This is a genomic window from Rhodococcus sp. 05-2255-3B1 (assembly GCF_002258545.1).
Classification (GTDB): domain Bacteria; phylum Actinomycetota; class Actinomycetes; order Mycobacteriales; family Mycobacteriaceae; genus Rhodococcoides.
The window spans coordinates 1-57,028 of sequence record NZ_NOZC01000001.1 but is presented as its reverse complement, the minus strand read 5'-3'; the positions used below and the strand labels follow the sequence as shown (position 1 = coordinate 57,028).

At 66.0% G+C, this 57,028-nt stretch carries 54 protein-coding genes and 1 riboswitch (1 of these 55 cut by a window edge); of the genes, 43 read left to right on the top strand and 11 right to left on the bottom strand.

Features of this window, described 5'->3' with window-relative positions; all coding sequences use genetic code 11:
* The 4 genes from CH249_RS00270 to CH249_RS00255 form a co-directional block, all read left to right on the top strand.
* Positions 1-951, top strand: the 3' portion of a protein-coding gene (locus CH249_RS00270; protein WP_094683074.1) for a hypothetical protein. Its footprint begins 288 nt before the window's first position; only the last 951 of its 1,239 coding nucleotides appear in the window; its start codon lies beyond the left edge, outside the window; the stop codon is at positions 949-951.
* 22 nt (positions 952-973) lie between these two features.
* Positions 974-1,978 carry an aldo/keto reductase family protein gene (locus tag CH249_RS00265; RefSeq protein WP_094683073.1) on the top strand — a complete coding sequence of 335 codons (1,005 nt, stop codon included), beginning with the start codon at positions 974-976 and terminating at the stop codon, positions 1,976-1,978.
* Positions 1,979-2,023: 45 nt separating this feature from the next.
* A complete protein-coding gene (locus CH249_RS00260) occupies positions 2,024-3,496 on the top strand; it encodes a carboxylesterase/lipase family protein (protein WP_094683072.1) in 1,473 nt (490 codons plus the stop codon).
* Between the two features lie 63 nt (positions 3,497-3,559).
* Positions 3,560-4,924 (top strand): NAD(P)/FAD-dependent oxidoreductase, encoded by a 1,365-nt coding sequence (locus CH249_RS00255; protein ID WP_094683071.1) that lies wholly within the window; start codon positions 3,560-3,562, stop codon positions 4,922-4,924.
* A 61-nt stretch (positions 4,925-4,985) separates the two neighbouring features.
* On the opposite strand, the gene CH249_RS00250 is transcribed toward CH249_RS00255, so the two are convergent.
* On the bottom strand, positions 4,986-6,827 hold the full coding sequence (locus CH249_RS00250; protein WP_094646705.1) for an NAD(P)/FAD-dependent oxidoreductase: 1,842 nt from the start codon (positions 6,825-6,827) through the stop codon (positions 4,986-4,988).
* 237 nt (positions 6,828-7,064) lie between these two features.
* Between CH249_RS00250 and CH249_RS00245 the strand changes: the two genes are divergently transcribed.
* Positions 7,065-7,850: a hypothetical protein gene (locus CH249_RS00245; protein ID WP_094646706.1), complete on the top strand. Its 786-nt coding sequence runs from the start codon at positions 7,065-7,067 to the stop codon at positions 7,848-7,850.
* A 34-nt stretch (positions 7,851-7,884) separates the two neighbouring features.
* Here the strand turns inward: CH249_RS00245 and CH249_RS00240 are convergent, their stop codons facing one another.
* Positions 7,885-9,000 (bottom strand): hypothetical protein, encoded by a 1,116-nt coding sequence (locus CH249_RS00240; protein WP_094646739.1) that lies wholly within the window; start codon positions 8,998-9,000, stop codon positions 7,885-7,887.
* Between the two features lie 182 nt (positions 9,001-9,182).
* Between CH249_RS00240 and CH249_RS00235 the strand changes: the two genes are divergently transcribed.
* The 11 genes from CH249_RS00235 (at position 9,183) to CH249_RS00185 (ending at position 19,233) form a co-directional block, all read left to right on the top strand.
* Positions 9,183-10,241, top strand: a complete 1,059-nt coding sequence (locus CH249_RS00235) for a 2,3-butanediol dehydrogenase (RefSeq protein WP_094646707.1) — start codon at positions 9,183-9,185, stop codon at positions 10,239-10,241.
* On the top strand, positions 10,238-11,005 hold the full coding sequence (locus CH249_RS00230) for an acetoin reductase (protein ID WP_094646708.1): 768 nt from the start codon (positions 10,238-10,240) through the stop codon (positions 11,003-11,005). Before CH249_RS00235 ends, CH249_RS00230 begins: the two co-directional genes overlap by 4 nt.
* Before the next feature lie 44 nt (positions 11,006-11,049).
* On the top strand, positions 11,050-12,342 hold the full coding sequence (locus tag CH249_RS00225) for a GAF domain-containing protein (protein WP_032395193.1): 1,293 nt from the start codon (positions 11,050-11,052) through the stop codon (positions 12,340-12,342).
* Positions 12,343-12,363: 21 nt separating this feature from the next.
* Positions 12,364-14,421 carry an FUSC family protein gene (locus CH249_RS00220; protein ID WP_094683070.1) on the top strand — a complete coding sequence of 686 codons (2,058 nt, stop codon included), beginning with the start codon at positions 12,364-12,366 and terminating at the stop codon, positions 14,419-14,421.
* Between the two features lie 34 nt (positions 14,422-14,455).
* Positions 14,456-15,100 (top strand): HEAT repeat domain-containing protein, encoded by a 645-nt coding sequence (locus CH249_RS00215; protein ID WP_094683069.1) that lies wholly within the window; start codon positions 14,456-14,458, stop codon positions 15,098-15,100.
* Between the two features lie 9 nt (positions 15,101-15,109).
* A complete protein-coding gene (locus tag CH249_RS00210; protein WP_094683068.1) occupies positions 15,110-16,084 on the top strand; it encodes a HEAT repeat domain-containing protein in 975 nt (324 codons plus the stop codon).
* A gap of 22 nt (positions 16,085-16,106) precedes the next feature.
* The gene (locus CH249_RS00205) at positions 16,107-16,448 is read left to right on the top strand and encodes a plastocyanin/azurin family copper-binding protein (RefSeq protein ID WP_094628628.1); all 342 of its coding nucleotides are present in this window, start codon (positions 16,107-16,109) and stop codon (positions 16,446-16,448) included.
* A gap of 19 nt (positions 16,449-16,467) precedes the next feature.
* Positions 16,468-16,878 (top strand): DUF2752 domain-containing protein, encoded by a 411-nt coding sequence (locus CH249_RS00200; protein ID WP_094646713.1) that lies wholly within the window; start codon positions 16,468-16,470, stop codon positions 16,876-16,878.
* A gap of 112 nt (positions 16,879-16,990) precedes the next feature.
* The gene (locus CH249_RS00195) at positions 16,991-17,188 is read left to right on the top strand and encodes a hypothetical protein (protein ID WP_094658882.1); all 198 of its coding nucleotides are present in this window, start codon (positions 16,991-16,993) and stop codon (positions 17,186-17,188) included.
* A 150-nt stretch (positions 17,189-17,338) separates the two neighbouring features.
* A complete protein-coding gene (locus CH249_RS00190) occupies positions 17,339-17,986 on the top strand; it encodes a GntR family transcriptional regulator (protein WP_179272866.1) in 648 nt (215 codons plus the stop codon).
* Positions 17,983-19,233: an MFS transporter gene (locus tag CH249_RS00185; protein ID WP_094683067.1), complete on the top strand. Its 1,251-nt coding sequence runs from the start codon at positions 17,983-17,985 to the stop codon at positions 19,231-19,233. The genes CH249_RS00190 and CH249_RS00185 overlap by 4 nt, the downstream gene beginning before the upstream one ends.
* Here CH249_RS00185 and CH249_RS00180 read toward each other — a convergent pair.
* Entirely contained in the window at positions 19,154-19,834 is a 681-nt protein-coding gene (locus CH249_RS00180; RefSeq protein WP_179272850.1) for a hypothetical protein, read from the bottom strand. The two genes, CH249_RS00185 and CH249_RS00180, sit on opposite strands and share 80 nt — an antisense overlap.
* Positions 19,835-19,933: 99 nt before the next feature.
* Between CH249_RS00180 and CH249_RS00175 the strand changes: the two genes are divergently transcribed.
* Positions 19,934-20,548 carry a hypothetical protein gene (locus CH249_RS00175; RefSeq protein ID WP_143544330.1) on the top strand — a complete coding sequence of 205 codons (615 nt, stop codon included), beginning with the start codon at positions 19,934-19,936 and terminating at the stop codon, positions 20,546-20,548.
* Positions 20,549-20,647: 99 nt separating this feature from the next.
* Here CH249_RS00175 and CH249_RS00170 read toward each other — a convergent pair whose 3' ends face one another.
* Entirely contained in the window at positions 20,648-21,985 is a 1,338-nt protein-coding gene (locus CH249_RS00170; RefSeq protein WP_094683066.1) for a M1 family metallopeptidase, read from the bottom strand.
* Between the two features lie 6 nt (positions 21,986-21,991).
* Positions 21,992-25,936, bottom strand: a complete 3,945-nt coding sequence (locus CH249_RS00165; protein WP_235387266.1) for a Pls/PosA family non-ribosomal peptide synthetase — start codon at positions 25,934-25,936, stop codon at positions 21,992-21,994.
* Between the two features lie 212 nt (positions 25,937-26,148).
* Positions 26,149-26,264: riboswitch (SAM riboswitch) on the top strand.
* A 54-nt stretch (positions 26,265-26,318) separates the two neighbouring features.
* Between CH249_RS00165 and CH249_RS00160 the strand changes: the two genes are divergently transcribed.
* Together CH249_RS00160 and CH249_RS00155 are read left to right on the top strand one after the other, a co-directional pair.
* The gene (locus CH249_RS00160; protein WP_094646718.1) at positions 26,319-27,650 is read left to right on the top strand and encodes an aminotransferase class V-fold PLP-dependent enzyme; all 1,332 of its coding nucleotides are present in this window, start codon (positions 26,319-26,321) and stop codon (positions 27,648-27,650) included.
* Positions 27,651-27,805: 155 nt separating this feature from the next.
* Positions 27,806-28,306 carry a hypothetical protein gene (locus CH249_RS00155; RefSeq protein WP_094628608.1) on the top strand — a complete coding sequence of 167 codons (501 nt, stop codon included), beginning with the start codon at positions 27,806-27,808 and terminating at the stop codon, positions 28,304-28,306.
* A gap of 20 nt (positions 28,307-28,326) precedes the next feature.
* On the opposite strand, the gene CH249_RS00150 is transcribed toward CH249_RS00155, so the two are convergent.
* The 3 genes from CH249_RS00150 to CH249_RS00140 form a co-directional block, all read right to left on the bottom strand.
* Entirely contained in the window at positions 28,327-28,800 is a 474-nt protein-coding gene (locus CH249_RS00150) for a YbaK/EbsC family protein (RefSeq protein ID WP_032395181.1), read from the bottom strand.
* Positions 28,801-28,910: 110 nt separating this feature from the next.
* Complete coding sequence (gene alc / locus CH249_RS00145; protein ID WP_032395180.1) at positions 28,911-29,894, bottom strand: allantoicase; 984 nt, start codon at positions 29,892-29,894, stop codon at positions 28,911-28,913.
* Positions 29,895-29,898: 4 nt separating this feature from the next.
* Positions 29,899-30,903, bottom strand: a complete 1,005-nt coding sequence (locus CH249_RS00140; protein WP_094646719.1) for a hypothetical protein — start codon at positions 30,901-30,903, stop codon at positions 29,899-29,901.
* A 52-nt stretch (positions 30,904-30,955) separates the two neighbouring features.
* Here CH249_RS00140 and CH249_RS00135 point away from each other — a divergent pair, with 52 nt between their 5' ends.
* Both CH249_RS00135 and CH249_RS00130 read left to right on the top strand, forming a co-directional pair.
* On the top strand, positions 30,956-31,600 hold the full coding sequence (locus tag CH249_RS00135; RefSeq protein WP_094683065.1) for a TetR/AcrR family transcriptional regulator: 645 nt from the start codon (positions 30,956-30,958) through the stop codon (positions 31,598-31,600).
* A 28-nt stretch (positions 31,601-31,628) separates the two neighbouring features.
* On the top strand, positions 31,629-31,853 hold the full coding sequence (locus CH249_RS00130; protein ID WP_032395178.1) for a DUF6480 family protein: 225 nt from the start codon (positions 31,629-31,631) through the stop codon (positions 31,851-31,853).
* A gap of 13 nt (positions 31,854-31,866) precedes the next feature.
* Here the strand turns inward: CH249_RS00130 and CH249_RS00125 are convergent, their stop codons facing one another.
* The gene (locus tag CH249_RS00125) at positions 31,867-32,364 is read right to left on the bottom strand and encodes a 2-oxo-4-hydroxy-4-carboxy-5-ureidoimidazoline decarboxylase (RefSeq protein ID WP_032395177.1); all 498 of its coding nucleotides are present in this window, start codon (positions 32,362-32,364) and stop codon (positions 31,867-31,869) included.
* Positions 32,365-32,483: 119 nt separating this feature from the next.
* On the opposite strand from CH249_RS00125, the gene CH249_RS00120 reads away from it, so the two are divergent.
* From CH249_RS00120 to CH249_RS00110, 3 genes are all read left to right on the top strand, one after another.
* Entirely contained in the window at positions 32,484-33,311 is an 828-nt protein-coding gene (locus tag CH249_RS00120; RefSeq protein ID WP_032395176.1) for a crotonase/enoyl-CoA hydratase family protein, read from the top strand.
* A 1-nt stretch (position 33,312) separates the two neighbouring features.
* Positions 33,313-33,777, top strand: a complete 465-nt coding sequence (locus CH249_RS00115) for a MarR family winged helix-turn-helix transcriptional regulator (RefSeq protein WP_032395175.1) — start codon at positions 33,313-33,315, stop codon at positions 33,775-33,777.
* An 85-nt stretch (positions 33,778-33,862) separates the two neighbouring features.
* Positions 33,863-34,933 carry a GGDEF domain-containing protein gene (locus CH249_RS00110; protein WP_094628598.1) on the top strand — a complete coding sequence of 357 codons (1,071 nt, stop codon included), beginning with the start codon at positions 33,863-33,865 and terminating at the stop codon, positions 34,931-34,933.
* Between the two features lie 48 nt (positions 34,934-34,981).
* Here CH249_RS00110 and CH249_RS00105 read toward each other — a convergent pair whose 3' ends face one another.
* The gene (locus CH249_RS00105) at positions 34,982-35,431 is read right to left on the bottom strand and encodes a PAS domain-containing protein (protein WP_032395173.1); all 450 of its coding nucleotides are present in this window, start codon (positions 35,429-35,431) and stop codon (positions 34,982-34,984) included.
* Positions 35,432-35,494: 63 nt separating this feature from the next.
* Positions 35,495-35,986, bottom strand: a complete 492-nt coding sequence (locus CH249_RS00100; RefSeq protein ID WP_032395172.1) for an inorganic diphosphatase — start codon at positions 35,984-35,986, stop codon at positions 35,495-35,497.
* Between the two features lie 144 nt (positions 35,987-36,130).
* Between CH249_RS00100 and dacB the strand changes: the two genes are divergently transcribed.
* From dacB to CH249_RS00005, 19 genes are all read left to right on the top strand, one after another.
* Positions 36,131-37,534: a D-alanyl-D-alanine carboxypeptidase/D-alanyl-D-alanine-endopeptidase gene (gene dacB, locus CH249_RS00095; protein ID WP_032395171.1), complete on the top strand. Its 1,404-nt coding sequence runs from the start codon at positions 36,131-36,133 to the stop codon at positions 37,532-37,534.
* Positions 37,525-38,616, top strand: coding sequence for a zinc-dependent metalloprotease (locus CH249_RS00090; RefSeq protein ID WP_373454409.1), 1,092 nt, complete (start codon positions 37,525-37,527; stop codon positions 38,614-38,616). The genes dacB and CH249_RS00090 overlap by 10 nt, the downstream gene beginning before the upstream one ends.
* The gene (gene tilS, locus CH249_RS00085) at positions 38,616-39,578 is read left to right on the top strand and encodes a tRNA lysidine(34) synthetase TilS (protein WP_094683064.1); all 963 of its coding nucleotides are present in this window, start codon (positions 38,616-38,618) and stop codon (positions 39,576-39,578) included. The genes CH249_RS00090 and tilS overlap by 1 nt, the downstream gene beginning before the upstream one ends.
* Positions 39,579-39,589: 11 nt before the next feature.
* Entirely contained in the window at positions 39,590-40,141 is a 552-nt protein-coding gene (gene hpt / locus CH249_RS00080) for a hypoxanthine phosphoribosyltransferase (protein ID WP_032395535.1), read from the top strand.
* Positions 40,142-40,430: 289 nt separating this feature from the next.
* Complete coding sequence (gene ftsH, locus CH249_RS00075) at positions 40,431-43,340, top strand: ATP-dependent zinc metalloprotease FtsH (RefSeq protein WP_094628590.1); 2,910 nt, start codon at positions 40,431-40,433, stop codon at positions 43,338-43,340.
* A gap of 218 nt (positions 43,341-43,558) precedes the next feature.
* A complete protein-coding gene (gene folE / locus CH249_RS00070; protein WP_032395534.1) occupies positions 43,559-44,158 on the top strand; it encodes a GTP cyclohydrolase I FolE in 600 nt (199 codons plus the stop codon).
* A gap of 19 nt (positions 44,159-44,177) precedes the next feature.
* On the top strand, positions 44,178-45,026 hold the full coding sequence (folP, locus tag CH249_RS00065; RefSeq protein WP_176459166.1) for a dihydropteroate synthase: 849 nt from the start codon (positions 44,178-44,180) through the stop codon (positions 45,024-45,026).
* Complete coding sequence (folB, locus tag CH249_RS00060; RefSeq protein WP_094646723.1) at positions 45,023-45,427, top strand: dihydroneopterin aldolase; 405 nt, start codon at positions 45,023-45,025, stop codon at positions 45,425-45,427. The genes folP and folB overlap by 4 nt, the downstream gene beginning before the upstream one ends.
* Positions 45,424-45,966, top strand: coding sequence for a 2-amino-4-hydroxy-6-hydroxymethyldihydropteridine diphosphokinase (folK, locus tag CH249_RS00055; protein ID WP_094646724.1), 543 nt, complete (start codon positions 45,424-45,426; stop codon positions 45,964-45,966). Before folB ends, folK begins: the two co-directional genes overlap by 4 nt.
* Entirely contained in the window at positions 45,963-46,433 is a 471-nt protein-coding gene (locus CH249_RS00050; RefSeq protein ID WP_094628620.1) for a DUF3180 domain-containing protein, read from the top strand. Before folK ends, CH249_RS00050 begins: the two co-directional genes overlap by 4 nt.
* Before the next feature lie 90 nt (positions 46,434-46,523).
* The gene (locus CH249_RS00045; RefSeq protein ID WP_094683063.1) at positions 46,524-47,888 is read left to right on the top strand and encodes a DUF6779 domain-containing protein; all 1,365 of its coding nucleotides are present in this window, start codon (positions 46,524-46,526) and stop codon (positions 47,886-47,888) included.
* A gap of 114 nt (positions 47,889-48,002) precedes the next feature.
* Positions 48,003-48,917 (top strand): Rossmann-like and DUF2520 domain-containing protein, encoded by a 915-nt coding sequence (locus CH249_RS00040; RefSeq protein ID WP_032395166.1) that lies wholly within the window; start codon positions 48,003-48,005, stop codon positions 48,915-48,917.
* Positions 48,914-49,852, top strand: coding sequence for a pantoate--beta-alanine ligase (gene panC, locus CH249_RS00035; protein ID WP_032395165.1), 939 nt, complete (start codon positions 48,914-48,916; stop codon positions 49,850-49,852). Before CH249_RS00040 ends, panC begins: the two co-directional genes overlap by 4 nt.
* 9 nt (positions 49,853-49,861) lie before the next feature.
* Positions 49,862-50,293: an aspartate 1-decarboxylase gene (gene panD, locus CH249_RS00030; protein ID WP_032395164.1), complete on the top strand. Its 432-nt coding sequence runs from the start codon at positions 49,862-49,864 to the stop codon at positions 50,291-50,293.
* 4 nt (positions 50,294-50,297) lie between these two features.
* Positions 50,298-51,098, top strand: a complete 801-nt coding sequence (locus CH249_RS00025; protein WP_032395163.1) for a type III pantothenate kinase — start codon at positions 50,298-50,300, stop codon at positions 51,096-51,098.
* A gap of 122 nt (positions 51,099-51,220) precedes the next feature.
* Positions 51,221-51,790 (top strand): cysteine dioxygenase family protein, encoded by a 570-nt coding sequence (locus tag CH249_RS00020; RefSeq protein WP_094683062.1) that lies wholly within the window; start codon positions 51,221-51,223, stop codon positions 51,788-51,790.
* An 11-nt stretch (positions 51,791-51,801) separates the two neighbouring features.
* Positions 51,802-52,224, top strand: a complete 423-nt coding sequence (locus CH249_RS00015) for a rhodanese-like domain-containing protein (protein WP_045200894.1) — start codon at positions 51,802-51,804, stop codon at positions 52,222-52,224.
* Positions 52,225-52,260: 36 nt separating this feature from the next.
* Positions 52,261-53,784, top strand: coding sequence for a lysine--tRNA ligase (lysS, locus tag CH249_RS00010; protein WP_094646726.1), 1,524 nt, complete (start codon positions 52,261-52,263; stop codon positions 53,782-53,784).
* Positions 53,785-54,058: 274 nt separating this feature from the next.
* Positions 54,059-56,599, top strand: a complete 2,541-nt coding sequence (locus tag CH249_RS00005; protein WP_032380134.1) for an ATP-dependent Clp protease ATP-binding subunit — start codon at positions 54,059-54,061, stop codon at positions 56,597-56,599.
* Positions 56,600-57,028: the final 429 nt, after the last annotated feature.

The window sequence follows — 57,028 nt, the reverse complement described above, 5'->3', positions numbered from 1 at the left end:
AGCGCAGTACATGCCAATCGCGAACGAGTTCGTCAGGCGCTGCTGGCCGCGTCGTTCGTTCTCGGACTGCTCAGCACAGGCGCGATCGAAGCGTTGCAGTACTCAGGCATTCCACGGCGTTACGCCGACTACCTCGCCGAATCCGAGCTGGGTACACCGGTGGTCGTGCCGGTGCTCTGCGTGCTCGTGGGGTTGGCAGCGGCGTGGGCGGCTCGCCTCGAAAGCCAGGCCCACAGCCCGGCCACCGATCGTGGTGTTCGCACGGGCTCGGCGATACTGCTGGTGGCGATCGGTGGGCTACTGCTCGATATGTTGTTCGGGCACAGCGCGTTCCATGGTGAGTACGGGTTCAGCGGCCGATGGTATTTCGGCCTCTTCGTCGTACCCGTGTTGTTCGGGGCGGCCGGCTTGCTGCCGGGTCGCGGTGGCGTGACGGTTCTCGCCGGAACGGCCGTGTCGCTCGCCTCGACCACCACGTCGGGTGTGGGTATCGAAGTGTCGGACGGAGTCTGGACACTCGGAATCGTGGCCGTCATCGCACTGTCGGTTGCGGCCGGCGCTGCACTCGGATTGCGTTGGGGGCGTCCGATGGTCGGTGTCGCAGTGCTGGCGGTGGTCTGCTCGACGGCACTGTTCGCACAGCCGCCGCTGGACAACGTTCACTATGTGGCGTCTCTGATCGTGTTTCCGGCCGCTACGGCCTACCTCTACGTGGCGTGCACACCCGCCGACCCTGCACCGGCGACCCTCGGCCTCGCGGTGCCGGTCGCGATCACCGTGCCGATGGTGGTCACCTACGGCTGGACGGCGTACACGCCATTGACCACCATCGACACCGGTACCTTCTCGCCCACTGCCGACTTGTGGCTCTCGACCGGTGCGGCCGTCGTGACGGTCGTCCTCTGCGGCGTCGGGATGTGGGCTCTCGGTCGTCGGCCACTATCGAACTGACCACCGGAGTACCGTTTTCTGTATGGCTTACAGATACCTCGGAAACAGTGGACTGAAGATTTCGGAGATCACCTACGGCAACTGGTTGACGCACGGATCGCAGGTGGAGAACGACATCGCAACCCAGTGCGTGCGCGCGGCGCTCGATGCGGGCATCACCACCTTCGATACCGCCGACGTGTACGCCAACGGAGCGGCAGAGACCGTCCTCGGTGACGCGCTGAAGGGCGAGCGTCGGGAATCGCTGGAGATTTTCACCAAGGTCTACTTCCCAGTCGGGCCCAAGGGTCCCAACGACACCGGACTCTCGCGCAAGCACATCCTCGAAGGCATCGACGCCTCGCTGCGTCGGCTCGGCACCGACTACGTCGACCTCTACCAAGCGCATCGCTACGACGTCGAGACCCCGCTCGAAGAGACCATCGCCGCCTTCGGTGACGTCGTCCGCCAGGGAAAGGCGCTCTACATCGGCGTCTCCGAATGGACCGCCGACCAGCTCCGGGCCGGTCAGGAACTCGCCCGCCAGAACGGCTTCTCGATCATCTCGAATCAGCCGCAGTACTCCGCGCTGTGGCGTGTCATCGAGGATCAGGTGATTCCGACGTCGAAGGAACTGGGCATCTCGCAGATCGTCTGGTCGCCCATCGCCCAGGGCGTGCTCACCGGCAAGTACCTCCCCGGCCAACCCCTGCCCGACGGTTCGCGCGCCAAGGACGACAAGGGCGGCGACAAGATGATCGCGCGCTACCTCGACGATCAGACGCTCACCCGGGTGCAGCAGCTGAAGCCGATCGCCGACGATCTTGGAATCACCATGGCGCAGTTGGCTGTTGCGTGGGTACTGGCCAACGACAACATCGCCGCCGCACTCGTCGGGGCCTCCCGCCCCGAGCAGATCGCCGAGAACATCAAGGCCTCCGAGGTCACCCTCGACGCCGATGTGCTCGCCAAGATCGACGACGCCCTCGGCGATTCCGTCGAGCGAGACCCGGGCAAGACGGGTTCACCCGAGGCACGTCTGGTCTGACCGCCTGAGGGCGTCGGTCCGATCCGAACAGGGTAGTAATGAGGTATGGACACGATCACCGTCGATACACCTCAGGGCCAGGTTCGCGGTCGGACCGACGCAGGCATCATCTCGTTCCTCGGAGTTCCGTACGCCGAGGCCCCGTTCGGGCCCCGCCGATTCCAGGCACCCTCGCCGCCGCCGACCTGGAACGGTGTGCGCGACGCCCTAGAACTCGGGGCCACCGTCCCCAAGGTGGGCTACCGGCCGCCGACCAGCGAGATCCTCAGCGAGCCGGTGGTACCCGGCGAAGAGTGCCTCAACGTCAACGTCTTCACCCCCGACGTCGCGGGATCGGCACCGGTCTTCGTCTGGATCCACGGCGGCGCATTCGTCAACGGCAGCAACGCCATTCCCACGTACGACGGTTCCGCCTTCGCCCGGGACGGTGTCGTCGCCGTGGTGATCAACTACCGCCTCGGAGTCGACGGTTTCGCACTGATCGACGGTGCCCCGGCCAATCGCGGAATGCTCGATCAGGTCGCAGCCCTCGAATGGGTACGTGACCACATCGCCTCCTACGGCGGCGACCCCGCGCAGGTGACCATCGCGGGGGAGTCGGCCGGTGCGATGAGCGTCGGCACCCTGATGTCGATGCCCCGTGCCGAGGGACTCTTCCACCGGGCGATTCTGCAGAGCGGAGCCGGGCACCACGTCATCACCGCCGAGACAGCCGCAAAGGTCTCCGCGGCGTTGGCGGCCTCGCTCGGCGTCGAGGCCACGGTCGACGGCCTGGGTTCGGTACCGGTGGACGCGTTGGTCGATGCTCAACGCGAACTGTCGGATCGGATCACTGCCGAGGCCCCGACCGGAGCGTGGGGTGAGCTGGCCCTGAACGTGATGGCCTTCGAGCCGTACGTCGACGGCGATATCGTTCCAGCACTGCCCTTTTCGCGTATCGGCGACGGCGCGAGCGCGCAGGTGGATGTGTTGATCGGGACCACCAGCGAAGAGCACGCCTTCTTCATCGTCCCGGCCGGGCTGGTCCCGCACCTCACCGAGGACTACGTGAAGATGGTCCTCGCCGGGTACCGAGCCGATGCGTCGGCGCTGGAGAAGTACCGCGAACAGCTGCCCGACGCCTCTGCCGGCGAGCTGATGATCGCCGTCATGACCGACTGGTTCTTCCGTATCCCGGCGACGCGTCTGGTCGAAGCCCGCTCCGGCAACGCCTTCGTCTACGAATTCACCTGGCGCTCATCGCTGTTCGACGGTGCCCTCGGTGCCTGCCACGCACTCGAGATCCCGTTCGTGTTCGACATGTTGCACAAGCCCGAGACCTCGCGCATCACGGGACCGAACCCGCCTCAGCAGGTGGCCGACCTGATGCACCGCGCCTGGGTCGACTTCGTGCGCGACGGCACTCCCGGCTGGGACTCGTACGGCACCGACCGCGCCGTGATGATGTTCGGCAACGAGCCCGGCGTCGCCCTCGACCCGAGGCCGGCGACACGCGCGGTGTGGGACGGGGTGCGCTGACCTCCGCTCCACAACCTCCGAACGTCGTCTGCGAGGCCTCCCGCCGTCGGGTTAATCTCGGGTATGCGCAGATTCCTTCCCGGTTTCGGTTCGAGTTCTCCGGCCCCCGCGCGGCCTGCTCGCGTCGTGGTGGTCGGAGGCGGCTTCGGCGGATTCAACGCTCTTCAGCGGCTGTCGAAGCTGCTGGGGCCCGACCGCGCCGTGCTGACGTTGGTGGCTCCCACCGACTACCTGCTCTACAGTCCGCTGCTGCCCGAGGTTGCCACCGGTGTGCTCGATCCGCGGGACATCGCCGTCTCCACTCGTCAGGCACTGCCGGGCGTCAAGTTGGTGCTCGGTCACGTCACCACCGTCGATTTCGAGGCGCGTGAGCTGACGGTGACCGGCCCCGACGGTGAGTCGACGCTCGAGTGGGACAAGCTGATACTCGCGCCCGGTTCGGTGACCAAGCAGTTCGACATCCCCGGCGTCGACGAGCACGCGTACGGGCTCAAGACGTTGAGCGAGGCCGTCTACATCCGCAACCATGTGCTCGCGCAACTCGACGCGGCCGATGCCCTGCCCGACACCCCTGAAGGCCGGAGCGAACGCGCCGAGCGGTTGACCGTGGTGGCCGTGGGCGCGGGCTACACCGGCACCGAATTCGTTGCCCAGATGCAGAATTGGGTTCGCGGTATCGCATCCCGATGGGCGACCGTCGACCCCGACGAGGTGCGCTGGGTGCTCGTCGACGTGGCCGATGCGGTACTTCCCGAGCTCGGTGAGCGACTCGGTCGAGAAGCGCTCGCCGTGCTCGCCGAAAGGGGTGTGGACGTGCGGCTCGGTGTGTCGGTGGCCTCGGCCACCGCAACGTCGGTGACGCTCACCGACGACGAGGTCATCCCGTCCCGAACTCTCGTCTGGGGAGCAGGCGTCGCACCGAGCCCTCTCATCGCGCAGCTGGGTCTACCGACAGCGGGCGGACGCCTCGTCGTGCGGGCGGACATGACCGTCCCCGACGTATCGGACGTCTGGGCGATCGGCGACGCGGCCGCAGTCCCCGACCTCGCCGCCGACCCGTCGAAGCCGACACCACCGACGGCTCAGCACGCCCAGCGGCAGGGCGTTGCCGTCGCACGCAATGTCGCGGCGTCGATGGGCGTCGGGCAGGCACGTCCGTACAAGCACAAGGATCTGGGGTTGGTCGCCGACCTCGGCGGATTCGACGGTGTCGCAAAACCACTCGGCATTCCGCTGACCGGACCGGTGGCGAAGTTCGTCGCGCGCGGATATCACCTCTACGCGTTGCCGACGGTCTCCGCCCGAGTGCGGGTGGCGACGGACTGGCTGTATTCCTCGGTGCTGCCGACACGGGTCGTCAACCTCGCGCAGGTGCGATCCGAGGATGCGCTGATCAAGAAGGCTCAGGCAATCGATCTCTACGACTAGAGCGGCTGCGCCGCACGTGAGCGGAAATTCGTAGCAGGCTACGAACTTCCGCTCACATGAGTCACCGCAGGTGATGCACTTCCTGCAACCCGTAGACCGGGGTGTCGATGCCCTCGTAGCGCGCCTTGATCTGCAGTGCCAGGTACAGCGAATAGTGCCGGGACTGATGCAGATTGCCGCCGTGGAACCAGAAGTTCTCCTGCTGCGTCGGCTTCCACATGTTGCGCTGCTCGCCCTCCCACGGACCGGGATCCTTGGTGGTGTTCGAGCCGAGTCCCCAGCACTTGCCGACCTTGTCCGCGGTCTCCTGATCGATCAGGTCGGCGACCCAGCCGTTCATCGAGCCGTAGCCGGTGGCGTAGACGATGAGATCCGCCGGAAGCTCGGTGCCGTCGTCGAGTACGACGCCCGTCTTGCTGATCCGTTCCACCTGTCCGGCAACGAGTTTGATCTTCCCGTCCGCGACCAGCTCGGATGCGCCGACGTCGATGTAGTAGCCCGAGCCGCGCCGCAGGTACTTCATGAACAGACCGGATCCGTCGTCACCGAAATCGAGTTGGAACCCGGCCTTCTCCAACCGATCGTAGAAGTCCTTGTCCTGCTCCGCGATCTGCTGATACACCGGAATCTGGAACTCGTGCATGATCCGATAGGGCAAGGAAGCGAACGTCAGATCGGCCTTGCCCGTGGTCATTCCGGACTCCACGGCCCGCTCGGAGTACAGATCTCCCAGCGCGATCTCGCACAGTGAATCGGACTTGACGATGTGCGTCGACGAGCGCTGCAGCATCGTCACGTCGACGCCCGTCTCGTACAGTGCCTTGCAGATGTCGTGCGCAGAATTGTTGGAACCGACCACCACGACGCGCTTGCCGACATACGCGTCGGGACCGGGGTGTTCGCTGGAATGATGCTGCTCGCCCTCGAACTCGTCCATGCCGGGGAAGTTCGGAACATTCTTCTTGCCGGACATTCCGGTGGCCATCACCAACTGCTTGGGCCGCAGAATCACTTCCTCACCGTCGCGATCGACGACGACCGTCCACTCCTTCGCCACCTCGTCGTAGGTCGCGGACTTTGCGGTGGTCTTGCTCCAGTACGGCACCTCCATGACCTTGGTGTACATCTCGAGCCAGTCGCCGATCTTGTCCTTCGGCGCGAACACCGGCCAGTTCGGCGGGAACGGCAGGTAGGGGAGGTGGTCGTACCAGACCGGATCGTGCAGGCACAGCGACTTGTAGCGTCCGCGCCACTGGTCGCCGGGACGGTCGGCGCGGTCGACGACGATCGCGGGCACACCGAGCTGCCGGAACCGCGCGCCCAGAGCGATGCCGCCCTGGCCTCCGCCGATCACGAGGGCGTACGGCTGCACGCTGTAGCCGAGCTCGGACTCCTCGACCTCCTTCTTCTCCGCCCAGTTCTGGGTGTCGGCATTCGAGCCGTGCACCGCACCCTTGATGCGAGTCCTGCCCTGCCGTTCCTCGTATCCCTTGAGCTCCTGCATCGTGGTCAGCAACGTCCAGGCCACGTCGTCGCCCGTGTCCGCGTCCACCGTCAGTCGCAGATGTCCTTTGCCGCGGCTCGTGGCGGTCTCGAACTCGATCCACGCCGAGACGACGCCGTCCGCCTCGTCGGGAACCTCGGTGGTGTGAAAGCCCGTGGGATCGGTGTCGTCGAGGCGCTCGGACAGCATGTCGCTGACGCCGTCACGGCCTTCGACGGTCTTGAGATTCCAGGTGAACGTCACGAGATCGCGCCAGAAGCTGCTGACGGCGAACATGCCGGCAACGCGAGGGATATTACGTGCGACCAGGGCTTCCTCGAACTTCGACAGCCAGGCGTCGACCCGTTCCTGCGGGGTGTGCGTGCGGGTGATCTCGATCGGCTCGATGGTCTGGGTCATGAAAACTCCTAGCGATTCGTGGTTCCAGCGATGTGACCCAGCACACTCCTGATGCGCGCAGGGGTCGAGAGTTGCAGTGGGTTGCAGTGCGAATCGGGTGCAGACGACCGCGCTCACCGCGGTCGTCTGCACCGGATTTTTCCGATTTGCGACAGGCGCACTGGGTTGTATTTCACGTCCCGCTGACTGGGGCGTTAGAGTCCGAGAAATTTCCGGGGGGAAACAATGATTCGTCGTATGGCTGCAGCTCTTGTTCTGGTCGCTCTGACAGGGTGTTCCTCGTCATCGCAGGACGAGCCTGCCGTCGCTTCCGGCACACGGTCTCCGTTGGTCCCGTGCATCGACTCCGTCGGCGAGAACTCGACGTTGACCGTCATGGGTGACGCGCTTCTTCACACGCCGTATCTGCGGGTGCGGGGCAAAGTGCGCACGCAATTCGAGGAAGAGTTCTACTGGCGTAACGGTCAGCTCGACGACCCTTTCGACGTGCGCCGTCTGAGCGCGTTCGTACCCGGTGGAAGCAAGACTGCCTTGCTGTACCCGAACACACCTGCTGGCGGCGATGCGCAATTCGCCGCAGCCACGTGCGGTCTCGAATTCGAGTGGAAGGCAGGCCTGTCGTCCAGCGAGTTCGAGTCGGTGGTCTCGACCCCGGGGTTCTTGCGCAGTCTGGGCCGTCGACTCTGCACCGACATCGAGATGTCGGGCGATACTGTCGATTACCTGGCCAGGGCCGATGAGGAGCTGGCCGAATCCGAGGACAACGCTGCCGGTGCCGTCGACTTCATAGGAGCGATGCACCGGAACTCGCTGCAGGACCGCCTCGACTACCTTGCCTCTCCCGTGGAGCCGGGTGAGCTTCCGGAGAATCGGCGCAGTGCCCGACATGATGTGATCGAGTTGCAGGACATCCTCGGGCGACTGGAGAAGGAAACCGATGAACATCTTCTGCAGATCGAACGGGATCGGGTCGAGTTCATCAGGGCCGCACTGACATTTCAGTGTCCAGCGCTCGACGACTGATCGGGTCTTCGGTGGTGGAGTACCCCGATCGAACTCAGCCGGCCGACAGCTTTTTCAACCCCAACGACTGGAATCCGACGACGTAGATCAACGTCCACAGCACCAGCCAGTCGACGAACCCCAGCGCGTTCCCGGAGATACCGGCGGCAACCGCGGGCTCGTGCAGGATGTGCTCGGCAAGGACGAAGTAGTAGGCCAGGAACGTGCCGATGGCCAGGGCGAATGTCAGCATCGCGCGCCCCGCCGGGGGAAAGCGGTTACCGAAGCCGTTGGCCCAGAAAATCATCCAGAACGCCCAGCACACGCCGATCTGCGCAGGGAACTGGTTGATCACGGAGCCGAGTTCGGCCGTGGCATCGGACCCGACGAGCAGCTTCGCCAGTGGAACCATCAGGAAGTAGATCGCCGTACCGAGAACGGCGTTGCCGACCGTTGCCGCCAGTGCGGTACGTCCGCCGCCGCCTGCCAGTTTCCACGGCCAGTTGTCTAGGGTCTGGCCGGTGAGGATCACCGAGACGACGATCGAATAGAACCAACCCAGGGCAGTGTCGACGGACATCACAGGATCTGTGGCCGAGAGCGAGACCGAGGGCAATCCGAACACGAAGTACAACGCGAGAGTCGGGACGGCGACGAAGGCGATCTCGCACAGCCCGATCAGCGGTTGCTTCATGCGCAGTACGGTCCACGGCCAGTGCTGCCAGTTGAGGACCACCATCACCCAGGTGCCGAATCCGAAGAGTACGAACAGAGCACCAGCGAAATATCCCAGTCCGCCTGCACGAGAGCCGGCGAAATCCGGATACAGCGCACCGAGCCCGTTGCCGAGGATCCAGGTGACCGCAACGGCGAAGACGCTCGTGGAGACGAGGATGGCGAGTCCGCGCATCGGTTGCTTCAGGGAGTCGAAACCGGCGAACTCGCAATCGAATCCGATGAACACGATGAACAGAATTGCCCAGAACAGCGCCGCGTTGAACGGGAGGGGATAGAAGTTCCACGGGCTGGTGGTGGGGTCGGCCAGCAGATACCAGGTCGCCAGAGAAACGACGACTACGACGGCGAGGTTGGCGATTCCGAGCAGGAGCCAGTTGCCCTGTGGGGTATCGATTTTCGGCTTGCTCACAGGTCGATCTGCGGTTGCGGTCATGTGGTGCTCGTTTCCGTGAGGCGACAGTGTCGCCGTCACTATGAGCTCGATCACAACCGCGCGTCAGGGTTGCGGCAGGTTGCAGCTCGGCCGCGGCACTGCAACGCGCTGCAACCCTGGCGCTTGTGCTCCGGGTCACATAGACCTGTGTGCATATCCGATCCAGTCAGGAGTGAGAACCGATGCGCGCAGCTGTGTATTACGGACCCAACAAGGTGGAGATCACCGACGTTCCCGAGCCCAGTCCCGGTGAAGGCCAGGTCAAGGTCAAGGTCGGGTTCAACGGAATCTGCGGAACCGACCTGCACGAGTACTACGCGGGCCCCATCTTCATCCCCACCTCGCCGCATCCGCTGACCGGACAGGAGATGCCGCTGGTGCTGGGCCACGAGTTCTCGGGAACGGTCACCGAGCTCGGGAAGGGCGTGACCGGCATCGCGGTGGGCGACCGCGTGGCCATCGAGCCGCTGTACCGCTGCGGCCACTGTGGACCGTGCCGGGCCGGCAACTACAACATCTGCGCGCAGATCGGTTTCCACGGACTGATGTCCGACGGCGGAATGGCCGAATACACCGTGGTGCCCACCGACATGATCCACGCCTTGCCCGACAACGTCTCGCTCGAACTCGGAGCCCTCGTAGAACCGATGTCGGTCGCCTATCACGCTGCGACACTGGGAGATCCGAAGCCCGAGGACACCGCGATGGTGTTCGGAGCCGGCCCCATCGGCATCGGACTGTGGTTCGCCCTGCGCGGCAAGGGACTGGGCAACGTCTACGTCGTCGAACCGTCGCCGACGCGTCGGGCATCGATCGAAGCTCTGGGCGCGAAGACGCTCGATCCGACGGCCGTCGACGTCCCCGCGTTCATCGCCGACCTCACCGACGGCAACGGGGCCGACGCCATCTACGACGCGGCAGGCGTGCAACCTGCCGTCGAGACCGCCCTCGGGTGCATCGGTGCGCGTAAGCCGCTGGTCAGCGTCGCGATCTACGAAAAGCCTTTGACCACACCGCTGCAGAAGCTGGTGATGAACGAATCGAGAATCCAGGGCTCGCTCTGCTACACCGCCGCCGACTACGAGGCCGTCATCGACCTGATGAGCCAGGGCCACTACGACACGACGGGGTGGGTGGACAAGATCACGCTCGACGGCGTCATCGACGACGGATTCGAGGCGCTGCATGCGGGCACCAAGATGAAGGTCTTGGTGGACCCTTCCACCGGAGCATCGTCATGAGCGCGGTGTTGGTGACGGGCGCCGGGCAGGGCATCGGCCGGGCCATCGCGTTGCGGTTGGCGAACGACGGCCACGACATCGCGCTGGCCGACCTGAACGAGGACAAGATTGCAGACGTGGCCGACGAGGTGCGTCGAACAGGCTCGAAGGCAACGACATTCGTGGCCGATGTCAGCGATCGCGATCAGGTGTTCGCCGCCGTCGAACACACCAACGAGGCACTCGGCGGCTTCGACGTGATCGTCAACAACGCGGGCATCGCGCAGGTCGCCCCACTTGACGATGTGCGCCCCGAGGACGTCGCGAAGATCTGGGCCGTCAACGTCGACGGCGTGCTGTGGGGAATCCAAGCTGCCGCAGCGAAATTCAAGGTTCTCGGCCGGAAGGGCAAGATCATCAACGCGTCCTCGATCGCCGGTCACGACGGGTTCGCGATGCTCGGGGTCTACAGCGCAACGAAATTCGCGGTTCGTGCCCTGACCCAGGCGGCGGCGAAGGAGTATGCCGCCGAGGGGATCACCGTCAACGCGTACTGCCCCGGTGTGGTCGGAACCGACATGTGGGTCACCATCGACAAGCGATTCGCCGAGTTGACCGGTGCCGCCGAAGGCGAGACGTACGACAAATTCGTCGGCGGTATCGCCCTCGGTCGCGCGCAGACGCCCGAGGACGTCGCAGCGTTCGTCTCGTATCTCGCTGGGCCCGACTCGGACTACATGACGGGCCAGGCACCGTTGATCGACGGTGGTCTGGTCTATCGGTGACCCCCGTTCATTCCGATTTGTGAGCTGGAGCACAATTGGCTGTGATGACGCAGTCGACAGGCCCCGAACCTGCGCTGGCGGCCGGCGAAGACCCGCGCCGCTACGCGCAGATTCTCACGGCCGTGTACGACGCGACCATGACCGGCGGCAAGTCGCCCGCACGGCCCCGCGAGGTCATCGGGGACTCGTGGCGGCGGTTGCAGACCCTGGGTATCGATCCGGAGTTGGGTAACCCCGCCGAGACGCAGATGGACGTCTCCGACCTCGAGCTCAGCCGTCGAGAATCGGGATTGTTCGACATCCTCGACGACCTGGCGCGCGGACTGGAGTCGGTGGTGCAGGACGGCGACAACATTCTCGTGGTCGCCGATCGGCACGGCAGGGTGTTGTGGCGCAGCGGATCGACCTCGGTGCTGGACCGGGCCGACGACCTCGGCTTCGTGGAGGGCGCGAACTGGGCCGAGGATTCGGTGGGTACCAACGCCATCGGAACTGCCCTGGTCTCACGCCGCGCGGTCCAGATCTTCTCGGCCGAACATTATGTGCGCAGCCATCATTCGTGGACCTGCGCCGGCGCGCCGATCCGTGATCCGCGAACCGGTCAGGTGTTGGGCGCCATCGACGTCAGCGGGCCGGCCAAGACGGTGCACCCCACCACCATCGCGCTGGTCGACGCCGTCGCACGATTGGCCGAATCCCAACTGCGAGAACTGCATCGGAGCACACTGGATCGACTGCGGTCGGTGGCCGCACCGATGCTCGCGCGACTGCAATCCCCGGCCCTGGCCGTCGACGCGAACGGCTGGGTCGCGGCCGTCGAATCGGTAGCGCTGCGCAATCGCATCCTGCTGCCCGAGGATCTCGCGACCGGACGCTTCTGGCTGCCGACCCTGGGCGTGTGCGACTTCGAACCCCTACCCGGTGGATGGCTCGTCCGACCCACCAGCACGATGGATTCCGGCGTCGCCGACATCGGATCGACGAGAATCCGTATCGACCTGCGCAATTCGCAGAAGCCTCGCATCGAAGTGCGCAGCGAGGTGGGGGAGTGGACCCACGAACCGACACCCCGGCACGCCGAAATCATGTACCTGCTCGCCACCCATCGCCAAGGACGTACCGCCTCACAGATGGCGGCCGATCTCTTCGGCGACGACGGCCGCGCGATCACGGTGCGGGCCGAGATGTCGCGGCTGCGCAAACACCTCGCCGGCATCATCTCCACGCAGCCGTATCGGTTGGACGAATCGGCGACCGTGGAGGTGATCACGCCGTCGGAGATGAGTCGGTTGCTCCCGCATTCGTCGGCTCCTGCGATCCGGGCGGCACGGGGCTGAGCCGTAGCGCAGAATCGGGGAATGAAGCGCCTCGCCCGGATCCTCGACGCCTCGGACCCGGGGCAGGTACGGCTGCGCAGTGCGTCGGCTACGACGCTGACGGTGCTGATGGCCATGGTGACGCTGGTGCTGGCCACACGCGCCATCGGCCAACCGGTGACGGTCGCGATGCTCGGAACCGTCGTGGCGATGCAGGCGTCGGCGGCGGTGAAGGACAGAGATCAACGCAGTCGGCTGATCACCACCGCGCTGATGGCATTGCCTGCGTCGGCGGCAGTGACGTTGGCGGCGTTGCTCTCCGAACTCGGCAAGGTGGCCGACGTCGGATTCATCGCGGTCCTCTTCACGGCGGTGTGGGTGCGCAGATTCGGCCCTCGCGGTACGGCGTTGGGGATGGTGTCGTTCATTTCGTACTTCTTCGCACTGTTCCTGCGCGCGACACCGGAGCAACTGCCGATGTTGATCGCGGCCATCCTCGGCGGCTTGCTGATCGCCCTGTTCGTGCGGGCCGTCGTCTTCCCGGACCGGCCGGTCGTGGAGGTGCGCCGATTGCTGTTCGCGATGCGAGCGGTATCGGCCTCGGTGCTCGAGGCGGCCTCGGCAGGGCAGAGCCGCGACCTGAACCTGGTGCGCCGCAGACTCGACCGGCTCGGCAACACCGCACTGATGATCGACGACTGGCTCGACCGACACGATGCCGGACAGCTGCTCAGCGTCACCAGCGCCGATCTGTCGCTCCGAGTGTTCGACGCACAGATCGCGACCGAGCAACTCGTCAGCTCACTGTGGGCTCTCGATCCCACCAAGCCGTGGCCGACGGCCCTGGGGCAGGCGACCACCGCGCTCGGATCGTGTCTGCAGAACACGCCGTCCTCGGAGCAGCTGCGGGCCGCTCGACGGTTGGCGGCTGCAGCGGCCGAGCGGGCCGATCCGTCCACCCCCGCCGGAATCGCGACGGTGTCCGCGCAGCGAGCCGTCCAGGCGCACATAGCCATTCATCACATCACCACCAACGCCGTCTCGGCGTCGACGGCCCCCGATATCGGCCCGTCCGAACCCGCGGCCGAGGACACCCCGAGTGGTCTGCATCCCAGCACCAAGGCCGCCGTTCAGGTAGCCGTCGCCACGAGTGCCGCAACGGTACTGGGCGAACTCGTCTCTCCCGACCGCTGGTACTGGGCGGTGCTGACGGCCTTTCTGGTGTTCACGGGGGCGTCGACTCGGGGTGAAATCCTCACGCGGGCAGGCCAACGCGTTCTCGGAACGATTGCCGGCGTGCTCGCCGGGGTGGTGATCGCCGCGTTGGTGGGCAGCAACCAGCCCGTGCAACTGGTGCTGATCGTGGTCTGCGTCTTCTTCGCGTTCTACCTGGTGATGGTCGCGTATGCGCTGCTGTCGTTCTTCGTGACCATCCTGCTCGCGATGCTCTACGGGTTGCTGGGCACGTTCAGTATCGAGGTGCTCGAGCTTCGCATCGTCGAGACTGCTGTCGGTGGTGCCGTCGGAATGGCGTCGGCCTACTTCATCTTCTCGACCAGCACCCGAAAGACACTGGTGAGCAACGTCGACAGCTACCTCGAGCAATTGGATGCGTTGATCGAGTCCAGTGTCGAATCCGTTCTCGCGCCGGGAGGTACAACCGACCTGGTGGCGTCGACGCGCACACTCGACAACGCCCTCAAAGACGTTCTGACGTCCGGTAAGCCGCTGGTACTCGGGCCGACGACCCGAAGCAGACGCGGCGCGAAGCGACTGTTGCGGGTGCTGGCCGTCAGCGGTCGGTCAGCGCACGCACTGGCCCGGGCCGGTGTGCTGGCCTCGCGTGCCGACCCGGACACGGCACCCTCGGCAGAGACCGCCGGAGCTCTACGCGACGCCGCGGCCCTGGTACGCGAGACCGCACGCCAGGTGGAGGCAGTTGTCGCCGGGGATCACGTCGAACCGCCCGAAAAGGTCACCGAGACAACGGTATTGGATGTACTGCTCACCTCGACCAACGCGCCCGGTCCGCTGCGGGGTGCGGTGCGGGCACTGAACACGATGAACCGAACACTCGCCGATGTGTTGACTCGGGCTTGACCTTCACACCGTGACAAGGTCTTGGCTGACCGTCATGAACTCGATGAATCTCGTAGGTGGGGCACTTCAACACAGCAATCCGTCGGTTCGATTGAGGGCAGCGCTCGACCTCGGGACGGCACCGGACCCACAGTATCTAGACGCCCTGCTGCAGCGGTGCGCCGTCGAACCCGATTTTCAGGTGCGGGAGATGTTGACCTGGGCCTTGATTCGCCACCCTGCGTCGCTGACGGTTCCGCGGCTGATCGATCAGGTGCGATCCGGTGGAGCTCTGGCTCGCAGCCAGGCGCTGCACACGTTGTCCAAGATCGAGGACCCGTCGGCGTGGCCGGTGATCACCGAGGATCTGATTTCCGACCCCGACGACGAGGTGGCACGAAGCGCATGGCGAGCCGCGGTGGTCCTGGTGCCGATCGGTAGTGAAGGGCAGTTGGCCGCGATGCTGGGTACCCAACTCGGTCGAGGCGGGTACGACGTTCAGCGAAGCCTGAGCCGTGCGCTGGTTGCACTCGGATCGGTGACCGAACCGATGGTGCGCCGGGCCGCGTCGAGCACGAATGATTCGGTTCGTGCCCACGCGCTGGCCACCGAGGTGCTGCTCCGAGACCCGGATGCGGGGTTCGCGGTGTCCGAGGCCAAGCGCATCGATGCCCTTGGCGTAGACGACACGACGGGGTGAGATGGAGCAATGTTGATCGGTGAGGTGGCGCAGCGGTCGGGCGTCAGTGCGCGCATGCTCCGGCACTACGACCGGCTGGGGCTCGTGCGCCCCACCTCGCGCAGCAGCACCGGTTACCGCGAATACGCGCCGGAGGATGTTCGACGCCTGTTCCACGTCGAGTCGCTGCGTTCGCTCGGGTTGTCGCTGAGCGACGTCGGTCGCGCGCTCGACGACCCGAGTTTCGCGGCCTCCGGACTCGTCGACGAGCTCGCCGCCCGAGCCGAGGAGCGAATCGCGCGCGATACCGAGTTGCTCACGCGGTTGCGTCGAATCGGCGACGCGCGGCCGGAGGACTGGGAAGACGTACTGGGAACCGTCGCGCTGCTCGGTGACCTGCAGTCGGTCAGTGCTGGGACCCGACAGGCAGCGGCGCTGGCCTCGGTCGGCGATCGGCCCATCCCGGCGGACGCGTTGGCCGAAGCCGTGCTGCGTGAGCCTGCGCCCAACGTCGCGGGGGCACTTCGATGGGCACTCGCGCAGTCGGGCGGCGATTCTCTCGAGGTGCTCCGGCAGGGTCTCGGTTCACCGGACCCCCAGATTCGACGCCGCGCGGTGGATACCGTCGTCGAGATCGCTCACCCTGACGCCACCGACGTGCTGCGAGAGGCGCTCACTCACGACGACGAGCAGGTCCGGCGGATCGCGGCGCTGGAACTCGGTGCGCGCGGGGTGGCCGACGCGATCCCGACGCTGATCGAGATGGTCTTCGAGGGCACCAACGACGTGGACGCCGCCGATGCCCTGGGCATGCTGGGACCCGCAGACTCGATCGTGGCGGCACTGATGGACGGGCCGAGTGATGCGTCGACGCGGCTGCGAGTGACCCAGGCACTGGCGAGTATTCCGGGGAAGGCAGCCTCGCGCGCCCTGCGGGAGCTGACCCGAGACACCGACCGCTCGATCGCGCTGACGGCCGAATACGTCCTCGGCCGACGGGAATGACCCTTTGGGTACCGTCGACGGTATGAAGGCTTTCGGACTCCTCGCAGTCCTGACGATCACGTTGACGGCGTGCTCCACCGCAACCACCCCCGCCGCACCTGCCGAACCCGTTGCCGAGAACCAGGTGACCGTCGCCGATCGGATGTACTCGCCGAAGACACTGACGATCTCGGTGGGAGACACCGTCACCTGGGTGTTCGCCGACCGCGGTATGGCCCACAACGTCGTCGCCGACGACAACTCGTTTCGCAGTCAGATCATGGAAACCGGACAGTTCACGCACACCTTCGACACCGCGGGCACCTTCACGTACCACTGCACTCCGCATCCGGACATGACGGCATCCATCGTCGTCGAGCCCTGAAACTCCTAGGCTCAGGGGCATGACGGCACCGACACGAGGACGCAGCATCGTCGCACCCCTCGGCGTGGCCGCTGCCGCTGTCGGTGGGGCAGTACTGCTGCACGTCCGCGACCCCCGCACCTCGACGTACCTTCCCTGCCCGTTCCACGCTCTGACCGGACTGTGGTGCCCCGGATGCGGCGCGACCCGGGCTCTCGGTGACCTCACCCGGGGAGACATCGCCGCGGCCGCGTCGAGCAATGTCGTTGCGGTGATGTGCGTCGTCGTGGCCGTCGGACTGTGGGGCCTGTGGCTCAGGGCTCGCTGGATGCAGATACCTCTGACGTTGCCTGGCCCGAATCGTCTGGCCGCCGCTGTGATGCTCGCCCTGCTGACCGTCTTCACCGTGGTGCGCAACACCCCATGGGGCACCGCGATCGCCCCGACCTGACACGACTAGGAGTAGCTGTGCTGCTGGAAATTTTCTCGATCATCGTGCTGCTGGGCGTGCTTATCGCGCTCATCCCCACGGCCCGCCGCGTGTTCAAGAAAGGTGACGACGAATGAGCGACTCTCTGCGGGATCGCGTCCGCGCGAAACTCCTCGCACAACTCGCCGACGACGGAGGCACCGCCGCCGAACAGGCCGAGGGAGACGACCCACGGTTGAACGCCCTGCGCGACGACCTCGACGCACTCGACGCGGCACAGGACGGGGATCCGATCATCGACGACATCGCCGCACGGCACTGGGTGCCCTGACCGACCCCGCCCCGCCGCCCCGCCGCCCTTGGGGAGTCAATGTGACGTTCAGTGGCCTTTTCGACGGTCGATGTCACGTTGAGTGGACATTTGGGGTGGCCGAAATTGGTGCACAGTTGAGGTGCATCTAGTATCTATGTTGTGTCCGAGATGAGATCTGCCGCCGATACGGCGTATGCGACGGTCAAGGAGCTCATTGTCTCGGGGGAGCTTCCCGGCGGTGAGCTCGTCAGTGAGGGCGAGATCGCGTCGCGCCTCGAGATCAGTCGCACTCCCGTACGCGAGGCATTTCTGCGCCTTCAGGTCGAAGGATGGATGCGCCTGTATCCCAAGCGTGGGGCACTGGTGGTGCCGATCGCGGTGGGTGAAGCAGAGAGTGTCGTCGATGCGCGCAGACTGGTCGAATCGGGCAGCGTCCGAGCGTTCATCGCGGACGCCAGTGCCCGCGAATCCGTGGTGGCCGCCCTGCGCGAGAACCTGCAGCTACAACAGCAGCTGGCCGTGAACGGCACCGCCGCACAATTCAGTGCCGTCGACGCCGACTTTCATCGCACCGTCGTCCACGCCGGCGGCAACCCGTTGCTCGACGCGTTCTACGACGGACTTCGCGAGCGTCAGCGGCGGATGACGGCAGCCTCGGTGACGCGTGATCCGGGTCAGATCTCGCGCATCGTCGACGACCATCGCCGACTCACCGACCTGATCGAGGCCGGCGACGCGGACGGATTCGAGCAGGCCGTCGAACGACACATGCTCGGGGTGCACGGCCTACGACCGGACAAAGGGGGAGCGCGATGAGCGAAACGCTCACGAACGATCGAGACCTCGAGCTGACTGCACGACGCTGGCTGCTGGTCGCGTCGGGCATGTTCGCCGTGGCATGGGGCGGCAACGAGTTCACGCCGTTGCTGGTGATGTATCGGCTCGATCATGGCTTCTCGGCCGTTGTGGTCGATACGTTCCTGTTCGCATACGTCCTGGGCATCATTCCGGCGATGCTGATCTGCGGTCCGCTCTCGGATCGGCTCGGTCGACGCCCGATCATGTTGCCCGCCCCCGCAATTGCCGCGGCCGGGTCCATTCTGATCGCACTCGGACCCGACAACGCCTACATGCTCTTCGGTGGCCGTGTGCTCAGCGGCATCGCGCTCGGAATCGGTATGGCCGTGGGCGGCAGCTGGGTCAAGGAACTCTCGAGTCGCGACTCCACCGCCAAGCCCGGTGCCGGAGCGCGCCGCGCCGCGATGTCGCTGACGGCGGGCTTCGCCCTCGGTGCCGGAGTCGCAGGCGTGCTCGCACAATGGGCACCCTGGCCGACGCACCTCGCCTACGGCGTGCACGTGGTGATCTGCATCGCCGCCGGTGTCGGCATGCTCTCGGTCCCCGAAACGCGCACTGCCACAGCGGCGTCGAAGAACAAGAGGTTGCTCGACGACCTGAGGATTCCGTCCGCATCGCATCGCCGGTTCCTGTTCGTCGTGTTGCCTTTGGCCCCATGGGTGTTCGGTGCGGCGAGCGTCGCCTACGCGGTGCTGCCGTCACTGATGGCGGATGCTCTGGCCGACGAGCCCGGTGGCGGCTATCCCGTCGCGCTCTCCGCTGCGATGGCCGTGATCGCCCTCGGCTCCGGCTTCGCGATTCAGGCCGTCGGACGTCGGATCGACACACCCGCCAATGCGCGAGGGGCACTGGTTGCACTCACTCTCCTGGTGGTCGGCATGGCCGTTGCTGCCTGGGCGGCGTCGGTGCTCACCATTGCTGCGGCGCTGATCGCGGCAGCGGTCCTGGGCTGTGGGTACGGCATGGCGTTGGTCTCGGGTCTGCAAGAGGTGCAACGCATTGCGGGCCCCGATGACCTCGCCGGCCTCACCGCGGTGTTCTATTCGCTGACCTACCTGGGCTTCGCGGTGCCTGCCGTTCTGTCTGCGCTCACCGAGACGTGGCCCGGGGTGGTCACGTATCCGATCATCTTCGGATTCGGCGCAGTGATGGCGGCGCTGTGCGGACTGGTGGTCCGGTCGAAGACATCTGCTCACTTGCCCTAGGACGGAGTCTGGAACTGTTCTGCGATCCGAGCTGCTTTCGTCGCCGGCGCATCAGCACCGCGGCACCGACCGTTCCCGCTGCGATGAGGACTACGCCCGCGGTGATACTGGCGACGCGCTCCGGCCACGGCAGTATCGTCGGCACGCTGAACATGCCCCGAAAGAACGGCTCGATCACCGCCCCAGCGGGGACGACCAGACGCGCGATCGAACCTGACGGGCCGCCGCCTCGTGCTGCGACCCCGACCAGACCCAACGGGCCGCCCATGACAAGGGCGAGAGCGAACCATACTCGGTTCCCCGCCCACACGGTCTCGTCGAACATCCCGAACAGCTGACCGACACCGTAGTGCACCAGCAGACTCGCGACGATCCCCGCCGCGAATGCATGCAGCGGACGGCGGACCAGCCAGCCGGACAGGATGGGCAGGCCGGCCCATACGGCACCCGAATTCACCAACTTGCTGAAGGTCGAGCGCACGGCCAGCAATGTGTTTGCCTCAGCGGACAACTGGCTTTCGCTCGTGATGTTCGAGGCGAGCGACACGAGAGCCACCGTGATCGCGGCTGCAATGACAAGTCCCCACCACCGTTTCGCCATCAGCGGATGGTACGCAGGCATCGTGCGGTTTTCCGAACAGGCGGAGGTCTCCGCGAGTGGGTGCGAGCCGACCCGTTCGGCTCTAGGATCAGCGGCATCATGCTGCAGTCCTCGCGCACGGTCCCGCCGCATCGGGTACCTCCGACGGTGGCGCTCGCGGGTGCGACCGTATGGAACCGGCGCGAGGCGTACTGGTTCCTGATCGCCGTGATCGTGCCGGCGGCTTGCTGGTCCGAATATCCGACGGTGGTGCCGTACGTCTTCGCGATCGTTCTGCTCGGGGCCCTGGTGTTTCGCAGCCGACGGATTGCCTGGTGGGTGTCGATGCTGCGGTGGGGGGTGATCGCCGACGTCGAGAGCGTGGACACCGCTCTGCGCGGCGACCGTAACCTTCGCCTCGCGCACGCCACGGGATGGAACGTCCAACGACGTTGGTACACAGGGGTTGTCACTCAATCCACGGTTCGGTACCGGGCAGGGGAAGCGCGCGGGCACCTGTTCGTTCGGGGATTGCCGTTCACCACCGGTGTGGTGCTCGCGCACTCGAAGCAACCGTCGTGTGCCATGGCTATCAGCGACTTCCCCTGCGATCTGCAACTGGACGGCAAGGGACGCTGGGCGGCGTCGTTCCCGAGAGGTTTCTGGCTGCAGGCACTGGCGACGTCGGCGATGTACGGCTACACCGTGGCAGGCCTCGCCCTGTCGCTCGGGTAATCGCTGACGTCACCGGGGATCGGCTCCCCAGACTTGGATTCCGGCCCTCGATTGCAGGCCGATATCCGAAACTGGGGAGCCGATTGGCGACGCCGGGAACTACGGCAACGACGGCATCTGCTTGTCCACTAGCCATGCGTCCCAAAGACTTCGGGGGCAACCGAAGCGGGAGGCGAGGTCGGTGAAGTCCGCCGTCGCGACCGTCGAGTAGCGGTACTTGGAGGTCCATTCCTGGATCAGTCCGAAGAAGCGCTCGTCGCCGATGGTGCGCCGCACGGCGTGCAGTGCCAGTGCACCGCGCTTGTACACGCGGTCGTCGAAGATGCGGGCGGGCCCGGGATCGCTGAGCTGTAGGTCCATGGCCAGTCCGCGCTGAATGGTGTGTGCGCGCTTGGCCTTGTCGTGAGCCGTTGCGCCGCCGGAGTTCTCGGCCCAGATCCACTCGGAGTAGCAGGCGAATCCCTCGTGCAGCCAGATGTCGGCCCACTTGCCGAGAGTCAGCGAGTTGCCGAACCACTGGTGCGCCAGCTCGTGCGCGACGAGACGCTCGTAGTACCGGGAACCGGAACAGTGATTGGCTCCGAAGATCGACAGCCCCTGCGCCTCGATCGGAATCTCGAGATCGTCGTCGGTCACCACCACGGTGTACGACGCGAAAGGGTAAGGGCCGTAGAGCCGTACGAACGTATCCATCATCTGCGGTTGACGACCGAAGTCGTGATCGAACTGCGCGCGCAGGCGCGGCGGAGTGATGGCCTTCATCGGCACCGGCCCCGGGCTGACGATGCGATGCTCGTACGGACCGATCTGAATGGTCGCGAGGTAACTGGCCATCGGCTCGGGCTGCTCGTACACCCAGGTGGTGCGGCTGGCGCGAGTCTGCTTGCGCACCAACGTTCCGTTGGCCACCGCGTAGTACGGCGAATCGGTGGTGATGGTGATGCCGTAGCTCGCCTTGGACACCGGATGGTCGTCGCACGGGAACCACGACGCGGCCCCGTTGGGCTGGCTGGCGACGATCGACCCTTCGGTGAGCTCGTCCCAGCCGACCTCACCCCAGAAACCGTTGATGGGCTTGGGGGTTCCGCCGTACGACACCGTCACCACCAGTGCCGCGCCCGACGCGATGGGCTTGGCGGGCGTGATCTTCAGCTTGCCGCGCTGGTGGCTGAACTTCACCGATCGCGAGCCGTTGACCGACACCTTCGACACGTTCATCGCCGGGCCGAGATCGAACGCGAACTTCGACACCGTCGCCGTGGTGACCGCGGTGATCTTCGCCTTGCCCGTCAGCCGGTTGCTCTCGACCTTGTATTCGAGATCGAGTTCGTAGCGCGAGACGCGGTAGCCCCGATTTCCGTTCTGCGGAAGGTATGTATCGATCGGATTGTCGCTGGCATCGACGTCGAACACCGGTGCCACCAGCCTGTCTGGCACGAAAGATCACCCCTCGTTTCGGTCGTCGCGGATGCGCGGGAAGGGATCCCCCTTGGCCCAGGGCGCGATCGGATTGCCCTGCCAACGAGTATGCGCGGGAACCGTATCACCGCGCATCACCAGGGAGGCGGGCCCCACCGTCGCGCCGTCACCGATTCCCGATGCAGGCAGCGCGACACAGTGTGGTCCCAGTGTTGCGCCTCTACCGAGATCGACCGTGTCCATGGACATGATCCGATCATGGAACAGGTGCGTCTGCACAACGCACCCTCGGTTGACGGTCGCACCGTCGGCCAATGTCACCAGATCGGCCTCGGGAAGCCAGTACGTCTCGCACCAGACTCCGCGGCCGATATCGGCACCGAGCCATCGCAACCACATGTTCAACACCGCTGTGCCCTCGGCAGCGCGCGCGAACCACGGCGCAGCGACGGTCTCGACGAAGGTGTCGGCCACCTCGTTGCGCCAGACGAACGAACTCCACAACGGATGATCGGTCTTGCCGATCCGGCCCACCCACAGCCACTTCGCCAACGCCGACACCGCAGCGGCCACGAAACCGGCGACGAGAAGCACGAGGCCACTGACCAATGCCGCCAACCAATATCCGACGGCGTCGGCGACGGCGGTCAGCCCGAACAACACACCGAGTCCGATGCCGAACGTCACGACGACAGGAATCAACCGACACGTCTCCACGAGCGAGCGGGCGACCTTCAGCTTGCGTGCCGGATCGAACGTGCGTGACGAGTCCGCGCTACCGGCGGCTCGACGCAGCCGCACCGGCGGGCTGCCGAGCCACGACGAGCCGGACTTCGCCTTGTCCGGAGTGGCGGACAGCACGGCGACCAGACCGTTCTTCGGGACGGTTCGGCCGGGACCGGTCATGCCGGAATTGCCGAGGAACGCTCGCTTGCCCACCTTCGCATCGCCCAGATGCATCCAGCCGCCGCCGAGTTCGTAACTGGCGACCATGGTGTCGTCGGCGAGGAATGCGCCATCCGCGACCGTGGTGAACTTGGGGATCATCAGCACCGTCGACGCCTCGACGTCCTTGCCGATCTTCGCGCCGAGCAGCCGGAGCCAATGGGGCGTCAACAGCGACGCGTAGAGCGGGAACAGGAACGTGCGCGCCGAGTCCATCAGGCGCTCGGTGGCCCACACCTGCCAACCGATGCGGCTGCGCACCGGGTGGTAGCCGCCGACGAGGCCGATGCTGAGCACCCGCACCGCAACGACGGTGATCAGCGCGAACACCGCCAACGACACCAGCGTCGCCACGGGCAACATCACCAGACCACGCTCGAAGGCGTCGAGCACGGAGTCGGCGGTGTGAATCCACCAGCCCATCAGCACCAGGCTGACGCCGATCGAGAACAAAGCCATGCCGGACAGGAACAGAGATGCGACGCCGTAGGCGAAGACCCAATGGGTTGCCCGTGGTGGAGCTTCCGCGGGCCACGGATGATCGGCCTTGCCGACCTTCTGAGCCGGCGAACCGGACCACATCTGGCCGGCCTTCACGCGTCCGACGACGGCGGAGCCTGCCGTGACGACCGCGTTCTTGCCGACCTTGGTGCCGGGCAGCAGCGTCGAGCGGGCACCGACGGTGGCACCGGCACCGATCTCGATGCCGCCGATGTAGACGAGATCGCCGTCGATCCAGTGACCGGACAGGTCCACCTCCGGCTCGATGGAGCAGCCGTCACCCAACTCGAGCAAGCCGGTGACCGGCGGGAGGGTGTGCAGGTCGACGCCCTTGCCGATCTTGGCACCGAGAGCGCGCGCGTAGTAGACCATCCACGGTGCGCCCGACAGGTTCGACGCACCACTGGCATCGGTCAATCGCGTTGCGGCCCAGAGCCTGATGTGCATACTCCCGCCGCGCTCGTACGCGCCCGGTTTCAGCCCGGCCAACAGGATGCGCGATCCGATCACCGAGATCGCCATGCGGCCGACCGGGGTGATGAACAGGACGAATGCCAGGAGCACCCACCACCAGGACAGCGTCGGAGCCCAGGGCACGTCGCCGAACCAGGACATGACGTTGAACAGCAGTCCGAGCCAGGTGACCCACTGCAATCCGGTCAGGGTGGTCAACGGAACCGTTGCCGCGATCTGCGCCCATTGCGCGGTGCGCGAGGTCGGGGCGACTTCACGGGGAACGGCCTCGACGACCGGCTTCAGGTCGTCGAGATACTGCGCCAGCGAACCCAGCCGCGGGTGGTCGTAGAGCTGCGCGACGGTGATCTCGGGGAACCGCTCGCGCAGCGCCGTCACCAATTGCGCGGCCGAAAGCGAACCGCCACCGTTGGCGAAGAAATCGGCGTTCTCGTCCGCGATCTGCGCGCCGAGGATGTTGGTCCACAATTCGGCCACCCACCCCGCCGTGCCGCCGAGCGAGGAGGCACCCGCCATGCCGGGCAGGGGCCACGGCAGCGCATTGCGGTCGACCTTGCCCGAGGTACGCGTTGGCATCTCGTCGACCAACGCCAGGCGCGGAACCAGCGCCGCAGGCAACTGTTCGGCGAGCAACTCGCGAGCGGCTTCGAGATCGAAATCGGGGTTGGTGCTCGCGAGATACCCGACGAGCACCGAGTTACCGGCAGCCGTCTTGCGGATGGCGGCCGCCGCACCGCCGACGCCCGGAAGTGCTTGCAGCGCATTGTCTATCTCGCCGAGCTCGATGCGTCGACCGCCGAGCTTGACCTGGTCGTCGGCGCGACCCTGGAACAACAGACCTTCGAGCTCCAGCTTGACCAGATCGCCGCTGCGATACGCCCGTTCCCACCCGAGGGACGGCATGGGCGCGTACTTCTCGGCGTCCTTGGCCGGATCCAGATACCGAGCGAGTCCGACGCCCCCGATGACCAGCTCACCGACTTCGCCGACCTGCACCGGGGTGCCGGAGCCGTCGACGACAGCGAGGTCCCACCCGTCGAGGGGGAGCCCGATCCGGACCGGACCCTTGCCGTCCATGATCGCCGCACACGCGACGACCGTCGCCTCGGTGGGGCCGTAGGTGTTCCAGACCTCACGGCCCTCGACGGCGAGTCGCTCGGCCAACTCCGGCGGGCAGGCTTCGCCGCCGAAGATGAGCAGCCGCACCGCTTCCAGAGCCACCGCGGGCCACAGCGACGCCAGCGTCGGGACCGTCGAGACGACACTGATGTCGCGGGAGACGAGCCACGGGCCGAGGTCGAAGCCGGACCGCACCAGAGACCTGGGCGCGGGAACCAGACACGCGCCGTGCCGCCACGCCAGCCACATCTCCTCGCACGACGCGTCGAACGCCACCGACAATCCGGCCAGCACTCGGTCGCCCGGACCGAGCGGATCCTTCTGCAGGAACATGCGGGCCTCGGCGTCGACGAACGCCGCCGCGTTGCGATGACTGACGGCAACGCCCTTGGGAGTGCCCGTCGAACCCGAGGTGAAGATGACCCACGCGTCGTCCTGCGGGGTGGGCGGTCCGGCATTGTGTTCGGTGAGGTCGTGCTGAGGAACGTCCTGCTTGGGGGCAGTACCGGCCGCGATGCCGCCCGCGGTGACGATGGCCGTCACCTGCGCCTCGCCGAAGACCAACTCGGCCCTTTCCTCGGGATCGTCCGCGTCCACCGGCACGTAGGCAGCACCGACCGCGAGGATCGACAGGATCGCGACGTAGAGGGAGAACGAACCCGACGGCATGCGGATTCCGACGCGATCGCCGCGCCTGACACCGGCGTTGGCGAGCCACTGAGCGCCCTCGGCGATGTCGTCCAACAACTCGGAGTAACTGACCGACACGGCACCGTCGTCGATCGCGGGGGCGTCGGGGAAACGATGTGCCGTGTCGCGGAGGATGTCGATGAGCGTCCGGGCGGGTGGAGCCTGCGGCGAGCGAAGAAACGCCGCCGGGGCAGGTGCTGTGTCCGCGCTCGAACCCGGCAGATCGTTCTCTCGATGCACAGACAACCGGGCGTCCTTCTCATTCGTTGCAAGTAACTCTGCGTTGGCAAGTGATTCTGTGGTGCTGGCGAGCAGCAGCGCCGTTGGTTATCTCACGTTCTGTTTGCCAGCAGGTGAACGAGCGCGCCTTCCCACCGCGGGAATCCTACTGCGGCGCAGGGGCGAGTCCCGGCTTGACAAAACGGCAGCGAGTTTGCGAGTGTCTTTCCCACGGTCACGAGTACCAGCATCAAGCCCCGGCTAGCTGGTCGGCAACCCTCCTCCGCGGTGGGGTGCTCCGGGTGACGACCAGGCTGATGCCGGAAAACCGGCGCGGCAAGCGCGGACTCGTTCACCACGTCCTTCGGTTGCGGGTCCCTCGAACGTGAGGGCTTGATCTGTCATGACATCTGTACTCTCCCGCCCCTGTGCTCCTTTTGCCCCTGTTTCGGGCACGGATCTGCAGGTACCGCTGGTCCACGGCGGCACATGCACTTACGCGAACTTCGATTACGCCGCCAGCGCGCCGGCCCTGGACGCGGTGACCGATCGAATCGCCGAACTGCTGCCGTTCTACTCGAGCGTGCACCGGGGTGCCGGCTACGCCTCACGGGTCTCGACGGCGGCGTACGAGAAGGCTCGGGTGACGGTCGCTGATTTCGTTGGTGCGCACAGTGATTCGGTGGTGGTGTTCACACGGAACACCACCGACTCGCTGAACCTGCTGGCCGCCTGCGTGCCGGGCGATACCGTGGTGCTCGACATCGAACACCACGCGAACCTGCTCCCGTGGCGCGATCGACGAGTGGTGGTGGCGGCGTCGACCCTCGCCGAGACCATCACCCGGCTCGACGTGGAGCTCGCCGCGAAACCTGCTGCACTACTGGCGATCACGGGCGCATCGAACGTCACCGGTGAGGTACTTCCCATCGCGGAACTCGCAGCACTGGCGCACCGGCACGGCGCACGCATCGCGGTGGACGGTGCCCAGCTGGTTCCGCATCGGCGGGTCGACATCGCCGCACTCGGCGTGGACTACCTCGCGTTCTCCGGCCACAAGCTCTACGCCCCGTTCGGCGCGGGAGTGCTTGTGGGCACACGTGATTGGCTCGACGCCGGTGAGCCGCACCTGGCCGGCGGCGGCGCGGTGCGCAGCGTGAGCATCGACAACACCGACTGGGCTCCGGCACCGCAGCGGCACGAGGCGGGCACGCCCAACGTGCTCGGGGTCGCCGCTCTCGCCGCGGCCTGCGAGGCAATCGCCGGATTCGACGATGCCGAACTGCAGGCGCACGAGCAGGAATTGTCGTCCCGACTGCGGCGCGGCCTGGCGGATCTGGACGGCGTCGAGCAGCTCCGGGTCTGGGCCGACGCGCCCGACAGTGTGGGCATCGTGACGTTCACCGTTGCCGGACGCGATCCCGGTGAGGTGGCTGCGTACCTGTCCGCCGAACACGGAATCGGTGTGCGCGACGGCAAGTTCTGCGCACACCCCCTGCTGAGCCGGCTGGGGCACGCGGCCGGAGCGGTTCGAGCCAGTATCGGCCTCGGCAGCTCGTCGGCCGATGTGGACCGACTCGTCGACGCTCTCGACGCCCTGGTCGAGTCGGGACCGAACTGGCACTACGCGGAGGACGCCGGCTGGTGGAACCCGGTACCCGACCCGCGGCCCTTCCCCGAACTGGCCGACGGGGCCGCCGGGGTTGGATCCCCGTGCAGCCCCGCAGGCCGTTAGCATGGCGTCATGACCGTGAGTGTCGTGTGGACGGGCAACCGTCACTGGAGCAACAGATACGTGGATCTGTGCCGCACTGCGTCCGGGTCGTGTTCGAGTTCGGCTCCGCTCCGACCGAATGCGTTCACCGACTTCCAGAAACAGGACCACCACTCATGTCGCACAACTTCACCCGTGTCGCCGTCGAATTCTCTGCAGGTTGGACCGAACTGACCCTGCCGTCGGACGGTGACGTAGTCCGGATCCAGGCCTCCGACCTGCGCGAATCCCAGCAACACCGGGCCCGGGTGCGGGCCGAGGCAGTCGAGCGCGGCGAATCTGCCGACAGCGCAGCAGTGTTTCTCGACCTCGAGATCCACATCGCAACCGATGCCCGGACAGCACGTCGGGAATTCGCCGCATTGGACGCGCCGACCAGCCCGGCGTCCATCCGCTACGTCGGAACACCGGCGGGCCTGGCCAGTTTGATCTCCGATGTCACCGCGGCCGATGTGGCCGACGGCGTGACGCTGACGGTGCCAGGCGATGTCGCTCGCCAGTCGGTACTGATCAACAACGCAGTGTTGCCGCTGCTCGAATCGCGCGGCACCCGACTCGACATCGACGTCGTCGACTCGGTCCTCGGCGCACCCATCGCCCCGACACTCGCGTCCTGAGCCCCGACAGTGGGGCAGGGTCAGGTGACGTCGATCGCCAGACCCGCGGTGATGCGCACCAACTCGGTGAACGTGGACCGAAAGATCGTGTTGGTGTGACCGGCGGCCGCCCACACCTCGGCGTATCCGGCCAGATCCTGGTCGACGAACGTGTCCAGATTGGTGGGGTGGCCGACCGGTGCGATCCCCCCGATCGGCTGCCCGGTTGCGTGCTTGGCCGTGTCCAGGGGCGCGCGCATCAACGTCCCGCCCAGACGCTCACCGGTGTGCTCGAGATGAACGTTGTGGGCACCGGAAACCAGTAGCAGTACCGGCTCGTCGTCGAGCAGAAACACCATCGACTTCACGATCGCACCCACTTCGACGCCCAGCGCCGCGGCAGCATCGGCGGCGGTGTGCGTGCCCTCAGGGCTGTTGACCACCACACCGTGATGGCCGCGAGAGATCAGAGTATCGGCAACATGGGCTGCATTCGGATGAAGTAGCCGGGTCATGTGCCAACCCTATTTCCCCGCGACCGTTTACGCAGATGCTTGCTTATCCGGTCATTCCGCAGGCTCCACTCCCGCCTTACTGGGTCGTTCCTGCAGGCTCCACTCCCGCCCTACTGGGTCGTTCCTGCAGGCTCCACTCCCGCGAGATCACCGAACAGTCTCAATCGCGCCATCCCGCCGTCGGGGAAGATGTCCATGCGCACCTCGGAGACCGGGGTGTCGTGGGTGAGGACGAAGCGATGCCGGGTGTCGGGCTGCAGCGTCGTACGTGGCAACAGTTCGATCCACTCGCCGTCGCCGAGCCGGCCCCGCAGAGATGCCGCACCGGGCGCGTTTCCGAGGAAGCAGGTGGTGTCGAGTTCGGCCAGAGAGATGAGTCCGGTGCCGGCGAGCTGCACCTGGACCCAGTCGTTCGCCTCGTTGCGTCGACGCGAGGTCTCCCAGCCTTCACCCATCGACCGTGGGGGTCCGGGGAAGAGCAGGTTGTTGGGCGAGCTGTAGAACATGTTCGAGCATGCCGAGACGTACGCGCCGTTCTCGAGTGCAGCCAGGTCCACCGGCCCGGCAGCGAGAAATTTCGGGTCGGGCTTGCCGCGGCCGAGCACCCGCAACCGCGCCACTCCGCCGTCGGGATAGATCGACAGCTTCACGTGCGTCCACCGAGCATCGGAGGCGACGGTGAACCTGTTCTCGCTGTCGCCGTCGACCGAGCTGCGCGGGACGATCGTGGTCCACTCCGTCTGGGTGTGAAGCTCCTCCGGTGACGGAAAGCCGTCGACCTCGGCGGCCTCGATCGAGATCTCCGGCGGATAGTTTCCGGTGAACCACGCGGTGTCGACAACGACCGCCGAGACGACACCCGGCGCTCCGAGACGAACGATGGCCTCGTCGTAGCCGGCCTCGCGTCGGCGTCGTGTCTCCCACCCGTCGTAGATCTGGCCCTTGTGTCCGAACGTCGCCGTCGAGTAGTCGGCTTTTCCGGGCCGAACGAGATTCTCCTTCTCCGCGAACGTCTCGTCGTTCGCCCACACGACTGCGCCTCCGAGTGTGCGGACGGCGAGATCGGGCAGTGGCAAGGGGAAGTTGGCGGTCATGGGATCACACTTTACTGGTCGCGCGTGGAGCCACCGGGTTGTGTTCGGACCGGCGACGCAGTGCTGCCGCGCCCATCAGCAGCGTGCCGATCACGATGTACAGAGCAAGTGCGAGTGCGGGTTGCCCCAGTCCGGTGCCGGAGAAGTACACGATGCTGCGCACGCCCTCGGTGCCGATGCCCGGAGTGATCCACCGGCCGATGGAAGCGTAGAGCGAGGGCAGGACGTCTGCCCCGAAAGCGCCTCCTGCGCTCGGGTTTCCGAGAATGACGAACAGTACGATCGCGGCCGGAACCGCGGCGACCCCGATCAGTGCGCGCAGGCCCATGGTGAACAGGCCGGTGGCGAAGACCACGCCGGTGCCCAGTAGCGCGAGCGGAAACCAATGGCCGGCAAACGTTTCCAGGACATGGGTGGTGAGGAAGGCGCCGAGTGCACCCGAGGCGACGGCGTAGGCAGCGAGAATTCCGACGTGCGAACAGGTTTCGCGACGCGACTGTGGTGCCCTGATCAGCAGTCCGAATGCTGCCGCCAGCAGGTAGCCGCCGACGACCCAGCCGACCGAGAGGTAGAAGCCGGACAGCCCCCGGTTGTCGTGTACTCCCACCGGAATCTCGTCGCGGACCACGATCTGGCGACCCTGCGAGGCCTCGACCTCGGTGAAGATCGATTCGAGCGCAGTGGCCACGGAACTGCCCGCCGCGCTCGCGGTGATGAGGGTGTCCGTTCCGTCGGCACCGAGGACGTACGCCCCGAGAATGTCTCGGTCGCGGAGCAGTGAACGGACCTCTGCGGTATCGGCTGCGGTGCGTGCCGCGAGCGGGGTGCCGTCGATGGCGTCGAGGCGGTCGGCGGTCTGCTGGTCCAGTCCCTCGGGGAGGCCGGGCTCGGTCACCACCGCGATGGGGATCGCGTGCGGCGTCGGCTGATGGAAGGCCGAGACGTAGCTGAGGATGAAGCCGAGCTGAAGTACCAGCACCGCGGCAGCGAGCAGTGGCATCTTGCGCATGGGTGACTCCTGAATCTTGTCGATACCCGAGGTATTCAATACTCTAGGTATCGTGAATGCGGAGGAGCAACAAAAGTGGGGGCCGACACAGGATCGGCGACGACCCCAACGCACCGACGTTCGGGACCGACTGCTCGCCGCGGCAGCCGACGAATTCACCGAACGTGGCTATGCCGCAGCGAAACTCACCGATATCGCCGACAGAGCCGGCTTCACCAAGGGAGCCGTCTACTCCAATTTCGAGTCCAAGCAAGCGCTGTTCGTCGAACTGCTCGCCCGCCGTTCCCTCGACCTCGCCGCCCGCGTACTGGCCCACGTATCCGATCTGGACTCCGGTGCAGCGGCAGGAGCGGGCGGCGGCGAGATAGCGTCCTGGGTGGTGGCCGAACCCCGGTGGCCCCTGCTGACCGTCGAGTTCGGCATCCTCGCCGGACGCGACCCTGCCGTCGCCGAGCGCTACCGCACCGACCGTCGCGCGCTGCGCGGGGAGCTCGAACGCCTCATCGCCGAGCACGCAGGGCGGTGGGGAGTCGGCAAGAACTTCGATGCCCGACGCCTCGCGACGTCACTGGCGGCATTGATCTCCGGATTGGCCGTCGAACATTCGGTGGATCCGGAGGAGATCGACGAGGGAGTCATCGCCGACGCGGTGTCGGAACTGTTCGCGGGAGCGATAGCCAGGACACATCTCGATTGAGCGAGACCGCACCGGGTAACCGCACAAGATGAATGCCCAGAATCCAGACCCCGACGTCACCACAGGACTCGAAGCGGGAGGCGGCGTCACGCCAGGAGACACCCCGCCCGCCGAAACCGGAATCGGCGGTCCGAATCACGAGCCGCCGCAGCGCAGCCGGGTGATGCCCATCGTCGTCATCTGCGTCGTGGCATTGCTGGCGATCCTGATCGCCGGTGGACTGATCGGTCGCGTCGTCGGTCTGTTCGGCTGATCCCCGACCGAGCTCAGTACTGGGGCCAACCGCCTTCGGGCCCCAGCAGGCGATCCAATCTTGTGTGGTTGATCTTCGCCAGCTCGTCGCGCATGATCTTGCGCTCGGTCTGATCGTCGTTGTCGAGGCGATGGCCCAGATCGACCAGGATGTCTCGCGGCTCGAAGCCCTCGGGCTCGAACAACCGGCTGGACGCGTACGGGTAACCGAACCGGTCCTCGTACGCCCTGGCGGCAGTTCCCAGTGCACCGCGAGTGTCGGTGTCCATGGCCGCGCACACCTTGCTCGGCTCCGGCAGCGTCGCGGCGAGCGAATCCACATCCCCGTCCGAGAGTTCGGTCAGTTCCGCGTCGGCTGCGGCGAACAGGTCAGCCCGTGAGCGGTACCTGCGGCCGTCTGCCACCCTGGACGCCCACGCCACCGAGCAGCAGCACTCGTACAGCGCATGGACCGCCTTGCGGCGCGGCAGATCGTTGAACGTCTCCAGGCCCAGTCCCTGATGCATCAACATGAGTCGATGATGGGCGCGATTCGATGCATGTACCAGAGCTGAGCAGGGACTTAGCGCAGACGTTACGCGCCGTAACATGCGGTGCAGCATTGTGCGACGCTGCCGCTAGGCTCGCAGGCATGACGGAACGAACCTGGAACGCCTTCTCCGTGGAGATCGCGGACCACATCGCGAACGTGACACTTCTCGGCCCGGGCAAGGGCAACGCCATGGGCCCGGACTTCTGGAGCGAAAGCCCCGAGCTGTTCGCGCAGCTCGACGCCGATCCCGAGGTTCGGGCTGTCGTGCTCGCGGGCTCGGGTAAGAACTTCACCTACGGACTCGACCTCGCAGCGATGGCAGGAACATTCGGTCCGCTGATGGCCGACAAGGCATTGGCCGGTCCCCGAACGTCGTTCCACGACACCATCAAGACGATGCAGAAGGCCATCAACGCGGTTGCCGACTGCCGCAAACCCGTCGTCGCGGCGGTTCAGGGCTGGTGCATCGGCGGCGGCGTCGACCTCATCACCGCCGCGGACGTGCGGTACGCGAGCGCCGACGCGAAGTTCAGCGTGCGCGAGGTCCGGGTCGCGATCGTCGCGGACATGGGGTCGTTGGCCCGACTGCCTGCGATCATCGGCGATGGCCACATGCGTGAGCTCGCTCTGACGGGCAAGGACATCGATGCCGCGCGCGCCGAGAAGATCGGCCTGGTCAACGACGTGTTCGAGGACCACGACGCCACCCTGGCCGCTGCTCGTGACTGCGCCGCCGCCATCGCTGCGAATCCGCCTCTGGTGGTGCAGGGCATCAAGACCGTGCTCGACCATTCCCGATCTTCCAGCGTCGACGACTCGCTTCGCTACGTCGCGGCCTGGAACGCCGCCTTCCTCGCCTCGCACGATCTCACCGAGGCGATCACCTCGGTGTTCGAGAAGCGACCGGCGCAGTTCACCGGTAACTGACGTGGTCGAGTTCGCCGAGGAACTGGGCACGCAGCTGGTTCGGCTGCAACGCTTGCGCGAGCGGAACATCGCCCAGATCTCGTCTTCGGGCGGTGTCGACGGGGCTGCTTACGTATGCTTGTTTCGCCTGCTGCGTGACGGGCCGATGAGATCCAGTGAGCTGGCCACGATGGTGAACTCGGATCCGTCGACGGTGAGCAGGCAGGTGGCTCAACTGGTCGAACGGGGGCACGTCGAGCGTGTGCCCGACGAGAGAGACGGAAGGGCCTTCGTTCTCGCCGTGACGCAGTCCGGGCGGGACGTGGCCGCGGCAATTCAGCAACGCCGTACCGAATCTCTCGGTCGGGTGATCGAGGGGTGGGATCGCGAGGACCGGGCGTCACTGGTCGCTTTGCTGGATCGTTTCTTGACCGATTACGAAGAAATGAGACCGGACCTTCCGGCCCGACGCGCAGGTAGCGTCTGAGCCGCCGACAGTCGACAAGGGATCGTTTCGTAGAAGTGCGCGACGAGTCGGGACAACCGGTTCGGACGGAGGGGGCGCGGTGCCAATGGATCGCGATCGACCGCCGCACGGTCCGGCGAGCGGACCGCGAGTCGGTTCGGTGAGGCTCGAACGTCGCGTCGCGCTCGGGATCGCCGCCTTGGTTCCCTCGTTCGGTCTGATCGGGGCCATCGCGATGTTCTCCGACGACGGTCCCGCGTGCACGACCGCGAAGGTCGTCTGTCTGCTGGTGCTGATCTCGACCGTCCCGGTGGGAGTGTGGTGGCTTCGGCGTTCGCTGGATGCGTCGCACATGCCCGGGTGGTTCGTGGTTTACGCCGACGTGGGCGTCGCAGCGATGTTGCTCACCTTCGCCGGCCGCGACCTGGCTCTGAACGGGGCGGCCCTGTTCGCGGTGATCGGCATCTACATCGTCTACTTCGCCCGGCGGCGAGTGCTCGGATTCCACATGCTGTTCGTCAATGTGACGGTCGTGGTTCTGGCGGCGCTGGCGCTGGCGGAGGACACTCACGATCTGGCGTCGACCGCCGCCAGGACCCTCGCGACACTGCTGGTGGTCAATTCGGTGCTGGTGTTTCGCGCCGTGATTCAGCATCAACTCGATCTCGCCAACACCGACTCGCTGACCGGCCTGCTCAACAGGCGCGGCCTCGAACTGCGGTTCGAACGCATGATGGCCTCGCTCGACGCGGATCGTTCGGTGGCGTTGATGGTGGTCGATCTCGATCAGTTCAAACAGGTCAACGACACCTACGGCCATGCAGTGGGCGACCGCGTGCTGCGTCGCACGGCTCGTAGATTGAAGAGCGCCACGGGGGCGCGGCCGTGTGTGGCCCGCACCGGAGGTGAGGAATTCACCATCGCGCTGCCGGTCACGGAAGCCGCGGCGCACTCGATTGCCGACGAGATCCGCGAATCCGTCCACGATTCGCTCGACGACGTACCGGTGACGGTCAGCGTCGGTGTGGCGATGATCAACGGCAGCCGCTGGTCGGACGCAGCAGAGTCGGGTGACGGGGAGGACCTGCTGCACAACGTTCTGCTCGACGCCGACGCCGCGATGTACGAGTCCAAGCACGCGGGCGGAAACAGAGCGACGGTGTATGCCGGCGAATGATCCGCCGGCGTACACCGTCGTCGTTCGGGGAAGAACGTGTGACTTCCGTCAGCGCAAGGCGCTCTTGGGGTCGTTCCACAGCTGATCGGTGAAGTCCTCCAACGCGACGAGCACGATGGTGTCCTCGGTGCGGCGCAGAATCGACTTGCTGGCGCGGACCTGCACGATATCGCCGGTCTTGTCGGTCATCCGCCACAGAGAATCCGCGCGGGTGGCCACCGTGGTGAGGAACATGTCCGCGACATTGACGCCCTCCGGTGCCCGGTCGGGGAAGATGTCGTGCAGGTGGAAGTCCTCCCGCTCGGTGCGGTCCAGGCCGAACAGATCGTCGAAGGCCTCGTTCGCGAACACGATGGCACCGGTGGGATCGACGGCAAGGATCGGCACCGGAATTCGGTCGAGGACGACCGTGACCGGCAGATCGGGAAACTGCGTCGGATCCGAGATCGGTCGCGAATCCAGATTGCGCCGATCACCGTTGGAAGTGCTGTCGGTCATGCGTTTCCCCAAACTAGTTTCGTCGGCGTTCGGCCGAGGGCGAGGTGTGTGATGCCGAAACGATCAGTGCTCCGGATTGTCCGCCAAGCGCTTGAATGATGCAGCGATTTCGGCCTCTGCCTCTGCGCGGCCCACCCAGTCTGCCCCGGTGACGTGCTTGTTGGGTTCGAGATCCTTGTAATGGACGAAGAAATGCTTGATCGCATCGAGCTCGAACGTCGAGACGTCGCTCAGATCCTGGATGTGGTCCCAACGAGTGTCGCCTGCGGGAACGCACAGCACCTTGTCGTCGCCGCCGGCCTCGTCGACCATCTTGAACATCGCCACGGGACGGGCTTCGACGATGACGCCGGGGAACACCGACTCGGGCAGCAGAACCAGTGCGTCGAGCGGATCGCCGTCCTCGCCGAGCGTGTTCTCGATGAAGCCGTAATCGGCTGGATACGCCATCGCGGTGTAGAGGTAGCGATCGAGTCGAACACGTCCGGTGACGTGGTCGACCTCGTACTTGTTGCGCTGCCCCTTGGGGATCTCGATGGTGACGTCGAACGGCACGTGCAGTCCTCACTGTCTTCGTTCGGGCCCGACCGGGCCCGAACCGTTGCGAATGTGTCGATGGTGGCGGCGCAAGGCTACCGGACCCGAGGATACTGTTGACTGAACGATCGTGGGTACGACCACGGCAGATACGGAGGAACAGTGGCGGGGCTGACACGACGGTTCCTCGGCCCCACAGCGGGCCGACGGCGCAGGAAGAAGCGCGTGATCCTGACGCTGTGTGCGCTGTTCGTCGTGATCCTCGCCGCGACGACCGCCGCCCTCGTGTTGCCGTCGGTGTCCGACGGAGCCGAGACCGCGATCGAGCCCCCACCCGAGACGGTGCTGCCCGACCCTGCGATCACCCCGTTCCCGGAATCGGCACCGGTGCCGAACTCGGCAGCTCTGGCAGCTGCGCTGGCCCAGGTGGTCGACGATCCCGCCCTCGGCACGTTCACCGGCACCGTCGCCGACGCACGGACCGGTCAGGTGCTCTGGTCCCAGAACCCCGACACTCCGATGACGCCTGCCTCGACCACCAAGGTCCTCACCGCTGCCGCGGCGATGCTCGCGCTCCCGGCCGATCACCGCGTCACCACCCGCGTGGTCCAGGGCAACGGCGAGGGGAACATCGTGCTGATCGCGGGCGGCGACCCCACACTCACCGCGCTTCCGGTCGGAACGGACGGGTTCTATCCGGGAGCGGCGCGCATCGACGACCTGGTGGAGCAGATTCGGCGCAGCGGAACGGTGGTGCGCAGCATCGGCGTCGACACCTCCGTCTATTCCGGTGACACGATGGCGCAGGGCTGGTTCCCCGCCGACATCGCCGCCGGTTCCATCACACCGATCGAACCGATCATGCTCGACGGCGGACGATCGGACCCACTCGTCGACGAGTCGCCGCGCAGCACAACCCCGGCGCTGGACGCAGGCCGCGCACTGGCCGCTGGGCTGGGCGTCGACCCGGCAGCGGTGACGATCGGCAAGGCCGTCGACGGGGCCGATCAGATCGCATCCGTCGAATCCGCGCCGCTGCGGAACCGCTTGCAGCAGATGATCTATCGCTCCGACAATGTCCTCGCCGAGGCCGTAGGACGCGAGATCTCTCTCGAAATGAACACGGCGGCAAGCTTTTCCGGAGCGGTGGCGTCGATCGGGCAGACCCTGTACTCGGCAGGCTTCGACATGGCCGGACTCACGCTCGAGGACGCCAGCGGACTGTCGGTCGACGGCAAGATTCCGGCCAGGCTGCTCGATCAGGTGCTGACGTCGGCAGCCGGAACCGAGCAGCCTGCACTGCGTCCGATGCTCGACTATCTTCCTGTGGCCGGCGCGACCGGAACCCTGACGGATCGGTACGCCTCGGGGGATCGAACCGGAGCGGGCTGGGTTCGCGCCAAGACCGGAACCCTTTCTGCTGCAAGCGCTTTGGCGGGGTACGTCGTCGACGTCGACGGCCGCATCCTGACCTTCGCGCTGATGTCCAACGACCGGCCGCCCGACGTCAGTCGTCCCGCCCTCGATGCCGTCGCATCGACCCTGAGATTGTGTGGTTGCCAGTGAACACGGACGCAGCAACGAAGGCCGAAGACGGCGAATCCACGTCCGGTTTCGCCGGTGCCGTCGACTGGTCGGTGGCGGCGAAGACCGGAGCGAAGCTGGCCCGCCCGGGTCCGGCCACTTCGCGCTACACCGCCGATGCGGCCGTGGAAGAGCTTGCCGCCGCATCGATTCGGGCCGAGGGGCCGGTTCGCGAGACCACCGGCCTGGCCGACGGCCTCCCCGTGCCCGACGCCCAGGTGGTCGACCGCGCCGGCTGGATCGCCGCGGCCGCGTCGTCGATGAAGCACCTGACCGGAGACGACGACGGTACGCCGCCGTCCGGTCTGCTCGGCGGAAAGCCGGCCGGACTGCAGGCCGGAGCGATGCTGGCCTTTCTGTCCAGCGCCATTCTCGGACAGTACGACCCCTTCACCGGCGAGAACGGAACGCTGCTTCTGGTCGCGCCCAACGTGATTGCCGTCGAGCGGGCGCTTCGTGTGTCGCCGAGCGACTTCCGGTTGTGGGTGTGCCTGCACGAGGTGACGCACCGAGTGCAGTTCTCCTCCGCGCCGTGGCTCGGCGGCTACATGCGCGAGAACGTCGGGGTGCTCTCCGACGGCACCGACGAGCCGCTGACAGATGTCGCCAACCGGCTGACCGGTGCGCTGAAGGCCCGCAAGAATCCGAGCGGGTCCACCAGGTCCGAGGACGCAGGCATCGTCGGACTCCTGCGCGCCACCCAACCGCAGCCCCAGCGCGACGCCATCGACCGACTCCTGGTGCTGGGCACCCTGCTCGAAGGCCACGCCGACCACGTGATGGACGCCGTCGGACCGGCCGTCGTGCCGACCGTGACGCAGATCCGCGGTGCATTCGATCAGCGCAGGCAACGCAAGGTGAACCCGCTGCAACGCGTCGTCCGGGCACTGCTCGGCATGGACGCGAAGATGGCGCAGTACGTGCGCGGCAAGGCGTTCGTCGATCACGTCGTCGCCACGGTGGGGATGGAACGCTTCAACACCGTGTGGACCGGGCCCGACACACTGCCGTTGCTGTCGGAGATCGAGGACCCCGACGCCTGGATCGCCCGAGTTCTGGGCTGATGCCCACGCGGCTACCCGAAGGCCCCGCGCTGCTCGAGGTCAGGCATGCGGTGCGCGCGTGGCTCGCCGCCCACCCCGGTCCTGTCGCCGTCGCGTTGTCCGGTGGAGCGGATTCGTTGGCGTTGACCGCCGCGACCGTGGCGGAGGCTCCGGGTGTGCTCGCGTTGATCGTCGATCACGGTCTGCAGGCCGGCTCCGCGCAGGTGGCCTCGACAGCGGCGGCGCGCGCTCTCGAGTTCGGTGTCGCCGACGCGCGGGTTCTGACGGTGCAGGTGAGCGGTTCGGGAGGGATGGAAGCAGCCGCCCGCCGAGCCAGGTACGACGCGTTGAACCGGGCCCGCGGCGACGCGTCGGTGCTGGTGGCGCACACCCTCGACGATCAGGCCGAAACGGTGCTGCTCGGGTTGGGGCGCGGATCGGGACCGCGGTCGATCGCCGGGATGGCGGCATTCGATGCGCCGTGGGGCCGGCCGCTGCTCGGAGTGAGGCGGAGCGTGACCCGGGCTGCCTGCGTCGAGCTGGGGATCGAGCCGTTCGAGGATCCGCACAACATCGACACCGACTTCACTCGGGTTCGGTTGCGTCACGAGGTCCTGCCCCTGCTCGAGGATGTGCTCGGCGGTGGTGTCGCCGCTGCACTCGCGCGGACCGCCGAGCAGTTGCGCGAGGACGGCCTGGTCCTCGACGCGATGGCCGAGTCCGTCGTCGATACCGATGCGCCGGACCTCGAGGTCGCTGCACTCGACCCGCTCGCTCCCGCCGTTCGCAGGCGAGTGCTGCGTCGATGGTTGCTCGGTCGAGGTGTGACGTCGCTGACCGACCGGCAGATTCGGGCCGTCGATGCCCTCGTCGGACGGTGGACGGGTCAGGGCGGAGTCGCGCTGCCAGGAGGAACGTCCGACGCCAGGTTGGTGTGCTCGCGTCGGCATGGCAGGCTGAGCGTCGGCCTGGAGAACGAATGAAGGGAAACCCCGTGTACGAGGGCGACATCGAATCGGTTCTCATTTCCGAGGAACAGATCAAAGCACGCACTGCAGAACTCGCAGAAGAGATCGCCCAGCGGTATCCCGAAGGCTCGCCGGAAGGTGACCTGCTCCTGGTCGGCGTCCTCAAGGGCGCGATCATGTTCATGACCGACTTCGCGCGCGCATTGCCCATCCCGGCGCAGCTCGAGTTCATGGCGGTCAGCTCCTACGGGTCGTCCACCTCGTCGTCGGGCGTCGTCCGGATCCTCAAGGACCTCGACCGCGACATCACCGGACGCCACGTGCTGATCGTCGAGGACATCATCGACTCCGGTCTGACGCTGAGCTGGCTCAAGCGCAACCTCGCGACCCGCTCGCCTGCCTCGCTGTCGGTGGTGACGTTGCTGCGCAAGCCCGACGCCATCAAGGTCGACGTGGAGGTCGCGAACGTGGGCTTCGACATCCCCAACGAATTCGTCGTCGGCTACGGCCTCGACTACAACGAGCGCTACCGGGACCTGCCGTACATCGGCCTACTCGATCCCAAGGTCTACAGCTGAGTTCGTTCGTTCGGTCCACCCCGCCCGCGTGAATGGACCATTGCCGCGCGGAGACGCATGCAATGGTCCATCGATGCGGATAAGGTGCCCATCAGGTGGGGAACTGCCGGGGGAGTGCAGTCGTTGGAGGGGAAGGAGCGTCGACGCAAACAGGTGCGTGGACGCACAGCGCCAGGTAAGAGCGAGTCAGATGTCCGAGTCTCGCGCTAGCCTGGAGTATCCGGCGGGCAGGGAGCAGCCAGCGCGCTGGAGCGGACTGAAAGGACACGGCCGAGTCGGCTGAAGCTGTATGAATCGGAAGACAGTAATACGAAATCTTGCCATCGTTTTCGGCATTCTGTTGGTGATCTATGCCTTCAGCTACTTCGGTAACGACACGCGGGATTGGAAGACGGTCGACACCTCGGTGGCGATCGCCCAACTCGACGACCGCAATGTCGAGTCCGCGCAGATCGACGACCGTGAACAACAGATTCGGCTGACGCTCAAAGAGGCCAACGAGGCCTCCGGCAACGAAACTCAGATCATTGCGAAGTACCCGGACTCGGCGTCCGAGCAGATCTTCGACAAGGTCGACTCCCAGGGGTTGACCAGCTACAACACCACCGTCACCCAGGAGAGCTGGTTCAGCTCGTTCCTGCTGCTGATCCTGCCGATGGTGCTGATCCTCGGCGTGATCATCTTCGTGATGAGCCGCATGCAGGGTGGCGGACGCGGTGGCGTCATGGGCTTCGGTAAGTCCAAGGCCAAGCAGTTGACGAAGGACATGCCCAAGACCACGTTCGCCGACGTCGCGGGCGCGGACGAGGCAGTCGAAGAGCTCTACGAGATCAAGGATTTCCTGCAGAACCCGTCTCGCTACCAGGCCCTCGGTGCCAAGATTCCGCGCGGCGTACTGCTGTACGGCCCTCCCGGAACCGGCAAGACGCTGCTCGCGCGCGCCGTCGCGGGCGAGGCAGGCGTGCCGTTCTTCACCATCTCCGGCTCGGACTTCGTCGAGATGTTCGTCGGTGTCGGCGCGTCCCGCGTGCGCGACCTGTTCGAGCAGGCCAAGCAGAACAGCCCCTGCATCATCTTCGTCGACGAGATCGACGCCGTCGGTCGTCAGCGCGGCGCAGGCATGGGTGGCGGTCACGACGAGCGCGAACAGACGCTCAACCAGCTGCTCGTCGAGATGGACGGCTTCGGTGAGCGCACCGGCGTCATCCTCATCGCCGCCACCAACCGCCCCGACATCCTCGACCCCGCACTGTTGCGTCCGGGCCGCTTCGATCGGCAGATCCCGGTCGGTGCCCCCGACCTGGCCGGCCGTCGGGCGATCCTGAAGGTGCACTCCGCGGGCAAGCCCGTTGCGCAGGACGCCGACCTCGAAGGTCTCGCCAAGCGAACCGTCGGAATGTCCGGTGCCGACCTGGCGAACGTCATCAACGAAGCGGCACTGCTCACCGCCCGCGAGAACGGCACCGTCATCACCGAGGCATCCCTCGAGGAGTCGGTGGACCGCGTCGTCGGTGGCCCGCGCCGCAAGAGTCGGATCATCAGCGAGCACGAACGCAAGATCACCGCGTACCACGAGGGTGGTCACACTCTCGCGGCGTGGGCGATGCCCGACATCGAGCCCGTCTACAAGGTCACCATCCTCGCTCGCGGTCGCACCGGCGGTCACGCGATGACGGTGCCCGAGGACGACAAGGGCCTGATGACGCGGTCGGAGATGATCGCTCGCCTCGTCATGGCCATGGGTGGCCGCGCGGCCGAGGAGCTCGTCTTCCACGAGCCGACCACCGGTGCGTCCTCGGACATCGACCAGGCCACCAAGATCGCTCGCGCGATGGTCACCGAGTACGGCATGAGCAGCAAGCTCGGAGCCGTTCGCTACGGACAGGAACAGGGTGACCCGTTCCTCGGCCGTTCGATGGGCCAGCAGTCCGACTTCTCGCATGAGGTCGCCCGCGAGATCGACGAGGAGGTGCGCAAGCTCATCGAGGCGGCGCACACCGAGGCGTGGGCCATCCTCAACGAGTACCGAGACCTGCTCGACACCCTTGCCTCGGAGCTGCTCGAACGCGAGACGCTCACCCGCAAGGACCTCGAGAAGATCTTCCACAGCGTCACCAAGCGTCCGCGCATCACGCTGTTCAACGACTTCGGTGATCGCAAGCCCTCGGACAAGCCACCGGTCAAGACTCCTCGCGAACTCGCCGCCGAGCGCGGCGAGCCGTGGCCTCCGGTGCCGCCGGCCCCGAAGCAGCTTCCGCCGCAACAGTTTCCGCAGCCCAGCTACGCCGGTTCGCCGCAGCTGAGCAAGGGTGGCTACCCGAACGGAAGCAACAGCTACAACGGGTCTCCGACCAACGGCGCACCCACCAACGGTGCCCCGTCGAACGGCGCTCCGACCAACGGTGGCCCGGTCAACGGATCGCCGAGCACCGGCGACGTCGATGCGCCGAACACCGGTGGGCGACGCAGCGCCCCGGTAACCGGCGGCTTCAACGGCGGCGGCTACAACGGTGGGCCCAACGGAGGTTACGGCGGCCCGGTCAACGGAGGAGCTCCCAACGGGGGCGGATACTCCGAGGGCTATCGCAGGCAGGACCCACGCCCGAGCGGCCCGAGCCAGGGCTCGCGTCCCGATTACGGTGCCCCGGCCGGATGGTCGGCTCCGGGATGGCCTCCGCGCGAGCAGTCCGCGGTTCCCCGTTACCAGGGACCGACCACGCCGCCTGCTGCGAACCAACCGAACCGCGAGCAGTCGGAATCGGATCGACCGGACCAGAATCGGTACGAGCCGCCGCAGGGACAGCCACCGACGTACCGGCAGCACCCCACCTATCAGCAGCCACAGGCGTATCAACCGCCGACCGCTGCACCTTCGAATCAACCGTCTTCCAATCAACCACCGGAATATCAGCAGCCGCAGTATCAGCCGGATCCGTTCCGGCCGGACGCTCGGGACCAGGGTCGTACCTCTCGGCACGAGCCCCCGTACGGCCAGAACCAGAACGATGCTGCACCGGCCGAGGCGTCGCCTCCCACCTGGGAGGTTCCGACTCCGTCGCAGAGCTATCCGCTGCCCGGAGACGATCGTTCCTCGAGCAGCCCGTCCGAGGACTCGCGGCGAGACGAGCGAGCCGAGGACGACGGCGACGAAGGTCCGCGGACGCAACGCTGGGAAGGGCCGGGCGGTTCGTACCGCTAGGTCCATCATTAGGCTGGCTGGGTCGACCCTTTCGGTCGGCCCAGTCCGTCGTTCGAACCCCGCTGAAGGTCGACGCAGCTGCTCGTGAAGAACAGGTGCAGTTCGGCCCAGCTGTCACATTCGCGGAGCCCAACCGGAGGTACGTTCTCGTGTCAGTCAACCGGACCGACGAGTCGGCAATCGACTCGGCAGAAGTCCCAGCAGCGCAGCAGAGGGCAGTGGAAGAGACAGTGGCCTACGCCACCGGCGCGGTCTTCGACCAGCCTCGCGCCGAGGCCGCCGTGCGGGAGCTGCTGATCGCCGTCGGCGAGGATCCCGACCGTCCAGGTCTGCTCGACACCCCGGCCCGCGTCGCGCGTTCCTACCGCGAAATCTTCGCCGGGCTCTACACCGACCCGGACACTGCGCTGAACACGACGTTCGACGAGGGGCACCAGGAACTGGTTCTCGTCCGCGACATCCCCATGTTCTCCACGTGCGAGCATCACCTGGTCTCGTTCCACGGCGTTGCACACGTCGGCTACATCCCTGGCAAGAGCGGCAAGGTCACCGGCCTGTCGAAGCTGGCACGCGTGGTGGACATGTACGCCAAGCGCCCGCAGGTGCAGGAGCGTCTGACCAGCCAGATCGCCGACGCGTTGATGCGCAAGCTCGACCCGCGCGGTGCGATCGTCGTGATCGAGGCCGAGCACCTGTGCATGGCCATGCGCGGGATTCGCAAGCCGGGTGCCAGTACCACCACCTCCGCGGTGCGGGGTCTGTTGCAGTCCAGCGCGGCGTCGCGTTCGGAAGCTCTGGACCTGATTCTGCGGAAATGACGCGTCCGGTCGATTCCCGATGAGCCCGGCGCGAAGTATCCCCCCGGCACCCGTCGTCATGGGTGTACTCAACGTCACTGCCGATTCGTTCTCCGACGGCGGTCGATACCTCGACGTCGACGCTGCCGTCGAACACGGGTTGGCGATGCATCGTCGCGGCGTCGACATAGTCGACGTCGGTGGTGAGTCGACGCGGCCCGGAGCAGACCGGATCGATCCGACACTCGAGGCGCAGCGTGTCGTACCGGTCATCGCTGCGCTCGCCGAAGCAGGGGTGGCCACCAGCGTCGACACCATGCGTGCCTCGGTCGCCGAGGCCGCAATCGAGGCCGGGGTATCGATCGTCAACGACGTCTCGGGCGGTCGGGCGGATCCGGCCATGGCCGGGGTGGTTGCGGACGGCGGATTGCCGTGGATCCTGATGCACTGGCGAGCCGCCGGATCCGAATACCGGCACGCCGGTCCGGCCGATCGGTACCACGACGTGGTCGCCGACGTCCGCAGCGAACTGCTCGAACAGGTCGACCACGCAGTGGCCGCAGGAGTGGACACCGCGATGCTCGTGCTCGACCCGGGCCTCGGCTTCGCCAAGAACGCCGAGCACAACTGGCAACTGCTCCGTGGCCTCCCCGATCTGGTGTCGGCCGGCTTCCCGGTTCTCGTCGGTGCCTCCAGGAAGCGATTCCTCGGATCACTGCTGGCGGACGACGACGGTTCTCCGCGACCGCCGGACGGGCGAGAGGTCGCCACGGCCGTGGTGTCGGCGCTCGCCGTCGCCGGGGGAGCGTGGGGTGTGCGCGTGCACGACGTTCGAGCGTCACTCGACGCGGTGGCGGTCGTACGGGCATGGCAGGGTGATCGGGCATGAGCGAGATCAGCAGCCGCGTCGGCACCGGGACGCGTCGCGGCGACCGCATCGAACTGCGTGGCCTGACGGTGCGCGGCAATCACGGCGTCTTCGACTTCGAGAAGCGAGACGGGCAGGACTTCGTCGTCGACATCACCGTCTGGATGGACCTGCGGCCCGCGGCCGAGACCGACGACCTGACGCGAACCTTGCACTACGGAGAACTGGCCGAGCACGCCGCGGCTGTCGTCGCTGGCCCGTCGAAGGACCTGATCGAGACGGTCTCGGCCGAGATCGCCGAGGTCGTGCTGGCGTACGACTCACGCGTCGACGCGGTGGAGGTGGTGCTGCACAAGCCGTCGGCACCCATCCCGTTGACGTTCGGGGACGTTGCCGTGGTGGCGTACCGGGAGCGGTCGTGACCCGGGCGGTGCTGTCCATAGGCAGCAACGTCGGTGATTCGCTGGCCCACTTGCGTTCTGTCACAACCGAATTGGGGTCACGGCTGGTGGCCTGCTCGCCGGTCTATCGCTCCGCTCCCTGGGGCGGCGTCGAGCAGCAGGACTTCCTCAATGCCGTCGTGGTGGCCGAGGACGAAGCGTTCGACGCCTGGGATTGGTTGCGCTTCGGGCAGCGCCTCGAGGAGGCGGCCGATCGCGTTCGAGTCCAGCGGTGGGGGCCGCGGAGCCTCGACGTCGACGTGGTCGTGTGCGAGAACCTGATCAGCGAGGACCCTCGTCTGATCCTTCCGCACCCGCGCGCGCACGAGCGGGCGTTCGTCCTGCTGCCGTGGCTGGACGTCGAACCGGACGCCACCCTGCGGGTCGGCGACGACGATGTGCCGGTGACCGAATTGCTCGCGCGACTGTGTCCGGAGGAGCGTGCGGGAGTTGTCCAGCAGGAGTGGAGCCTGCAGGAACGACCGGAAGAGCAAGAGGGCGTCGGTGATGGGTCGTGGTGACCAATCCCACCAAGGTCTGGGATGTGCTGGGTCTTTTCCTGGTCGCCTCGATAGGCACGTGGTTGCTGGTTCGGGTCTTCTACGGCTCGTTGCCTCCGATTCCGGTGTACGCCGGGGCGTCGTTGTATCTGGTCGCGGTGGTGCAAGTGGTCACCGCGGTGATCGTTCGCAACCGCATCGCCGAGCATCGGGTGGGCAGCGGTCTGCACGATCTGCACCCGTTGACTGTGTTCAGGGCGTTGGTGTTGGCCAAGGCATCGATGCTGGTGGGGACCGCTGTCGTCGGAGTGTGCGTCGGGTTTCTGGTGTACGTGATACCGCGTGCGGCGACGGTGCGGGCAGCGTCGTCGGACAGGGCCGGAGCCGTCGTCGCGCTCGTGGCGGGACTGGCCGTCGTCGCTGCCGCGGTGTGGCTCGAACAGTGCTGCCGTACCCCGGAAGACCGTGACGACGAGCGTTCTCGGTAACGCTCGAAACATTTGATTGTTACCTCGGTTGTGTAAGTGATCGGTCGAGGATGACTATTTGCGAACGATTTGCCAGTTACCCTTGTGAACATGACAGATCAGACTCGCGCAAAGAAGGGACGCCGTAAGAGGCGTAGTGCGAGCCAGCTGTTCCTCGCGGCGCTCGTCGTGTTCGGCATCATCGCCAGTGTGTTGTTGCTCTTCACCGAGAGCGTGCAGTGGATGAGGGTCGGTGTCCTTTCGGCGCTGTGGGCTGCGGTGATCGGTGCGTTCGCGATGACCAAGTACCGGCGCGAGGCGGCCGCCGATCAGATCAAGGCCAAGGATCTGCAGACGGTCTACGAGTTGCAGTTGGCTCGGGAGATCTCGGCGCGACGCGAGTACGAGATGAACGTCGAAGCCCGGGTTCGCAGCGAATCGCAGCTCGAGATCGACGAGGTCGCAGCACTGCGCAACGAACTCGCTGCCCTCCGCCAGAACCTGCAGGTGCTCTTCGACGGCAATCTGCCCACCGAACGTGTCGCACTGCGTGCCGAAGCGATGAGGATGCAAGAACTCGGCGGACGCGGGTACGACAGCTACCAACCTGCACCGTCCGGCCTGTACGTCCCCGGTCGCGGCAACGGTTCGATGGCACCGGGAACCGGCCTCAACGGAGTCGGAACTCCCTACGACGAGCCGGTCACAGCCGAGACGTCGGTGGTGTACCCCGAGGATCCGGACGAGATGCCGCAGGCCACGGCTTCAGCAGCGGCATCGTCGGCTGCCGAATCGGCCCAGGATTCGTACGCCGATGATTCGTTCGAGGAGACGAGTCACGACACGGACGCCTCCGACACGGACGCGGACCCGTACGAGCGACCTGCAGCGCAGGCCCGCCCCTACGGCGCACCGAGACCGGCGGGGCGCGTGACGCCGCCCAGCTCCCCTTTCACCGCATACGACTTCGAGCAGACGCGTCGACCTGCGGCCGAGCCGGAACCCGAGGCGGAGCCAGAGCCGCAGGCCACAGCCGAGACCGAACACACGGAGGTCGATTCGGTCGGTTCGTACTCCACGGGTTCGTTCTCCGCGGACTCGTTCTCCGGGGACTCGTATTCCACGGAGTCCTATGCTGCGGATCCTTTCTCCGCGGAGCCGAACACGCAATCCGAGAACGAGCCCGCCGCGGACCGGAACGGCGACGCCCTCTCTGCGTCGCGCGCCTCGCTGCGTGAATCGGCGGACGCGTTCTTCGCGGCCGATCACGACTACCGGACATCGGTTGAGGACACGTCCGTCTCGCCCCGACGCGGCCGTAGGCGCGCGGAGTCGACCGACGACGAGGATGCGTCGGGCGCACACTCGAACGGTCGATCCGTCGCCGAGATCATGGCCGGACTGCAAGGCGGAGGGTCCGGAGATGCGGCCACGACCGACCCGGGCACACGCCGCCGTCGCCGTCGCGCAGACTGAGAACCAGATCACACAGTTCTTCCATGGCCCGCGAGGGGTCGCGGTCGCTATTGTTCCGTGCAGGACGTCCGGTACCCGCAGAGCGGGACTGGAACGAACGAGAGGAAATTTTCGGTGACCTCATCCGGGTTCACTGGTGGTCTGTCTCCGGCTCGCTTGACGGTAGGTGTCGTCTCGGCGGGACGGGTCGGTACCGCATTCGGTGAGGCGCTCGAACGCGTCGGGCATGTGGTCGTCGGTGCCGCTGCCGTGTCGGACGCGTCCATCACGCGGGTGCGTGAGCGGCTCCCCGAGTCCCAGGTGCTGCCCGTCGACGAGGTTGCTCGTCGCGCCGAACTGCTGATCCTGGCGGTACCGGACAGCGAGTTGGCATCGATCGTGGCGGGCCTGGCGTCCACCGGAGCGGTGGCACCGGGAAAGTTGGTGGTGCACACCTCCGGCGCGAACGGGATCTCGGTGCTCGAGCCGCTGTCCGCTCTCGGTGCCGTGCCGTTGGCGATCCACCCGGCCATGACGTTCAGCGGCGGAGTCGAGGACACCGACCGGATGACGGCGGCGTGCTTCGGCATCACCGCAGGCGACGAGATCGGCTACGCGGTGGCGCAGGCCCTGGTGCTCGAGATCGGCGGCGAGCCGGTGCACGTGCCCGAGAACAATCGGCCGCTCTACCATGCCGCGCTCGCGCACGGCAGCAATCACCTCGTCACGCTTGTGGTCGACGCGGTCGAAGCCCTCCGAGTTGCATTGGCCGGACCGGGTTTTCCCGGTTCGGATTCCGAACGCGGTGTGCCCGAGCGTGTTCTGGCTCCACTGCTCGAAGCTGCGCTGGACAATGCTCTGCGCAACGGACAGTCGGCGCTCACCGGGCCGGTGGCCCGCGGCGATACCGCGGCCGTCGGCAAGCATCTCGACGTACTCGAATCCGTGGATTCGAGGATCGCAGCCGGATACCGCGCGCTGTCCTTGCGATCGGCGCAGCGGATCGGTGCCAAGGCAGACCTGATCGAACTTCTGGAAGGCAATCGATGACCCTCGCGGGGAGCTACACCAAGGGGCAGTTGACGGTTCACCACGATCCTGCGGTGATCACGTCGGTGTCGAAAGCACTTCGGGGCGTCGGGAAGCAGGTCGCTCTGGTTCCGACCATGGGCGCGCTGCACGCCGGGCACGTGCAGTTGGTGCGGCAGGCCAAGCTCACCGGTGCGGTGGTGATCGTGTCGATCTTCGTCAACCCGCTGCAGTTCGGTGTGGGCGAGGACCTCGATGCCTACCCGCGCACCCTCGACGCCGATGTCGCGTTGCTGCGTGAGGAGGGCGTCGAACTGGTCTTCGCGCCGTCGGCGTCGGACATGTATCCGTCGGGTCCGCGCACCACCGTCAATCCCGGACCGCTCGGCGCAGAGCTCGAAGGCTCGAGCAGGCCAACGCATTTCGCCGGAATGCTCACCGTGGTGGCCAAGCTGCTGCAGATCGCGGCTCCGCATCGCGCGTACTTCGGCGAGAAGGACTACCAGCAACTGACACTGATCCGGCAGATGGTGCGCGATCTGAACTTCGACGTCGCCGTCATCGGGGTCCCGACGGTTCGCGAGCAGGACGGTCTTGCGCTGTCCTCGCGTAATCGCTACCTGGACCCCGAGCAGCGTGACGCTGCGATGGCGCTGTCGGCCGCGCTGGTCGCCGGGGCGCACGCCGCGGCCGGGGGAGTCGAGGCCATCATCGCCACTGCGCGTGCAGTTCTGGACGAGGCTCCGCTGGTGCAGGTCGACTACCTGGAGGTGCGCGACCCGCATCTCGGTCCGGCTCCCGAACGTGGGGACGGCAGACTGCTCGTGGCGGCCAAGGTCGGCACCACGAGATTGATCGACAATGTCGGTGTCGCAGTCGGCACCGGTTTTCTGGAGGCAGGAGTGGAGCCTGCGGAACGACCAGAAAAAATTAGTCCCGACGATCCGAAGAGCTGAGGGCACAACATGTTTCGAACAATGATGAAGTCCAAGATCCATCGCGCCACCGTCACGCACGCCGATCTGCACTACGTGGGCTCGGTGACCGTCGATCAGGATCTGATGGAGGCAGCCGACCTGCTCGAAGGCGAACAGGTCACCATCGTCGACATCGACAACGGTGCGCGGCTCGAAACGTACGTGATCACCGGTGAGCGCGGCAGCGGTGTCATCGGGATCAACGGCGCTGCAGCACATCTGGTCGATCCGGGTGACCTGGTGATCCTGATCGCCTACGGCGTGATGAACGAGCAGGAGGTGGCCGACTACGCGCCGAGGGTGGTGTTCGTCGACGAGAAGAACCGGCCCGTCGAGCTGGGAAGCGATCCGGCTCATGCGCCCGCGGGCTCGGGTCTGATCACACCGCGCGATCTGCGGGCCGATTCCGTGCTGGTCTGATTCGATGCTCCTCGCGATCGATGTACGCAACACCAGTACCGTGGTCGGCCTGTTCACCGGCACCGGTGATCATTCGAAGCTACTGCGAGACTGGCGCATTCGAACCGACCCTCATGTGACGGCCGATGAACTGGCACTGATGCTGCGCGGCCTGCTGGGTGAGGACGCGGAACAGATCACCGGAATCACCGCACTGTCGACCGTTCCGTCGGTGCTTCGAGAGATGCGGACGATGCTCGCGCGCTACTGGGATCACGTGGTGCACGTGATGGTCGAACCCGGCGTGCGGACCGGCGTGCCGTTGCTGGTCGACAATCCCAAAGAGGTCGGTGCCGATCGCATCGTCAATACCCTTGCCGCACACGACCTGTACGGAACGGCGTGCATCGTGGTGGATTTCGGAACCACCACCTGCGTCGACGTCGTCTCGGCCAAGGGGGAATTTCTCGGCGGTGCCATCGCTCCCGGGCTGGAGATGTCCGCGTCGGCCATGTCCACTCGCACGGCCACGCTGCGTGAGGTGGAGATGATCCGGCCCCGTTCGGTACTGGGCAAGAACACCGTGGAGTGCATCCAGTCGGGCACCATCTTCGGGTTCGCCGGTCTGGTCGACGGCCTCGTCGGGCGAATTCGACGAGAGGTTCCCGAGGTGACGGGCGCGGACGTCGCCATCATCGGTACCGGAGACATCGCAGCGTTGATCTTGCCCGAGTCGACGACCATCGAGCACCACGAACCCGACCTGACCCTCGAGGGGCTGCGTCTGGTCTACGAACGCAACATGGCCAAACGACGCCCCCGCTGAACGGCTGGCGCATCGTGCGATGGTGTGCCAGAATCGTCGGCGTGATGACGTGCATGGCCACCCAGGAGTGTTGTCGAGGCTGAACCCTGCCTCGTTCGTACACACCCCTGGAGTAGAGCTTCATGCTTTCCACACCTGTACTTTTCGTACCTTCGCGCACCCCTTTGTCGTCGCGCTCGGTCTCGACGCTTCCGACCCGGTTGCGCCCACCCGACCTGCTTCGCATCACCGACCAGGGCGCATCCGACGTCCTCGAGGGCCGCTTCGACCACCTGCTTCCCGGCGGCGGCCGCTGGCCGACCGACGAGCGTTGGGCCGCCCGACTGCATTCCGACGACGACCTCGACGTCTGGTTGATCAGCTGGGTTCCCGACCGTTCCACCGAACTGCACGATCACGCGGGATCGCTCGGTGCGCTCACCGTTCTCAGCGGTTCGCTTCTCGAATATCGTTGGGCCGGAACAGGACTGAAGGAGCGTCACCTCGACGCCGGTGATCAGGCGTCGTTCCCGCTCGGTTGGGTTCACGACGTGATGCACGATCCGGCGTCCACCACGACCGGCCCCACCCTCAGCGTCCACGCCTACTCGCCGCCCCTGACGGCGATGTCCTACTACGAAGTGACCGAACGGTCCACGCTGCGTCGCACCCGTAGCGAGCTCACCGACGAACCCGAGAAGGCCACGCTGTGACCATCCCCGCCATGACCATTGTCGAAATGCTCGAATCCGCACGCGAAACCATCGATCGAATGACCGTCTTCGAGCTGCGCGACGCCGTCGACCGCGGAGCCGTCGTCGTCGACATCCGCCCCCAGGCGCAGCGCGCCGTCGAGGGAACGCTGCCCGGTGCGCTCGCCATCGAACGCAACGTCCTCGAATGGCGTCTGGACCCGACGAGCGATGCGCGCCTGGCGATCGCCGTCGACCACGACGTCGAATGGATCGTCATCTGCTCCGAGGGTTACACCTCGTCTCTCGCCGCCGCGTCGCTCAAGCTGCTGGGTCTGCACCGGTCCACCGATCTGGTCGGCGGTTACCAGGCGCTGAAGTCGGCAGGACTGCTCGGTGTACTCACGCAGGCGAAGCACTGCGTCCGTGAGGCCGAGGCCGTCGCTGCGCACTGATCGTCCGCACCGGATCGGACTGTAAAGTGTGTGCGCGTGACTGACACAGCTTCCACCCAGCAGGCCGACGACACCCCGGAGCAACTACGGATTCGTCGTGCCAAGCGCGCCGCGCTGCTCGAGCGTGGGGTCGAGGCGTATCCGGTGTCGGTTCCACGCACGCACTCCTTGCTCGAGATCAGGACCGAATTTCCCGAACTCGAACCCGACACGACGACCGGCCTCATCGTCGGCGTCGTCGGCCGGGTCATCTTCGTGCGCAACACCGGCAAGCTGTGTTTCGCCACGCTGCAGGAGGGCGACGGCACCCAGCTGCAGGCCATGATCAGCCTGGCAGGTGTCGGCGAGGACGCTCTCGCCCTGTGGAAGTCCGATGTCGATCTCGGCGACTTCGTGTTCGTGCACGGCGAGGTGATCAGCTCCCGCCGCGGCGAGCTGTCCGTGATGGCCGACGCGTGGCAGATCGCATCGAAGTCGTTGCGGCCGTTGCCCGTCGCGCACAAGGAACTGAACGAAGAGACGCGCATTCGGCAGCGGTATCTGGATCTGATCACGCGTCCGGAGGCCAGGGAAACCGCCCGCAAGCGCATCGCCGTCGTCCGGGAACTACGCAACGCACTCGAGCGTCGCGGCTTCCTCGAGGTCGAGACTCCGATGTTGCAGACCTTGCACGGCGGCGCGGCGGCTCGGCCGTTCGTCACCCATTCCAATGCCATGGACACCGACCTCTACCTCCGGATCGCGCCGGAACTGTTTCTCAAGCGCTGCGTCGTCGGCGGCATCGAGAAGGTGTTCGAGATCAACCGGAACTTCCGCAACGAGGGTGCCGACTCCTCGCATTCGCCGGAGTTCGCGATGCTCGAGACATACGAGGCCTACGGGACGTACGACGACTCGGCGAAAATGACGCGTGAACTCGTCCAGGAAGTGGCCATGGCCGCACTCGGGTCCACAGTCGTCACGCTGCCCGACGGCACCACCTACGACCTCGGCGGCGAATGGACGACGCTCGAGATGTACCCGTCGCTGTCGGAATCGCTCGGATTCGACGTCACCCCCGACACCACCGTCGACGAACTGCTCGCGATCGCCGACAAGGTCGGGGTCGAGGTGCCGCGCAAGGACGGCGTCCCGATCTACGGCCACGGCAAGCTCGTCGAGGAACTGTGGGAACACCAGGTCGGCGACGCGTTGACCGAGCCCACGTTCGTCCGTGACTTCCCGGTCGAGACGTCCCCGCTGACGCGTCAGCATCGCAGCAAGCCCGGCGTCACCGAGAAGTGGGATCTCTACGTTCGCGGATTCGAGTTGGCCACCGGTTACTCCGAACTGGTCGACCCGATCATCCAGCGTGAGCGTTTCGAGGATCAGGCGCGTCAGGCCGCGGCGGGCGACGACGAGGCCATGGTGCTCGACGAGGACTTCCTCGCCGCGATGGAACAGGGCATGCCGCCGACCACCGGAACCGGCATGGGCATCGACCGCCTCCTGATGGCACTGACCGGCTTGGGAATCCGCGAAACGATCCTGTTCCCCATCGTCAAGCCTTCCCAGGCCTGATCGAACGGAGAAGAGCTGTTCGCCAGCAGCGGACAGTGAACGGGAAACGTTTTGCATAGTGCCTGCGTTATGAACAATAAGCAGGCAAGGCAGTCCGCACACGTGGGCCGTCGCGCAGCATTTCAGGGGTGGAGGGTCGGCGTTCGTCACGTCGGCCAACTACAGTGAGAAGCAGTCTTACCTTCAAATGCACAAGCGACCCGGCGTGTTGGACACTGCGGCGCTAGAAGAACTGGTGGGCGAGCTACCACCCGCCAAGAAGTGAGGGAGAGCGATGTTCGAGAGGTTCACCGATCGCGCGCGGCGTGTTGTCGTCCTGGCTCAAGAAGAAGCCCGGATGCTCAACCACAACTACATCGGCACGGAGCACATTCTGCTCGGCCTCATCCACGAGGGCGAAGGCGTCGCAGCCAAGTCTCTCGAGTCGCTGGGCATCTCCCTCGAAGGAGTACGCAGCCAGGTAGAGGAGATCATCGGCCAGGGTCAGCAGGCTCCGTCCGGTCACATTCCGTTCACCCCGCGCGCCAAGAAAGTACTCGAGCTCAGCCTGCGTGAAGCACTGCAGCTCGGCCACAACTACATCGGCACCGAGCACATTCTGCTGGGACTGATCCGCGAAGGCGAAGGCGTCGCAGCTCAGGTTCTGGTCAAGCTCGGAGCCGACCTCAACCGCGTGCGTCAGCAGGTCATCCAGCTGCTGTCGGGCTACCAGGGCAAGGAGCCGTCCGAGAGCGGCAGCGGCCGCGGCGAGGCGGGCACCCCGTCGACGTCACTGGTTCTCGACCAGTTCGGCCGCAACCTCACCCAGGCGGCGCTCGAAGGCAAGCTCGACCCGGTCATCGGTCGCGCGAAGGAAATCGAGCGCGTCATGCAGGTGCTGTCGCGTCGCACCAAGAACAACCCGGTGCTCATCGGCGAGCCCGGTGTCGGTAAGACCGCGGTCGTCGAGGGCCTGGCTCAGGCCATCGTCAACGGCGAGGTTCCCGAGACGCTCAAGGACAAGCAGCTCTACACTCTCGACCTCGGCTCGCTCGTGGCCGGCAGCCGTTACCGCGGTGACTTCGAGGAGCGCCTGAAGAAGGTGCTCAAGGAGATCAACACCCGCGGCGACATCATCCTGTTCATCGACGAGCTGCACACGCTCGTCGGCGCAGGTGCCGCCGAAGGTGCCATCGACGCAGCATCGATCCTCAAGCCCAAGCTGGCTCGTGGCGAGCTGCAGACCATCGGTGCCACCACCCTCGACGAGTACCGCAAGTACATCGAGAAGGACGCCGCTCTCGAGCGTCGTTTCCAGCCCGTCCAGGTCGGCGAGCCGACCGTCGAGCACACCATCGAGATCCTCAAGGGTCTGCGCGATCGCTACGAGGCACACCACCGCGTCTCGATCACCGACGGTGCCCTCGTCGCTGCCGCCACTCTGGCCGACCGGTACATCAACGACCGGTTCCTGCCCGACAAGGCAATCGACCTCATCGACGAAGCGGGCGCGCGGATGCGCATCCGCCGGATGACCGCGCCGCCAGACCTGCGCGAGTTCGACGACAAGATCGCCGACGCGCGCCGGGAGAAGGAATCGGCCATCGACGCACAGGACTTCGAGAAGGCTGCGAACCTGCGCGACAAGGAGAAGACGCTCGTCGGTCAGCGCGCCGAGCGGGAGAAGCAGTGGCGCTCCGGTGACCTCGACGTCATCGCCGAGGTGGACGACGAGCAGATCGCCGAGGTTCTGGGTAACTGGACCGGCATCCCCGTCTTCAAGCTCACCGAGGAAGAGACCACTCGTCTGCTCCGCATGGAGGACGAGCTGCACAAGCGGATCATCGGTCAGGTCGAGGCAGTCAAGGCCGTCTCGAAGGCGATCCGTCGTACCCGTGCAGGACTGAAGGACCCGAAGCGTCCGTCGGGCTCGTTCATCTTCGCCGGCCCGTCCGGTGTCGGTAAGACCGAGCTGTCGAAGGCTCTGGCGAACTTCCTCTTCGGCGAGGACGACGCACTCATCCAGATCGACATGGGCGAGTTCCACGACCGCTTCACCGCGTCGCGCCTGTTCGGTGCTCCTCCCGGATACGTCGGGTACGAAGAGGGCGGCCAGCTCACCGAGAAGGTCCGTCGCAAGCCGTTCTCCGTCGTGCTGTTCGACGAGATCGAGAAGGCACACCAGGAGATCTACAACACCCTCCTGCAGGTGCTCGAAGACGGTCGTCTCACCGACGGCCAGGGACGCACGGTCGACTTCAAGAACACCGTGCTCATCTTCACCTCGAACCTCGGTACCTCGGACATCTCGAAGGCAGTCGGCCTCGGCTTCTCCTCGGGCGAAGGCACCGGATCGAACTACGAGCGGATGAAGCTGAAGGTCAACGACGAGCTGAAGAAGCACTTCCGCCCCGAGTTCCTCAACCGTATCGACGACATCGTCGTGTTCCACCAGCTCACCAAGGACGAGATCATCCAGATGGTCGATCTCATGCTCAACCGAGTCGAAGGTGCGCTCAAGAACAAGGACATGGCGATCGAGGTCACCGAGAAGGCGAAGTCGTTGCTCGCCAAGCGCGGATTCGACCCCGTCCTGGGTGCGCGGCCACTGCGTCGCACCATCCAGCGCGAGATCGAGGACCAGCTGTCGGAGAAGATCCTCTTCGGCGAAATCGAAGCCGGCCAGATCATCCTGGTCGACGTCGAGAACTGGGACGGCGAAGGCGCAGGCGAGGACGCGAAGTTCACCTTCCGCGGTGAGAAGAAGGCGATCATCGTCCCCGACGAAGTCCCGGTCGATCTGGCCAAGGCCACCGGAGACAGCGACAGCGAGTAGCTCCACCAGCTCCACACAACGGGCGATCCTCTTTCGAGAGGATCGCCCGTTGTCGTCTGTCCACCCGTCCACCCACTCAGCCCGCCTACCCACCCGCGCATGCACTGGCCGCCCTCGGCGCAGCTGGACTGCTGTACTTTTCGCTGCCCGCACTCGCCGATGCGCCGATCTCGACACTGGCCCGCTGGGCTCCAGATATCGCGCTGCTGTTCTGGATCCTGCTCGCCGAACTTGTTGTCATCGCCGTTGCCCTCGGCGCTCGGGTCCTGCGTCAATGGACCACTGCACACGTCTGAGCGCTGCAATGTGCCATTCACCCGCGGAGCTGATCTGCGTGAATGGACCACTACATACGTCTGAAGAGTGCAATGGTCCATTGACGCAGGACCCGAGCGCCGACGGCAACGGCGCTGACAACAAGTTCCGCGA

What these genes read in the sequence shown, in the direction of transcription:
- CH249_RS00265 (WP_094683073.1), top strand. Translation starts at nt 974, where the DNA reads ATGGCTTACAGATACCTCGGAAACAGTGGACTGAAGATTTCGGAGATC.
- CH249_RS00260 (WP_094683072.1), top strand. Translation starts at nt 2,024, where the DNA reads ATGGACACGATCACCGTCGATACACCTCAGGGCCAGGTTCGCGGTCGG.
- CH249_RS00255 (WP_094683071.1), top strand. Translation starts at nt 3,560, where the DNA reads ATGCGCAGATTCCTTCCCGGTTTCGGTTCGAGTTCTCCGGCCCCCGCG.
- CH249_RS00250 (WP_094646705.1), bottom strand. Translation starts at nt 6,827, where the DNA reads ATGACCCAGACCATCGAGCCGATCGAGATCACCCGCACGCACACCCCG.
- CH249_RS00245 (WP_094646706.1), top strand. Translation starts at nt 7,065, where the DNA reads ATGGCTGCAGCTCTTGTTCTGGTCGCTCTGACAGGGTGTTCCTCGTCA.
- CH249_RS00240 (WP_094646739.1), bottom strand. Translation starts at nt 9,000, where the DNA reads ATGACCGCAACCGCAGATCGACCTGTGAGCAAGCCGAAAATCGATACC.
- CH249_RS00235 (WP_094646707.1), top strand. Translation starts at nt 9,183, where the DNA reads ATGCGCGCAGCTGTGTATTACGGACCCAACAAGGTGGAGATCACCGAC.
- CH249_RS00230 (WP_094646708.1), top strand. Translation starts at nt 10,238, where the DNA reads ATGAGCGCGGTGTTGGTGACGGGCGCCGGGCAGGGCATCGGCCGGGCC.
- CH249_RS00225 (WP_032395193.1), top strand. Translation starts at nt 11,050, where the DNA reads ATGACGCAGTCGACAGGCCCCGAACCTGCGCTGGCGGCCGGCGAAGAC.
- CH249_RS00220 (WP_094683070.1), top strand. Translation starts at nt 12,364, where the DNA reads ATGAAGCGCCTCGCCCGGATCCTCGACGCCTCGGACCCGGGGCAGGTA.
- CH249_RS00215 (WP_094683069.1), top strand. Translation starts at nt 14,456, where the DNA reads ATGAACTCGATGAATCTCGTAGGTGGGGCACTTCAACACAGCAATCCG.
- CH249_RS00210 (WP_094683068.1), top strand. Translation starts at nt 15,110, where the DNA reads ATGTTGATCGGTGAGGTGGCGCAGCGGTCGGGCGTCAGTGCGCGCATG.
- CH249_RS00205 (WP_094628628.1), top strand. Translation starts at nt 16,107, where the DNA reads ATGAAGGCTTTCGGACTCCTCGCAGTCCTGACGATCACGTTGACGGCG.
- CH249_RS00200 (WP_094646713.1), top strand. Translation starts at nt 16,468, where the DNA reads ATGACGGCACCGACACGAGGACGCAGCATCGTCGCACCCCTCGGCGTG.
- CH249_RS00195 (WP_094658882.1), top strand. Translation starts at nt 16,991, where the DNA reads ATGAGCGACTCTCTGCGGGATCGCGTCCGCGCGAAACTCCTCGCACAA.
- CH249_RS00190 (WP_179272866.1), top strand. Translation starts at nt 17,339, where the DNA reads ATGAGATCTGCCGCCGATACGGCGTATGCGACGGTCAAGGAGCTCATT.
- CH249_RS00185 (WP_094683067.1), top strand. Translation starts at nt 17,983, where the DNA reads ATGAGCGAAACGCTCACGAACGATCGAGACCTCGAGCTGACTGCACGA.
- CH249_RS00180 (WP_179272850.1), bottom strand. Translation starts at nt 19,834, where the DNA reads ATGGCGAAACGGTGGTGGGGACTTGTCATTGCAGCCGCGATCACGGTG.
- CH249_RS00175 (WP_143544330.1), top strand. Translation starts at nt 19,934, where the DNA reads ATGCTGCAGTCCTCGCGCACGGTCCCGCCGCATCGGGTACCTCCGACG.
- CH249_RS00160 (WP_094646718.1), top strand. Translation starts at nt 26,319, where the DNA reads ATGACATCTGTACTCTCCCGCCCCTGTGCTCCTTTTGCCCCTGTTTCG.
- CH249_RS00155 (WP_094628608.1), top strand. Translation starts at nt 27,806, where the DNA reads ATGTCGCACAACTTCACCCGTGTCGCCGTCGAATTCTCTGCAGGTTGG.
- CH249_RS00150 (WP_032395181.1), bottom strand. Translation starts at nt 28,800, where the DNA reads ATGACCCGGCTACTTCATCCGAATGCAGCCCATGTTGCCGATACTCTG.
- alc (WP_032395180.1), bottom strand. Translation starts at nt 29,894, where the DNA reads ATGACCGCCAACTTCCCCTTGCCACTGCCCGATCTCGCCGTCCGCACA.
- CH249_RS00140 (WP_094646719.1), bottom strand. Translation starts at nt 30,903, where the DNA reads ATGCGCAAGATGCCACTGCTCGCTGCCGCGGTGCTGGTACTTCAGCTC.
- CH249_RS00130 (WP_032395178.1), top strand. Translation starts at nt 31,629, where the DNA reads ATGAATGCCCAGAATCCAGACCCCGACGTCACCACAGGACTCGAAGCG.
- CH249_RS00125 (WP_032395177.1), bottom strand. Translation starts at nt 32,364, where the DNA reads ATGTTGATGCATCAGGGACTGGGCCTGGAGACGTTCAACGATCTGCCG.
- CH249_RS00120 (WP_032395176.1), top strand. Translation starts at nt 32,484, where the DNA reads ATGACGGAACGAACCTGGAACGCCTTCTCCGTGGAGATCGCGGACCAC.
- CH249_RS00110 (WP_094628598.1), top strand. Translation starts at nt 33,863, where the DNA reads ATGGATCGCGATCGACCGCCGCACGGTCCGGCGAGCGGACCGCGAGTC.
- CH249_RS00105 (WP_032395173.1), bottom strand. Translation starts at nt 35,431, where the DNA reads ATGACCGACAGCACTTCCAACGGTGATCGGCGCAATCTGGATTCGCGA.
- tilS (WP_094683064.1), top strand. Translation starts at nt 38,616, where the DNA reads ATGCCCACGCGGCTACCCGAAGGCCCCGCGCTGCTCGAGGTCAGGCAT.
- ftsH (WP_094628590.1), top strand. Translation starts at nt 40,431, where the DNA reads ATGAATCGGAAGACAGTAATACGAAATCTTGCCATCGTTTTCGGCATT.
- folP (WP_176459166.1), top strand. Translation starts at nt 44,178, where the DNA reads ATGAGCCCGGCGCGAAGTATCCCCCCGGCACCCGTCGTCATGGGTGTA.
- folB (WP_094646723.1), top strand. Translation starts at nt 45,023, where the DNA reads ATGAGCGAGATCAGCAGCCGCGTCGGCACCGGGACGCGTCGCGGCGAC.
- CH249_RS00045 (WP_094683063.1), top strand. Translation starts at nt 46,524, where the DNA reads ATGACAGATCAGACTCGCGCAAAGAAGGGACGCCGTAAGAGGCGTAGT.
- panC (WP_032395165.1), top strand. Translation starts at nt 48,914, where the DNA reads ATGACCCTCGCGGGGAGCTACACCAAGGGGCAGTTGACGGTTCACCAC.
- panD (WP_032395164.1), top strand. Translation starts at nt 49,862, where the DNA reads ATGTTTCGAACAATGATGAAGTCCAAGATCCATCGCGCCACCGTCACG.
- CH249_RS00025 (WP_032395163.1), top strand. Translation starts at nt 50,298, where the DNA reads ATGCTCCTCGCGATCGATGTACGCAACACCAGTACCGTGGTCGGCCTG.
- CH249_RS00020 (WP_094683062.1), top strand. Translation starts at nt 51,221, where the DNA reads ATGCTTTCCACACCTGTACTTTTCGTACCTTCGCGCACCCCTTTGTCG.
- CH249_RS00015 (WP_045200894.1), top strand. Translation starts at nt 51,802, where the DNA reads ATGACCATTGTCGAAATGCTCGAATCCGCACGCGAAACCATCGATCGA.
- CH249_RS00005 (WP_032380134.1), top strand. Translation starts at nt 54,059, where the DNA reads ATGTTCGAGAGGTTCACCGATCGCGCGCGGCGTGTTGTCGTCCTGGCT.